This window comes from Pseudomonas sp. KH_040 (assembly GCF_057839305.1).
The window spans coordinates 4978438-5027500 of record NZ_CM174487.1 but is presented as its reverse complement, the minus strand read 5'-3'; the positions used below and the strand labels follow the sequence as shown (position 1 = coordinate 5027500).

42 protein-coding genes and 2 rRNA genes (2 of these 44 running past the window's edge) are annotated in these 49063 nt (G+C 58.7%); 26 read left to right on the top strand and 18 right to left on the bottom strand.

Annotation, left to right across the window (positions count from 1 at the left end; genetic code table 11):
- Both AC3IUF_RS22370 and rrf read left to right on the top strand, forming a co-directional pair.
- Positions 1–1740 (top strand): 23S ribosomal RNA (locus AC3IUF_RS22370); it begins 1154 nt to the left of the window's first position.
- 151 nt (positions 1741–1891) lie between these two features.
- A 5S ribosomal RNA gene (rrf, locus tag AC3IUF_RS22365) occupies positions 1892–2007 on the top strand.
- Positions 2008–2226: 219 nt separating this feature from the next.
- On the opposite strand, the gene AC3IUF_RS22360 is transcribed toward rrf, so the two are convergent.
- Positions 2227–3504, bottom strand: a complete 1278-nt coding sequence (locus AC3IUF_RS22360) for a lysozyme inhibitor LprI family protein (RefSeq protein WP_489279331.1) — start codon at positions 3502–3504, stop codon at positions 2227–2229.
- 282 nt (positions 3505–3786) lie between these two features.
- On the opposite strand from AC3IUF_RS22360, the gene AC3IUF_RS22355 reads away from it, so the two are divergent.
- The 4 genes from AC3IUF_RS22355 to AC3IUF_RS22340 all read left to right on the top strand — a co-directional run bounded on the left by AC3IUF_RS22355 (position 3787) and on the right by AC3IUF_RS22340 (position 8989).
- Entirely contained in the window at positions 3787–5391 is a 1605-nt protein-coding gene (locus AC3IUF_RS22355; RefSeq protein WP_007917605.1) for a tetratricopeptide repeat-containing response regulator, read from the top strand.
- Positions 5388–6080, top strand: a complete 693-nt coding sequence (locus AC3IUF_RS22350; RefSeq protein ID WP_489279330.1) for a sensor histidine kinase — start codon at positions 5388–5390, stop codon at positions 6078–6080. Before AC3IUF_RS22355 ends, AC3IUF_RS22350 begins: the two co-directional genes overlap by 4 nt.
- A gap of 200 nt (positions 6081–6280) precedes the next feature.
- Positions 6281–7522 (top strand): glutamine synthetase family protein, encoded by a 1242-nt coding sequence (locus AC3IUF_RS22345; RefSeq protein WP_489281696.1) that lies wholly within the window; start codon positions 6281–6283, stop codon positions 7520–7522.
- Positions 7523–7591: 69 nt separating this feature from the next.
- Positions 7592–8989 (top strand): MFS transporter, encoded by a 1398-nt coding sequence (locus tag AC3IUF_RS22340; RefSeq protein ID WP_489279329.1) that lies wholly within the window; start codon positions 7592–7594, stop codon positions 8987–8989.
- 67 nt (positions 8990–9056) lie between these two features.
- Here the strand turns inward: AC3IUF_RS22340 and AC3IUF_RS22335 are convergent, their stop codons facing one another.
- The 4 genes from AC3IUF_RS22335 to flgA form a co-directional block, all read right to left on the bottom strand.
- A complete protein-coding gene (locus AC3IUF_RS22335) occupies positions 9057–9803 on the bottom strand; it encodes a flagellar brake protein (RefSeq protein ID WP_007917600.1) in 747 nt (248 codons plus the stop codon).
- Between the two features lie 88 nt (positions 9804–9891).
- The gene (locus tag AC3IUF_RS22330; protein ID WP_007917598.1) at positions 9892–10359 is read right to left on the bottom strand and encodes a flagella synthesis protein FlgN; all 468 of its coding nucleotides are present in this window, start codon (positions 10357–10359) and stop codon (positions 9892–9894) included.
- A gap of 48 nt (positions 10360–10407) precedes the next feature.
- Complete coding sequence (flgM, locus tag AC3IUF_RS22325) at positions 10408–10734, bottom strand: flagellar biosynthesis anti-sigma factor FlgM (protein ID WP_123376398.1); 327 nt, start codon at positions 10732–10734, stop codon at positions 10408–10410.
- 148 nt (positions 10735–10882) lie between these two features.
- Complete coding sequence (flgA, locus tag AC3IUF_RS22320; protein WP_489281694.1) at positions 10883–11644, bottom strand: flagellar basal body P-ring formation chaperone FlgA; 762 nt, start codon at positions 11642–11644, stop codon at positions 10883–10885.
- A gap of 82 nt (positions 11645–11726) precedes the next feature.
- Here flgA and AC3IUF_RS22315 point away from each other — a divergent pair, with 82 nt between their 5' ends.
- The 7 genes from AC3IUF_RS22315 to AC3IUF_RS22285 all read left to right on the top strand — a co-directional run bounded on the left by AC3IUF_RS22315 (position 11727) and on the right by AC3IUF_RS22285 (position 20985).
- Positions 11727–12659, top strand: a complete 933-nt coding sequence (locus AC3IUF_RS22315; RefSeq protein ID WP_007917585.1) for a chemotaxis protein CheV — start codon at positions 11727–11729, stop codon at positions 12657–12659.
- Between the two features lie 46 nt (positions 12660–12705).
- On the top strand, positions 12706–13533 hold the full coding sequence (gene cheR, locus AC3IUF_RS22310) for a protein-glutamate O-methyltransferase CheR (protein ID WP_016983976.1): 828 nt from the start codon (positions 12706–12708) through the stop codon (positions 13531–13533).
- A gap of 337 nt (positions 13534–13870) precedes the next feature.
- Positions 13871–14278 (top strand): flagellar basal body rod protein FlgB, encoded by a 408-nt coding sequence (gene flgB, locus AC3IUF_RS22305; protein WP_007917581.1) that lies wholly within the window; start codon positions 13871–13873, stop codon positions 14276–14278.
- A 3-nt stretch (positions 14279–14281) separates the two neighbouring features.
- Positions 14282–14725 (top strand): flagellar basal body rod protein FlgC, encoded by a 444-nt coding sequence (flgC, locus tag AC3IUF_RS22300; protein ID WP_003227217.1) that lies wholly within the window; start codon positions 14282–14284, stop codon positions 14723–14725.
- A 15-nt stretch (positions 14726–14740) separates the two neighbouring features.
- Entirely contained in the window at positions 14741–15466 is a 726-nt protein-coding gene (gene flgD, locus AC3IUF_RS22295; protein ID WP_007917578.1) for a flagellar hook assembly protein FlgD, read from the top strand.
- 30 nt (positions 15467–15496) lie between these two features.
- On the top strand, positions 15497–16837 hold the full coding sequence (gene flgE / locus AC3IUF_RS22290; RefSeq protein WP_123376396.1) for a flagellar hook protein FlgE: 1341 nt from the start codon (positions 15497–15499) through the stop codon (positions 16835–16837).
- A 263-nt stretch (positions 16838–17100) separates the two neighbouring features.
- Positions 17101–20985, top strand: a complete 3885-nt coding sequence (locus AC3IUF_RS22285; protein WP_489279325.1) for a beta strand repeat-containing protein — start codon at positions 17101–17103, stop codon at positions 20983–20985.
- A 172-nt stretch (positions 20986–21157) separates the two neighbouring features.
- On the opposite strand, the gene AC3IUF_RS22280 is transcribed toward AC3IUF_RS22285, so the two are convergent.
- On the bottom strand, positions 21158–24052 hold the full coding sequence (locus tag AC3IUF_RS22280) for a ribonucleoside-diphosphate reductase subunit alpha (protein WP_150651061.1): 2895 nt from the start codon (positions 24050–24052) through the stop codon (positions 21158–21160).
- Between the two features lie 878 nt (positions 24053–24930).
- Here AC3IUF_RS22280 and AC3IUF_RS22275 point away from each other — a divergent pair.
- Both AC3IUF_RS22275 and AC3IUF_RS22270 read left to right on the top strand, forming a co-directional pair.
- Positions 24931–25653, top strand: a complete 723-nt coding sequence (locus AC3IUF_RS22275) for a response regulator (protein WP_007917532.1) — start codon at positions 24931–24933, stop codon at positions 25651–25653.
- Positions 25650–27260, top strand: a complete 1611-nt coding sequence (locus tag AC3IUF_RS22270) for an ATP-binding protein (protein ID WP_489279323.1) — start codon at positions 25650–25652, stop codon at positions 27258–27260. The genes AC3IUF_RS22275 and AC3IUF_RS22270 overlap by 4 nt, the downstream gene beginning before the upstream one ends.
- Positions 27261–27400: 140 nt before the next feature.
- Here AC3IUF_RS22270 and AC3IUF_RS22265 read toward each other — a convergent pair whose 3' ends face one another.
- Positions 27401–28126, bottom strand: coding sequence for a 4'-phosphopantetheinyl transferase family protein (locus AC3IUF_RS22265; RefSeq protein WP_489279322.1), 726 nt, complete (start codon positions 28124–28126; stop codon positions 27401–27403).
- A gap of 150 nt (positions 28127–28276) precedes the next feature.
- A complete protein-coding gene (locus AC3IUF_RS22260) occupies positions 28277–29068 on the bottom strand; it encodes a dienelactone hydrolase family protein (RefSeq protein WP_489279321.1) in 792 nt (263 codons plus the stop codon).
- 143 nt (positions 29069–29211) lie between these two features.
- Here AC3IUF_RS22260 and AC3IUF_RS22255 point away from each other — a divergent pair, with 143 nt between their 5' ends.
- From AC3IUF_RS22255 to AC3IUF_RS22245, 3 genes are all read left to right on the top strand, one after another.
- Positions 29212–29814, top strand: coding sequence for a membrane protein (locus AC3IUF_RS22255; RefSeq protein ID WP_007917526.1), 603 nt, complete (start codon positions 29212–29214; stop codon positions 29812–29814).
- Positions 29815–29963: 149 nt separating this feature from the next.
- Positions 29964–30641, top strand: a complete 678-nt coding sequence (locus tag AC3IUF_RS22250) for a response regulator transcription factor (protein ID WP_007917525.1) — start codon at positions 29964–29966, stop codon at positions 30639–30641.
- Entirely contained in the window at positions 30638–31984 is a 1347-nt protein-coding gene (locus AC3IUF_RS22245) for an ATP-binding protein (RefSeq protein WP_038367433.1), read from the top strand. The genes AC3IUF_RS22250 and AC3IUF_RS22245 overlap by 4 nt, the downstream gene beginning before the upstream one ends.
- A gap of 207 nt (positions 31985–32191) precedes the next feature.
- Here AC3IUF_RS22245 and AC3IUF_RS22240 read toward each other — a convergent pair whose 3' ends face one another.
- On the bottom strand, positions 32192–33190 hold the full coding sequence (locus AC3IUF_RS22240; protein ID WP_489279319.1) for an AraC family transcriptional regulator: 999 nt from the start codon (positions 33188–33190) through the stop codon (positions 32192–32194).
- A 351-nt stretch (positions 33191–33541) separates the two neighbouring features.
- On the opposite strand from AC3IUF_RS22240, the gene AC3IUF_RS22235 reads away from it, so the two are divergent.
- Together AC3IUF_RS22235 and AC3IUF_RS22230 are read left to right on the top strand one after the other, a co-directional pair.
- Complete coding sequence (locus tag AC3IUF_RS22235) at positions 33542–34876, top strand: dicarboxylate/amino acid:cation symporter (protein ID WP_007917521.1); 1335 nt, start codon at positions 33542–33544, stop codon at positions 34874–34876.
- Between the two features lie 145 nt (positions 34877–35021).
- Positions 35022–36203, top strand: a complete 1182-nt coding sequence (locus AC3IUF_RS22230) for a CaiB/BaiF CoA transferase family protein (RefSeq protein ID WP_095114434.1) — start codon at positions 35022–35024, stop codon at positions 36201–36203.
- A gap of 133 nt (positions 36204–36336) precedes the next feature.
- Here AC3IUF_RS22230 and AC3IUF_RS22225 read toward each other — a convergent pair whose 3' ends face one another.
- Both AC3IUF_RS22225 and AC3IUF_RS22220 read right to left on the bottom strand, forming a co-directional pair.
- The gene (locus AC3IUF_RS22225; RefSeq protein WP_007917517.1) at positions 36337–36831 is read right to left on the bottom strand and encodes a SprT family zinc-dependent metalloprotease; all 495 of its coding nucleotides are present in this window, start codon (positions 36829–36831) and stop codon (positions 36337–36339) included.
- 127 nt (positions 36832–36958) lie between these two features.
- A complete protein-coding gene (locus AC3IUF_RS22220; RefSeq protein WP_007917515.1) occupies positions 36959–37561 on the bottom strand; it encodes a Yip1 family protein in 603 nt (200 codons plus the stop codon).
- A 289-nt stretch (positions 37562–37850) separates the two neighbouring features.
- On the opposite strand from AC3IUF_RS22220, the gene ttcA reads away from it, so the two are divergent.
- Positions 37851–38675: a tRNA 2-thiocytidine(32) synthetase TtcA gene (gene ttcA / locus AC3IUF_RS22215; protein ID WP_038367448.1), complete on the top strand. Its 825-nt coding sequence runs from the start codon at positions 37851–37853 to the stop codon at positions 38673–38675.
- 135 nt (positions 38676–38810) lie between these two features.
- Positions 38811–39485 carry a DNA-3-methyladenine glycosylase I gene (locus tag AC3IUF_RS22210; RefSeq protein ID WP_007917512.1) on the top strand — a complete coding sequence of 225 codons (675 nt, stop codon included), beginning with the start codon at positions 38811–38813 and terminating at the stop codon, positions 39483–39485.
- A 114-nt stretch (positions 39486–39599) separates the two neighbouring features.
- Here AC3IUF_RS22210 and AC3IUF_RS22205 read toward each other — a convergent pair whose 3' ends face one another.
- From AC3IUF_RS22205 to arsC, 3 genes are read right to left on the bottom strand one after another with little or no spacing between them, the layout of a single operon-like run.
- A complete protein-coding gene (locus AC3IUF_RS22205) occupies positions 39600–40025 on the bottom strand; it encodes a DUF2069 domain-containing protein (RefSeq protein WP_007917509.1) in 426 nt (141 codons plus the stop codon).
- A gap of 1 nt (position 40026) precedes the next feature.
- Positions 40027–40623: an NAD(P)H:quinone oxidoreductase gene (gene wrbA, locus AC3IUF_RS22200; RefSeq protein ID WP_489279316.1), complete on the bottom strand. Its 597-nt coding sequence runs from the start codon at positions 40621–40623 to the stop codon at positions 40027–40029.
- Positions 40620–40973, bottom strand: coding sequence for an arsenate reductase (glutaredoxin) (gene arsC, locus AC3IUF_RS22195; protein WP_489279315.1), 354 nt, complete (start codon positions 40971–40973; stop codon positions 40620–40622). Before arsC ends, wrbA begins: the two co-directional genes overlap by 4 nt.
- Before the next feature lie 113 nt (positions 40974–41086).
- On the opposite strand from arsC, the gene AC3IUF_RS22190 reads away from it, so the two are divergent.
- The gene (locus tag AC3IUF_RS22190) at positions 41087–41554 is read left to right on the top strand and encodes a TlpA disulfide reductase family protein (protein WP_007917494.1); all 468 of its coding nucleotides are present in this window, start codon (positions 41087–41089) and stop codon (positions 41552–41554) included.
- A 257-nt stretch (positions 41555–41811) separates the two neighbouring features.
- Here the strand turns inward: AC3IUF_RS22190 and AC3IUF_RS22185 are convergent, their stop codons facing one another.
- Together AC3IUF_RS22185 and AC3IUF_RS22180 are read right to left on the bottom strand one after the other, a co-directional pair.
- Positions 41812–42216, bottom strand: coding sequence for an META domain-containing protein (locus AC3IUF_RS22185; RefSeq protein WP_042705045.1), 405 nt, complete (start codon positions 42214–42216; stop codon positions 41812–41814).
- Positions 42216–42650, bottom strand: a complete 435-nt coding sequence (locus AC3IUF_RS22180; protein WP_463543530.1) for a hypothetical protein — start codon at positions 42648–42650, stop codon at positions 42216–42218. Before AC3IUF_RS22180 ends, AC3IUF_RS22185 begins: the two co-directional genes overlap by 1 nt.
- 133 nt (positions 42651–42783) lie before the next feature.
- Between AC3IUF_RS22180 and AC3IUF_RS22175 the strand changes: the two genes are divergently transcribed.
- Positions 42784–43236, top strand: a complete 453-nt coding sequence (locus tag AC3IUF_RS22175) for a hypothetical protein (protein WP_007917490.1) — start codon at positions 42784–42786, stop codon at positions 43234–43236.
- 12 nt (positions 43237–43248) lie between these two features.
- Here the strand turns inward: AC3IUF_RS22175 and AC3IUF_RS22170 are convergent, their stop codons facing one another.
- The gene (locus AC3IUF_RS22170) at positions 43249–44238 is read right to left on the bottom strand and encodes a 2-hydroxyacid dehydrogenase (RefSeq protein ID WP_007917488.1); all 990 of its coding nucleotides are present in this window, start codon (positions 44236–44238) and stop codon (positions 43249–43251) included.
- Between the two features lie 82 nt (positions 44239–44320).
- Entirely contained in the window at positions 44321–47074 is a 2754-nt protein-coding gene (locus tag AC3IUF_RS22165; protein ID WP_095114444.1) for a response regulator, read from the bottom strand.
- A 219-nt stretch (positions 47075–47293) separates the two neighbouring features.
- Between AC3IUF_RS22165 and AC3IUF_RS22160 the strand changes: the two genes are divergently transcribed.
- A complete protein-coding gene (locus AC3IUF_RS22160; RefSeq protein WP_489279314.1) occupies positions 47294–48016 on the top strand; it encodes a response regulator transcription factor in 723 nt (240 codons plus the stop codon).
- Positions 48003–49063, top strand: the 5' portion of a protein-coding gene (locus tag AC3IUF_RS22155) for a histidine kinase sensor domain-containing protein (RefSeq protein WP_414894746.1). 364 nt of this gene lie beyond the right edge of the window; the window shows 1061 of its 1425 coding nt (coding positions 1–1061); the start codon lies at positions 48003–48005; the stop codon falls past the right edge of the window. Before AC3IUF_RS22160 ends, AC3IUF_RS22155 begins: the two co-directional genes overlap by 14 nt.

Genomic DNA, 49063 nt, shown 5'->3' with positions numbered 1-49063 from the left:
GGTATCACCTTCGGGTGATGCGGTAGAGGAGCGTTCTGTAAGCCTGTGAAGGTGAGTTGAGAAGCTTGCTGGAGGTATCAGAAGTGCGAATGCTGACATGAGTAACGACAATGGGTGTGAAAAACACCCACGCCGAAAGACCAAGGTTTCCTGCGCAACGTTAATCGACGCAGGGTTAGTCGGTCCCTAAGGCGAGGCTGAAAAGCGTAGTCGATGGAAAACAGGTTAATATTCCTGTACTTCTGGTTATTGCGATGGAGGGACGGAGAAGGCTAGGCCAGCTTGGCGTTGGTTGTCCAAGTTTAAGGTGGTAGGCTGAGATCTTAGGTAAATCCGGGATCTTAAGGCCGAGAGCTGATGACGAGTGTTCTTTTAGAACACGAAGTGGTTGATGCCATGCTTCCAAGAAAAGCTTCTAAGCTTCAGGTAACCAGGAACCGTACCCCAAACCGACACAGGTGGTTGGGTAGAGAATACCAAGGCGCTTGAGAGAACTCGGGTGAAGGAACTAGGCAAAATGGCACCGTAACTTCGGGAGAAGGTGCGCCGGTGAGGGTGAAGGACTTGCTCCGTAAGCTCATGCCGGTCGAAGATACCAGGCCGCTGCGACTGTTTATTAAAAACACAGCACTCTGCAAACACGAAAGTGGACGTATAGGGTGTGACGCCTGCCCGGTGCCGGAAGGTTAATTGATGGGGTTAGCTAACGCGAAGCTCTTGATCGAAGCCCCGGTAAACGGCGGCCGTAACTATAACGGTCCTAAGGTAGCGAAATTCCTTGTCGGGTAAGTTCCGACCTGCACGAATGGCGTAACGATGGCGGCGCTGTCTCCACCCGAGACTCAGTGAAATTGAAATCGCTGTGAAGATGCAGTGTATCCGCGGCTAGACGGAAAGACCCCGTGAACCTTTACTATAGCTTTGCACTGGACTTTGAATTTGCTTGTGTAGGATAGGTGGGAGGCTTTGAAGCGTGGACGCCAGTTCGCGTGGAGCCATCCTTGAAATACCACCCTGGCAACTTTGAGGTTCTAACTCAGGTCCGTTATCCGGATCGAGGACAGTGTATGGTGGGTAGTTTGACTGGGGCGGTCTCCTCCTAAAGAGTAACGGAGGAGTACGAAGGTGCGCTCAGACCGGTCGGAAATCGGTCGTAGAGTATAAAGGCAAAAGCGCGCTTGACTGCGAGACAGACACGTCGAGCAGGTACGAAAGTAGGTCTTAGTGATCCGGTGGTTCTGTATGGAAGGGCCATCGCTCAACGGATAAAAGGTACTCCGGGGATAACAGGCTGATACCGCCCAAGAGTTCATATCGACGGCGGTGTTTGGCACCTCGATGTCGGCTCATCACATCCTGGGGCTGAAGCCGGTCCCAAGGGTATGGCTGTTCGCCATTTAAAGTGGTACGCGAGCTGGGTTTAGAACGTCGTGAGACAGTTCGGTCCCTATCTGCCGTGGACGTTTGAGATTTGAGAGGGGCTGCTCCTAGTACGAGAGGACCGGAGTGGACGAACCTCTGGTGTTCCGGTTGTCACGCCAGTGGCATTGCCGGGTAGCTATGTTCGGGAAAGATAACCGCTGAAAGCATCTAAGCGGGAAACTTGCCTCAAGATGAGATCTCACTGGAACCTTGAGTTCCCTGAAGGGCCGTCGAAGACTACGACGTTGATAGGTTGGGTGTGTAAGCGCTGTGAGGCGTTGAGCTAACCAATACTAATTGCCCGTGAGGCTTGACCATATAACACCCAAGCAATTTGCGTCGAAGAGACCAGATTGCGGTGTGTGAAGACGAAACGAACCGAAAGTTCGAAAGACTCACAAAACACCAGCTGTCACATACCCAATTTGCTGAAGCGAGGCCACAAGGCCACGACTCAGTACCCGAATTTCTTGACGACCATAGAGCGTTGGAACCACCTGATCCCATCCCGAACTCAGCAGTGAAACGATGCATCGCCGATGGTAGTGTGGGGTTTCCCCATGTGAGAGTAGGTCATCGTCAAGATTAAATTCCGAAACCCCAATTGCGAAAGCAGTTGGGGTTTTGTTTTGCCTGTAGAAAAGTTTATCCGGGATAAAAGTTCGGGCAGACTATGAAGTTAAAATTCAAAGCCCCGTCGCAATGGAAATTGCGACGGGGCTTTTTGCATTACCGTCAGCGGACGAATTGCCACGGCGAGCCGCGACTACATCATTGATTGTGAACATTAGACGGGGTGCGCGGTTAACCTTCGTTCAGCTCAATTTTACCCATTGAGGTACTGACTTCGGTTATGTGTCGGCGACCGTAGACTTCGTATGTGCGGCTGCCGTCATCGCTTTCCGGTTTACGCAATGCCAGTTGCGCGAACAAACCATTCTTTTCGCTGTAACTGCCGAACCAGTCGATCAAAGCACCGATGTAACAATCATTGCCAATGAAGACCGGCAGGTCGGCGACTTTTTCAATGCTGTAATGCGCCGGGCCAAAGCTGTAGTAATCGTTTTCACCGGCGCCGGTAGCCGGAATAGGGCAGAGCGGTTCTTTTGAAGGGATAGCGGCGGTTTCATTTACTTTCGCCACTGCCAGATTGAGCGCTCGGTGCAGATCGGGTTCGAGTTCAAACGTGCTGTTGCCGTCATCTTTGTGTTGAAGAACGGGCACTTCGAGGTCGTAGCGATAACGGATCGTCATCGTAGGCACCTGGACGTTGATTTTCAGCGGGTTGAGCAAGTAGATCCGATCAGCGCCGTACTCGCTGTTTCGATAAGCCGCGTAAGTTTTGCCACGCAGGCTTATCCAGTCCACTGACTGATTGGCTCCGCGATCATTGGTGTAGAACAGCGAACTTTCAGGCTCAACAGAACGTTTGACGAACCGTTCTCCGTCGCGACGCCAGGTTTCCACATAGGTGAACAGACCGGTGCCCCCGGCGTAGGTATTCACAATTAGATCACGCTGCCCGTCGCCATTCAGATCCTGCAAGGTGTAAGAGGTCAGGCCGGTTTCGGCAGCGTCAGTGATCCGCGAAGCGGTCAACGCTCGCCATTCATTGGCAGTAACGCCTTTGGGCTGCGCTGTCGGAAAGTACGTTATCGAAGAGTCATCTTCATTGGCATCGCCGTGAAAACCGACGGCAGTCGTTTTGACGGCGAGCGCGGCGAGTGCCCGGTCCAGCGCAAATTCGGGATCATCTTTACTGGCGGCTTGAATGCGTTTTTGCAGATCGTCCAGCGCCTGTTCATCGAGGTCATCCGGTTGATAGGCAACCGCTGCCTGCCACTGCGCGCGTAACGCTTGCAGGCGCTCTTGATAGTGCTGGCTCAGGCACGAAACGTCTTCGGCGCATTCATTGCGGGCTTTTAACCACAGCCTTTGAGTGCGCTTGAGTTCAGCTTGTGCGGGAGCAGAGGCTTTGAATAAATCCCGATAAACCACACCCATCTGCGCATCCAGTTCATACAACTGATTGTTCGCGCAAACAGTGTTTTCGACGGCATTCGCCGCTTTTGTGCAATCCATTCCAGCCGCCATTGCCTGCTGAACAAACAGCAGAGCGCAGGCGGAAGCGATGTAGCGTCCTTTGATGTACACGATCTAAGCCTTGTAGTGGGAGGGTGTCCTAGTGCGCAGGGTAAAGGCTGGGTGAGGAATCTTGAAGCATCCGCTTCAGGGAACCGCACTTCTGGCCGATAACCCATTCGGTGACTTCAAAGTCGCGCGAAATCACTTGATAGCATTTGGCCGCCAGCTATCATCTGCGCGCCTGAAATTGCCCTCACTTCAATTGCCTGGAAATCTTCGATGCTGTCGTATCACCAAAAGAGTTTTCTGATCGTCGATGATTTCTCGGATTTCCGCAGTTCCGTTCGTTCGATGTTGCGTGAGCTCGGGGTCAAGGACGTCGATACCGCCGACACCGGTGAACAGGCGCTGAAGATGTGCGCGCAGAAGTCCTACGATTTCATTCTGCAGGATTTCCACCTTGGCGACGGCAAGAAGAACGGTCAGCAGGTACTCGAAGATCTGATGCTGGAAAAGCTCATCAGCCATGAAGCAGTGTTCGTCATGGTCACCGCCGAAACCAGCCAGGCGATGGTACTCAGTGCCCTGGAGCACGAGCCGGATGCGTACCTGACCAAACCGTTCAACCGTTCCGGCCTCGCCCAGCGCCTGGAGCGTCTGGAGCAGCGCAAGACGTTGCTCAAACCGATTCTGCAGGCCCTCGACCGTGGCAAACCGGTCGAGGTGCTAAACGCTTGTATCGCCTTGTGTAAGCAGGACATCCGTTATTCGCCACTGTGCCTGCGCTACCGCGCTGATGCGCTGCGCGACCTGAACCAGAACGAAGCGCTGGAGCGCCTCTACGACAGCATCATTGCTGACCGCCCATTGCCGTGGGCATTTGCCGGATTGGGCAAGTTGCTGTTCAAGCGAGGTCAGGTCGCACAGGCTAAAGGCGTTTATGAGAAAGCGCTCAAGGTGTTCCCGATGATGCCGTCGCTGTATGACGGTATGGCCGATGTGCTGGTATCGGAGGGCGATACCAAAGGCGCGCAGCAGGTGCTCGAAGAGGCCATTCGTCTTTCGCCATTGGCGGTACGCCGGCAGGCATTGCTGGGCAAACTGGCGATGGCCAACGAAGATTTCGACACCGCCTCGCGTGCTTATCGCCAGGCGGTGTCGCAAGGTGCGCAGTCGCGCTTCAAGGACCCGGAAAGCAACCTCGGGCTGGCTCACGCGCTGATCAGCAAGGGCAGTGAGCGCGGTCTCGACACACGCACGCGGCTGGAGATCAACACCACGCTCAGTGCTGTGGCCAAGGAGAATCCGACCGACCCCGGCCTGCAGATTCGAGCGCGTCTGATGAAGGCCACCAGCCTGCTCCTCAACGATGCCGAAACCGCCGACAAACTCACCGAGCAAGCGCTGATGCGTCTCGACGGCATGGAGCAGTTCATGAGTCCGGAAGCGGCGCTGCTGGTCGCCAAGCAATTGCAGATGCTCGGTCAGGCGGAGGCGGGCACCTCGATGCTCAAAAGCTGTGCGGAGATCTACGGTGACGACCCGGCGGTAATGAAAGACATCGCCAAGCTGACCGATGACCCGACTATTCTCAGCTCCAGCAACGCCGCTGCCGATCTCAATCGTCAGGGCGTGCGAGTGTACAAGACCGGTAATCTGGTGGAGGCCCGCGAGGTCTTCCGCAAGGCGCTGAAGATGCAACCGAAGAACATCAGTATCGCCCTGAACATGGCCCAGTCGCTGCTCCACGGCACCGACACCAGTGTGCCGTCGGCGGAGCTGGAAGAATGTCGGGCCTGCCTGAAAATGGTCGGCCTGATGCCCGACACCGACGCGCGTTTTGCGCGTTATCAGAAGCTGAAAAGCAAGGCGTTTGGCGAATGAACCAAGACGAGCAGGCTCTGGATTTTTCCACGGTGATCGCCTCCACCGTCCACGACATGAAGAACTCGCTGGCCATGCTCATGCAGGCCCATAGCCAATGGCTGGCGCGGCTGCCTGAGGCGCAGCGCCAAGGCTCGGAGCAGGGTGTGATCGACTTCGAGTTCGCCCACCTCAATGGCATGCTGGTGCAGTTGCTCGGGCTGTATAAGCTCGGCGTCAACCAGCTGCCGCTGCAACCGGCGTATCACGAACTGGACGACTTCATCGAGGCACAACTGGCGGCGCATCAAGAGGTGTTTGCCAGTCGCGGCATTATCGCCACCTATGAAGTCGACCCGCTAAGCCCGTTGGGTTTCTTCGACCGCGAACTGGTTGCCTCGGTGCTGGGTAACTGCATCAACAATGCGATTCGTTATGCCCGCGAATCCCTGCTGATTACCGTCAGCGACGAGGCCGGGCAACTGGTGCTGAGCATCAACGACGACGGCGACGGTTACCCGGTCGAAATGCTTGAGCGTCAGGCCGATTATGTGCAAGGCATCAACCACAGCAGCGGCAGCACCGGCCTCGGGTTGTATTTCGCCAATCGCATCGCGGCGCTGCATCAGCGCAACGGTGTTGAAGGGCGCACCGAAATCGGCAATGGCGGACCGCTTGGTGGCGGGGTGTTTAGCCTTTATCTGCCGTGACTCAGGTTTTTGTTTGACGCTGCTTGATATTCCGAACAGCCGAAGCCTATTTTGTACGGGTCGCCGTTCGCGGCTCGCACAATAACAAGGATTGCGTCATGACAACCGATGGCCAGCGTTCACTCGCGCAGCGATTGACGGGCATTGATGAGATTGAATGTGTCACGCCGGATTTGAACGGCGTACCACGGGGTAAAGTGATGACCGCCGAGGGTTTCCTCGAAGGGCGGCGTTTGCAACTGGCGCGGGGAGTGCTGCTGCAATGCATCATGGGCGGTTACCCGGCAGCGCGTTTTTATGGCAGCGATGACGGAGACTTGGCGCTGGTCGCCGAGCCGACCCAGATCCATCGTTTGCCATGGAGCGACGACCCGCGAGCCCTGGCTATTTGCGACGCCGATGAACTGACCGGCGAAAGCTCCAATCTGTCGACCCGTGGCCAGTTGAAAAAAGTCATTGCCCGTTACGCCGAGCGCGGCCTGGCGCCGGTGGTGGCGACCGAGCTGGAATTCTTTGTCTTCGCGCCGAACACCGATCCGACCCAACCATTTCGGCCTCCTGTCGGTCTCGACGGTCGCCGCGAGGATGGCCAGTCCGCGTTCAGCATCAGCTCCAATAACGGTCTGCGGCCATTCTTCAACGAAGTCTATAAATGCATGGCCGCCCTCGGTCTGCCGCGCGATACCTTCATGCACGAGATGGGCGTCAGCCAGTTCGAGATCAATCTGCTGCACGGCGATCCGCTGTTACTCGCCGACCAGACCTTCCTGTTCAAGCACCTGCTCAAGGAAGTTGCGCTCAAGCATGGCCTGACCGTGGTCTGCATGGCCAAACCGCTGGCCCACACGCCGGGCAGTTCGATGCACATTCATCAGAGCATCGTCGAGATCGCCAGCGGCAAGAATGTCTTCAGTGATGCGCACGGTGAACCGACCGCGATGTTCCGCCACTTCATCGGCGGTCAACAGGCGGGCATGGCCGATTTCACCGCACTGTTTGCACCCAATGTGAATTCCTATCAGCGCCTTTGCCATCCCTATGCATCGCCGAACAACGCCTGCTGGTCCCACGACAATCGGGCGGCGGGGCTGCGGATTCCGGCAAGTTCGCCGGTCGCTCGTCGGGTCGAAAACCGCTTGCCGGGCGCCGATGCCAATCCGTACCTGGCGATCGCCGCCAGTCTGGCCGCCGGGCTGCATGGGATCGAGCACGAGCTGGAACCGAGCGAAGCCATTCAGGGCGAGTTCGAGGTGCCGGATAATCTCTCGCTGCCGTGTACTTTGCATGCCGCACTCGAACGTCTGAAACGTAGCCCATTGGCGAGGGAACTGTTCGGACAGGAGTTCATCGAAGGCTACATCGCTTCGAAGACCATGGAGTTGACCAGCTTCTTTGATGAAATCACTCCCTGGGAACGGCGTGTTCTAGCAGCCCAGGCCTGACGTACTGTCGCCACCGGGCTATCGTTTTGATAGTCCGGTCTTTATTGCAAGGAGCCGCTCGGAACGCCGATGCGCCAAATCTGGAAATCCTTTCGAGCGTTGTATTTCGCCTCGCTGATGATGTTGATCGGCTCGGGCCTTCTATCCACTTATCTGGCCTTGCGTCTGGCCGCTGACAATGTCGATGGACTGTGGGTCGGTGCGCTGATGGCGGCCAACTATTTCGGTCTGGTGCTGGGTGGCAAGATCGGTCACCGACTGATTGCCCGGGTCGGGCATATCCGCGCTTATTCTGCGTGTGCCGGGATTGTCGGGGCGGCGGTGCTGGGCCATGGGCTGGTCGATTGGCTGCCGGCGTGGCTGGTGCTGCGGACCATCGTCGGTCTGGGCATGATGTGCCAGTACATGGTGATCGAGAGCTGGCTCAACGAGCAGGCGGATGCCAATCAGCGAGGTCTGGTGTTCAGCGGTTACATGATCGCTTCGTACCTGGGCCTGGTGCTCGGTCAACTGATTCTGGTCATGCATCCGGGCTTGGGCCTGGAACTGCTGATGCTGGTCGCGCTGTGCTTTGCGCTGTGTCTGGTACCGGTGACGTTGACTCGGCGGATTCACCCGGCGCCCCTGCATCCGGCACCGATGGAACCGCGCTTCTTTATCAAGCGCGTGCCGCAGTCGCTGAGTACGGTGCTCGGTGCCGGTTTGATCATCGGTTCGTTCTATGGTCTGGCGCCGCTGTATGCCTCGCAACAAGGGCTGTCGACCGAGCAGGTCGGTCTGTTCATGGGTAGCTGCATCTTTGCCGGTTTGTTGGTGCAGTGGCCGTTGGGCTGGTTGTCCGACCGTTATGACCGGGCGCTGCTGATTCGCTGCTTTGCCGGGTTCCTGGCGGTGGCGGCGCTGCCGTTGGCGGTACTGCCGCAGGTGCCGCTGGAGGTGCTGTTCGGGGTTGGCTTCCTGTGCTCACTGGTGCAGTTCTGCCTGTATCCGCTGGCGGTGGCGTTCTCCAATGACCATGTGGAAGGTGATCGGCGGGTGTCGCTGACGGCGATGCTGTTGGTGACTTACGGTGTTGGTGCGAGCATCGGACCGTTGCTGGCGGGCGTGCTGATGAAACTGTTCGGCAGTCAGAGCCTTTATGCGTTCTTCAGCTTCTTCGCGCTGGTGCTGGTGTGGCGGATCCGGCCGAAAGCCGTGACCAATCTGCATCAGGTCGACGACGCGCCACTGCATCACGTGGCCATGCCCGACAGTATGTCCAGCTCGCCACTGGTGGCGGCCCTCGACCCTCGAGTAGACGAGCAGGTGGTGCAGGAGCAGATGGTGCAGGACCCTTTGCAGGCGCCGACAACGCCTGAGCCAGAGCCAGAGCCTGAACCCGATGCGCAGCCAGAGCTTGCAGCAGAAGCGGAGCCTGATAGTGGCAGTGACAAGCCTGCTCCGGATCTCAGTGGCGGCAGACCTTGAACTGAACAAAACGCATGGCGCATAAAAAAGGGCAGCCCTGGGCTGCCCTTTTTATTGGCCGGACGAATCAGAGATCGTCTTTGTCGAAACGGCGTGCCTCACGTTGCAGCTGATACACAAAACGCTCAACGTTGCGCGCGGCCTGACCACTGATGTTGTGGAAACGCAGGCCGGCGAAGGTGATGTTGAGTTTTTCTTCGAAGTGCAGATAACGCAGTTCAACGGAGGTCGGCTGGTTGCCGAACAGCGGCGGGGCGATCAGGCGGTCATAGACCTGGCCCAGTTGCAGGCGATCAGTGATATCGCCTTCGAAACGCAGCTTGCAGCCGGTCGCGGAGATATCCAGCAGTTTGCCGTTGATCGGCGCCTTGAGCTTTTCACCGCCCAGTTCAACGCTGACCAGATCAGTCAGTTTCAGTGCGGCGCGGAAAGCATTGCGGCGCTGGTGGTAAACCACTTCGGTCGGTAGCTCGCCGGTGTAGAAGCGATCACCGTCGGATTCCTCGATATTCAGCGTGCCGGTGCATTCCCAGGCAATGCGCACACCGTCATGAAAGCCTTCGACCTTGAACGGCTCGCCGGCCAGCAGGAAGCGTTCGCCGTCACGTGGGATCATCTCGTCCAGCGCGATCGAAGCGCTGTCGCGGTCGACTTTGATCAGATAGCTCTGGAAGCGCTGGCTGCGCTCATGAAAGGTAATGATCAGCGGATCGTGGCTTTCTTGCAGCTGGCGCAGGTTGCTGGAGATTTCCAGTGGCGTGGTGAGCACCTTAGGGGGCTGCGGAGCATCATCCGCGCTGAGGGCGTTGGACACGGTTAATCAATCTCCAGACAAAATATGACGACTAGCCAGCATTTTGCCAGCATGTTCCGCGGGTTGATAGAGCTGGCGCATCAACGGCTCATGCCTGGCTGAGCGGACGCGGTATGGCGGGTTTGGCAAAGGTGCCACTGGCGTTATAAAGCGCTGGCGCTTCACCGCCGGTGAGGATCTTCAGCTGATTGGCCGTGGCGGCCTGCTGGATCTGAATGGACTGGCCATTCTTGACGTTGGCGGCCTGGCATTGAGCGATCAGATCGGTCAATGCATCGCCTTGCGTCAACAGCTGCTCGCCAATGCTCGACTGGCTGGCCAGTTGCACAAGGCCTGTACGATCAGTCGGCAGGTTGAGGCTGGCGAGGATTTCGCTGCGTTTGCGGCCATGCTGTTCAAGCAGAATGATCAATGCCTGTTTGTGCGCCAGAATTTCTTCCAGCAGGGGCATGTCGCGACCGTGCAACGCGAGAGATTCGGTTTGCAGCAACTCCAGCAATTGTTGAGCTGGAGCAAAGTCGTCGTTGATCAGTTGCAATAAATTAGTGTCGTGCATGGCTGGCCTTGGGTGTTAAGCGTCCAAAAGCCTCGCGCCGGCAAAGGCCTAGCGCTGGGCTTCGAAGTTGAGCAGTTTGCTGGCTACACGGTTGCTGTCGACTTTATAGCTGCCATCGGCAATCGCGGCTTTCAACTCGGCCACACGGGCTTTGTCGACAGCAGGTTGATCGCGCAGCTTGTCAGTGACCTTCTGCAACTGTTGAGCCTCATTACTGAGGTGTACCGATTCCCCGCTTTTTGCGGTACTGGCCGTTTCGGCCTGGGTATTCAGCGGCGCGGAGGTGCCGGTTTCGGCGGTTTCCTTGGCGTTGCTGGTACGTGTACTGCCCGTAAGTGACGAGGAGCTGTTCAAACGGCTGAAATCGATGACCATGATAAAAACCTCTGGGAATTTGGACGCTTGCCATGTTTTCGGCCATCCCCTGGAAAACTTTAGGCACATTTACAATGAGCCTTGCATGCGCCGGCGCGTGTCCTGCTGCGGCACAGTTTAGGGAACAGCCGGGGCTAGCGCCAGTTTTCTACATCGCCACTTCCACTTGGCCCGGCGCGGTGACTTGCGCCTTGATGACCCGTTGCGAGTTGAGGTTTTTCACCCGGATCTGTTCTTTCAAACCGCCATTGGCCAGCGCTTCACCGGGCATGCGCACGGCGAGCGTGCCGCTGCGCGCAGTGATGACCACTTGATCGCCCTTGCGAATGACTTCGGCCTGTTCCAGATGAACCAGGGTAATGACCTGATCGGCTACCGTTGGTCGGGTCAATTTCTGCCCGATCGCTTCGTCTACCGAGGTCAGAAAGCCTTGGTTGATCGTGCTCACGTCGCGCTCTCGCAGGGTCACGTCCTGTGGCTCGATAATCCCTGCGCGTTTCAGCGGTCGGGTAGTTGTCACAATCTCGCGAAACAGGCGGACTTGAGCGGGCACGAACACGGTCCAGGGCGAGGTGCCCTCACAGCGGACCTTCACGGTAACCCGGCCCAAAGGACGTGCCGGGCTCTCCAGAGTCGCTGTCAATTCCTTGTCGCACATAGGCATGCGCATACGCGGGTCGAGCTGGTTTACTTCGATTTCATAGCGGCCTTCCGTTTGACTGGTAGCCAGATAGTCTTCTACGGTGAATTCAAGAAAGCCCTGAGTGACGCCGATAAGCATGTCAGGCAAGGTAACCGCATCAGCAATGGCAGGGCTGCCAGCGAAAAAGCAGCAAATGGCGCACGCGGCACCAAGCCCTTTGCGAAGGGGTGATGTCAGGCGTCGGAAAAATGTCGTTTGAGCGTTCATACGAGTTAAAAAGCAAGCGCCGTGCCGTTTAGCAATGAATGTGCGTCGCAACAACACTTGGCGTTGGTGTAGGAGTCTGGGCATGGCTGGTGTAATGGATTCGGTGAACCAGCGCACGCAACTGGTAGGGCAGAATCGCCTGGAGCTGTTGTTGTTCCGTCTCGACGGTCAGCAGCTCTATGGAATCAACGTGTTCAAGGTGCGGGAAGTGTTGCAGTGCCCGTCGCTGACGTTGATGCCCAAGTCCAGTCCTGTCGTGTGCGGGGTGGCAAATATCCGGGGGGCGACCATTCCGATCCTTGATCTGGCAATGGCTACCGGTTCCGGAGCGTTGAAAGACAAGAACAACCCGTTCGTGATCATCACGGAGTACAACACCAAGACCCAGGGTTTCCTGGTCCGCTCGGTGGAGCGCATCGTTAACATGAACTGGGAAGAGATTCATCCACCACCCAAGGGCACGGGTCGCGATCATTACCTGACCGCTGTGACTCGGGTGGACAATCAGTTAGTCGAAATCATCGACGTCGAGAAAGTGCTGGCGGAAGTTGCGCCGACACCGGAAGCGATTTCGGTGGGCGTGGTCGATGTCGAGACCCAGACCAAGGCACTGTCGTTGCGTGTCTTGACGGTCGATGACTCGTCGGTGGCGCGCAAGCAGGTCACGCGTTGTCTGCAGACCATCGGTGTCGAAGTGGTGGCGCTGAACGACGGCAAACAGGCGCTGGATTACCTGCGCAAGCTGGTCGATGAGGGCAAGAAGCCGGAAGAAGAGTTCCTGATGATGATTTCCGACATCGAGATGCCGGAGATGGACGGGTACACCCTGACGGCGGAAATCCGCGGCGACGCACGCATGCAAAAGCTTCATATCATCCTGCATACTTCGTTGTCCGGGGTATTCAATCAGGCGATGGTCAAGAAAGTCGGTGCCGATGACTTCCTGGCCAAGTTCCGCCCTGATGACCTGGCATCCCGGGTAGTCGACCGGATCAAAGCAGCAGATATCAGCTAGGGGCGTTTTGTCCCTGGCGGTCAACACGATTTAAGAGGCGGCATCATTGTCTACGGGTAATTTGGATTTCGAACAGTTCCGGGTCTTCCTGGAAAAAGCCTGTGGCATTCTGCTCGGTGAAAACAAGCAGTACCTGGTCTCGAGCCGTCTCAACAAACTGATGGAGCAGCAAGGCATCAAATCCCTGGGTGAGCTGGTTCAGCGCATCCAGACCCAGCCGCGCAGCGGTTTGCGCGAGCAAGTGGTCGATGCCATGACGACCAACGAAACTCTGTGGTTTCGTGACACCTATCCGTTTGAAGTCTTGAAGAACAAGGTGCTGCCTGAAGCGATCAAGGCCAGCCCCAACCAGCGTCTGCGGATCTGGTCGGCAGCCTGCTCGTCGGGCCAGGAACCATACTCGCTGTCGATGTCCATCGACGAGTTCGAGCGGACCAACCTCGGTCAGTTGAAGATGGGTGTGCAGATCGTTGCCACTGATTTGTCCGGCCTTATGCTGACCAACTGCAAGACTGGCGAGTACGACAGCCTGGCGATCGGTCGCGGTTTGTCGCCGGAACGTCTGCAGCGTTACTTCGACCCGAAAGGGCCGGGGCGCTGGGTAATCAAGGCGCCGATCAAGAACCGCGTGGAGTTCCGCTCGTTCAACCTGCTCGACAGCTATGCCGCGCTGGGCAAGTTCGACATCGTGTTCTGCCGCAACGTGTTGATCTACTTCTCTGCCGAAGTGAAGAAAGACATTTTGTTGCGCATTCACAGCACGTTGAAGCCGGGCGGTTATCTGTTCCTTGGCGCTTCCGAAGCGCTGAACGGTTTGCCGGACCATTACCAGATGGTGCAGTGCAGCCCGGGGATCATTTACCAGGCGAAGTGAAGCATGCGGAAAAAAGGGAGCCCTCAAGGGCTCCTTTTTTTTGCCGCATGCTTCACGTAGGAGCTGCCGAAGGCTGCGATCTTTTGATTTTGTTTTTTAAGAACAAGATCAAAAGATCGTCCGATCGCGGCCCGAGCCTTCGGCAGCTCCTACAGGGGGAGGTGTTAACAGGAAGAAGCGGCAGAAAAGCGGCATCCGGCGGAAACCGGTTGCCGCTTTTCTGGCATTGCCGCTTTGCCGACTCCCGGCAAAGCCCCGGTTTATTTGGGTTTTGTGGTTTGGCACGGCGCTTGCTAAAGCTCAGTTACGAAAAACCGGTCACCTGAAGGTTCCCGACATGAGCATCAGCTTCGATAAAGCGCTCGGCATTCACGAAAAGGCATTGGGCTTCCGCGCCCAGCGTGCCGAAGTGCTGGCCAACAACATCGCCAACGCCGATACCCCGAACTACAAGGCGCGGGATCTGGACTTCTCCAAAGTGCTTGAAGCACAGACCCAGAAAAATGCGAACGGCACCATCGCCCTGAACATGACCAACAGCCGTCACATCGAAGCTGAAGGCCTGGGCAACGGCGACGAATCGCTGATGTATCGCACGCCGATGCAACCGTCGATCGACCAGAACACCGTGGACGCCCAACTGGAACAGTCGAACTACGCGGAAAACGCCGTCGGCTTCCAGGCCAGCTTCACCCTGCTCAACAGCAAATTCAAAGGGCTGGTGTCAGCCCTGCGCGGAGAGTAATCCATGTCCCTGTCCAGCGTTTTCAACATTGCCGGCAGCGGCATGAGCGCACAGACCACGCGTCTGAACACCGTGGCCTCGAACATCGCCAACGCCGAAACCGTCTCCTCGAGCATCGATCAGACCTATCGCGCCCGTCACCCGGTGTTCGCCACCATGTTCCAGGGCGGCCAGAACAGCGGCAGCAACTCGCTGTTCCAGAGCCAGGACGCGGCCGGTCAAGGCGTACAGGTGCTCGGCGTGGTCGAAGACCAGAGCAACCTCGAAGCGCGCTACGAGCCGAATCATCCGGCAGCCGACGCCAAAGGCTACGTCTACTACCCGAACGTCAACGTGGTGGAAGAAATGGCTGACATGATTTCCGCGAGCCGGTCCTTCCAGACCAACGCCGAAATGATGAACACCGCCAAAACCATGATGCAGAAAGTACTGACCCTCGGTCAGTAATAAGGGGCGACGGCCATGAGTGTTTCCGATACCACCAGCAGTTTGAGCATGAATGACATCCTGGCGAACTCGTCGAAAAAGACCAGTTCGACCACCGGTGGCATTGCTTCGGCCACTAACAGCGCCACCGGCGGCCAGGCCCTGGGCAAGGACGCGTTCCTGCAATTGCTGGTCACCCAGCTGAAAAACCAGAACCCGCTTGATCCGCAGGACAACAGCGCCTTTGTTGCGCAGTTGGCGCAGTTCAGCAGCCTGGAAGGCATCACCACGCTGAACAGCACGGTCAGTTCGCTGGCCGGCAACTACAACTCCTCGCAAGCGTTGCAGGCTTCGTCGCTGGTGGGTCGCAATGTGATCGTGCAGACCAACTCGGTTCAGCTCGACGATCCGAGCAAAGGCATGACCGGTTCGGTCACCGTTCCGTCGTCGATTGCCGGCGGCACCGTGAGCATCACCGACAGCAGCGGCGCGGTGGTTCGCACCATCGATCTGGGCAGTCGCGCCGCAGGCGCCGCGAGCTTCACCTGGGACGGCAAGGACAAGGACGGCAATCTGGTCAAGACCGGTACCTATACCGTCAAGGCCAACGCATCGATCAATGGTACCTCGACCGATATGGCGACCTACCTGCCGGCCACCGTCACCAGCGTGACGATCAGCCAGACCGGCGGCGAGCTGATGCTCAACCTGTCCGGCAAGGGCACCGTTGCCCTGTCCAAAGTACAAACCATTGGTATATAGAGCCGACTAACCGGCACAAAGGAGTGGAATATGTCTTTCAATATCGGCCTTAGCGGTCTCTATGCAGCCAACAAACAACTGGACGTGACCGGCAACAACATCGCCAACGTCGCGACCGCCGGTTTCAAATCGTCCCGTGCAGAATTCGAAGACGTCTACTCGGCGACTCGCCTGGGCAGCGGCAGCAAAGTGATCGGTAACGGCGTGCGCCTGGCCAACGTTTCCCAGCAGTTTACCCAAGGTGACATCAACAACACCGGTAACGTGCTGGACATGGGCATCAACGGTTCGGGCTTCTTCACCATGAGCAACAACGGCTCGGTGTCCTACACCCGTGCCGGTACGTTCAAGGTCGACAACGCCGGTTACATCACCAACACCGACTACACCTCGCGCCTGCAGGGTTACGGTGTGGACGCCAACGGCAAGATCATCAACGGTGTATTGACCGACCTGAAGATTGATACCTCGAACCTGGCGCCGAAATCGACTTCGTTGGTGACGTCGAGCATCAACTTGAACTCGACTGCGTCGGTGATCGTTGATACCGGCACCAACGCCGTCAAGTTCGACCCAAGCAAGCTTGAGACGTACACGAAGAGCTTTAGCACTCCGATCTATGACACGCAGGGCAACTCGCATGTTATGGACCAGTACGTGGTTAAAACTGGCGAGAACACCTGGAAGGTGTACACCCTGGTCGATGGCCGTAACCCGGATGCAGCCGGTAGCGATCCAACCAAGGTCGATCCGGTTGCTTCGACGCTGACTTTCGACAGCTCTGGCAATTTGACTCAGGTCAGCACGCCGAGCACTCTGCCGCCACCGAACCCGAACCCGATCATCAGCAGCGACTTGAAACTGACCGGCTGGAAGCCGGGCACAGTGGTCAACGGTACCTTCACGCCTAACGGTGCGTCTGCCAACCCGGCCGGTATTACCATTTCGATGGCCAAGACCACTCAGTACAACGCTGACACCGCGCGTTCGATCCCGACTCAGGACGGTTATGCCACTGGCCAGATCACCAACCTGACCATCGACGGCACTGGTACCTTGTTTGCCAACTTCAGCAACAACCAGAGCAAGGCCATCGGCCAGGTTGCGCTGGCCAGCTTCACCAACGAACAAGGCCTGCAGGCTATCGGTGGCACCAGCTGGAAAGAGACGTTCGCCTCGGGTATCCCGGGCTACGACGCACCGGAAACCGGTACCTTGGGTTCGGTTGTTTCCAACTCGCTGGAAGAGTCGAACGTTAACCTGACCAACGAGCTGGTAGACCTGATCAAGGGCCAGAGCAACTATCAGGCGAACGCCAAGACCATCTCCACTCAGAGCACCATCATGCAGACCATCATTCAGATGACTTGATGTGATCTGATAGCTGCATTGAAAACCGACGCCTTGAGCGTCGGTTTTTTTATGCGTGTCACTAAATTTACATTCACCAATTAACCGTTTGTCTGAATTTATGGTGTGGAAGTTGCAGTCCTGCCTGGCAAAGGACCTTGGCGTCAAAACTTCGCACGACCTGCTTCATTGGGCCATGACACTGGATGGCGATATGGAAGTCAGGAAGCTTCTACCTGGTTTTTCAACCGTAGTTTCCAACACAAAAACACAAGGACGATGTAATGGCGATAATCAACGGGACCTCTGGTGCCGATAATCTGCTCGGTACTGCGGGCGATGATCAGATACGCGGTTTGGCGGGCAATGATGTCTTGAATGGTGGGGCAGGTAATGATCAGTTGATCGGCGGCGATGGCGCCGACCAACTGATTGGCGGCGCAGGTTTCGATATCGTCAGCTATGAAGACGTACCCAACAGCGTGGCGGTGTCCCTGAACCTGAAAACCGGTGTGCATACCGGGTATGCAGCGGGCGATACCTTTGTCGGGATTGAGAGTTTCCGTGGTTCAAATTATGACGATACGTTCTATGCCAGCGCTGCTGCCGACAACCTTGATGGTTACAACGGTAACGACCGGCTGAGCTATGCGCAGTCGGAACAAGGCGTCAACATCACCATGACCGCCGCGCGTGTGGGCACCGGTCTGGGCGGCGACGCGCAAGGTGACACGTTCTCGGATTTCGAAACCATTATTGGCTCGAACTACAACGACGTATTCACCGCCTCGCTGGGTACCACGACCTTCTACGGCGGTGCCGGCAACGACGTGTACATCATCAACGGCTCGGCCAGCCAGAACGTGGTGGAAATGGCCGGCGGCGGTGATGACGAAGTGCGCACCACACTGAACACCATCACCTTGGCCAGTGAAGTCGAGCGTCTGACTTTCACCGGTACCGGCAACTTCAATGCTCGTGGCAATGCCTCTGACAACGTTATTACCGGCGGTGCCGGCAATGACATCCTGATGGGAGGCGCAGGCGCCGACCAACTGATTGGCGGCGCAGGTTTCGATATCGTCAGCTATGAAGACGTACCCAACAGCGTGGCGGTGTCCCTGAACCTGAAAACCGGTGTGCATACCGGGTATGCAGCGGGCGATACCTTTGTCGGGATCGAGAGTTTCCGTGGTTCAAATTATGACGATACGTTCTATGCCAGCGCTGCTGCCGACAACCTTGATGGTTACAACGGTAACGACCGGCTGAGCTATGCGCAGTCGGAACAAGGCGTCAACATCACCATGACCGCCGCGCGTGTGGGCACCGGTCTGGGCGGCGACGCGCAAGGTGACACGTTCTCGGATTTCGAAACCATTATTGGCTCGAACTACAACGACGTATTCACCGCCTCGCTGGGTACCACGACCTTCTACGGCGGTACCGGCAACGACGTGTACATCATCAACGGCTCGGCCAGCCAGAATGTGGTGGAAATGGCCGGCGGCGGTGATGACGAAGTGCGCACCACACTGAACACCATCACCTTGGCCAGTGAAGTCGAGCGTCTGACTTTCACCGGTACCGGCAACTTCAATGCTCGTGGCAATGCCTCTGACAACGTTATTACCGGCGGTGCCGGCAATGACATCCTGATGGGAGGCGCAGGCGCCGACCAACTGATTGGCGGCGCAGGTTTCGATATCGTCAGCTATGAAGACGTACCCAACAGCGTGGCGGTGTCCCTGAACCTGAAAACCGGTGTGCATACCGGGTATGCAGCGGGCGATACCTTTGTCGGGATCGAGAGTTTCCGTGGTTCAAATTATGACGATACGTTCTATGCCAGCGCTGCTGCCGACAACCTTGATGGTTACAACGGTAACGACCGGCTGAGCTATGCGCAGTCGGAACAAGGCGTCAACATCACCATGACCGCCGCGCGTGTGGGCACCGGTCTGGGCGGCGACGCGCAAGGTGACACGTTCTCGGATTTCGAAACCATTATTGGCTCGAACTACAACGACGTATTCACCGCCTCGCTGGGTACCACGACCTTCTACGGCGGTGCCGGCAACGACGTGTACATCATCAACGGCTCGGCCAGCCAGAATGTGGTGGAAATGGCCGGCGGCGGTGATGACGAAGTGCGCACCACACTGAACACCATCACCTTGGCCAGTGAAGTCGAGCGTCTGACTTTCACCGGTACCGGCAACTTCAATGCTCGTGGCAATGCCTCTGACAACGTTATTACCGGCGGTGCCGGCAATGACATCCTGATGGGAGGCGCAGGTGCCGACCAACTGATTGGCGGCGCAGGTTTCGATATCGTCAGCTATGAAGACGTACCCAACAGCGTGGCGGTGTCCCTGAACCTGAAAACCGGTGTGCATACCGGGTATGCAGCGGGCGATACCTTTGTCGGGATCGAGAGTTTCCGTGGTTCAAATTATGACGATACGTTCTATGCCAGCGCTGCTGCCGACAACCTTGATGGTTACAACGGTAACGACCGGCTGAGCTATGCGCAGTCGGAACAAGGCGTCAACATCACCATGACCGCCGCGCGTGTGGGCACCGGTCTGGGTGGCGATGCGCAAGGTGACACGTTCTCGGATTTCGAAACCATTATTGGCTCGAACTACAACGACGTATTCACCGCCTCGCTGGGTACCACGACCTTCTACGGCGGTGCCGGCAACGACGTGTACATCATCAACGGCTCGGCCAGCCAGAATGTGGTGGAAATGGCCGGCGGCGGTGATGACGAAGTGCGCACCACATTGAACACCATCACCTTGGCCAGTGAAGTCGAGCGTCTGACTTTCACCGGTACCGGCAACTTCATTGCTCGTGGCAATGCCTCGGACAACATCATCACGGGTGGGGCTGGCAATGACACGTTGTTCGGTGGCGCAGGAGCAGACCAACTCATCGGTGGAGAGGGTTTTGATACGGTCAGTTATGGCGATGCCGACAAGGGCGTGACCCTCAATACCAAAACCGGGATACACACCGGAATTGCCGCCGGCGATGTTTACAGCAGTATCGAAGCGATCTTGGGTTCTGACTTCAGTGATGCGTTTGTCGGGGATGCGGGCATCAACCGATTCGACGGTGGTTTCGGTATGGATATGGTGAGCTTTGCCGACGAAGCTGGCGGTGTCACCCTGGATCTGGGCGCACCTGTTTTGACTGGCGCGGCCGCCGGCGATATCTATACGTCGATCGAAGTATTCCAGGGTACGACACAGGCCGACAGCTTTACGGGCAGTGGCGCTGCGGCGGAGAATTTTGTCGGTGGCGCTGGCGCCGATCTGCTGACGGGTGTTGGTCGAGGTGATGGCGCCTGGTACTTGACCAGCACTGGCAGCGTTCAGATCAATTTGCTGGAGGGCACTGCCGCAGGCGGCGACGCTCAAGGTGACGTGCTGATTAACATCGATAACCTGATGGGATCGGCATTCAATGACATGCTGACTGGCAACGCCTACTCGAACAAGCTTGAGGGCGGGGCGGGTAACGACCTCATCTATGGTGGTGAGGGGGATGACTTTATCTATGGCGGCACCGCCACTGATACCGGTGCATTCGGACCACTGACTATTAGCGGCGTCCAGGCCGATACGCTTTACGGTGGTAACGGCAATGACACCATGCGCAGTGCCGATGACGATGCCGGCAGCATTCTTTATGGTGAATCTGGCAACGACAACATCACCGTGTCGGCAGGAATTGCCTATGGTGGTGACGGTAACGATACCTTGACGGGTACCGGTTACGGCTATGAACTCCAGGGTGGTGCAGGTGTTGATACGTTGAACTTGCGCGGATCGGGTGATGCCTTGGGCGGAGAGAGCGGTGACGCCTATATTGTGTTCTCGAAAACCATGGTAGGCATCCAGGACACAGGCACATCCGGGATCGACACTGTCACCCTCAAGAACATTCAGAGTGTCAGTGATGTGCGGATTGTCCAGAACGACCTTGGCGCCTACATCTTCAATGCTGCCGATCTGCAAAGCGGCAACCTGGATTCCGGTGTGTTCCTGAAGGACTGGTACAAGGGCGGGAATACCATCGAAACGTTCTACACCAACAACGGTCAATCCTTCACCATTCCTGTCGTAGGGCAGGCAATGACCGAGTCATTCGCGGTCTGACAAAAGCCGTTGTACGAATAAAAACGGCGAAGCCTGTACTCAGGTTTCGCCGTTTTTTTTGCTTCAATATTTACTCCAGACAAAAGAAAACCCCCGACACACCAGAAGTCTGTCGGGGGTTTCTTTTGCCCGGAGAGTATCAGGCGTCTCGCAACGCCTGATTCAGCTCAGCTTATTGGCAAGCTTCGCAATCCGGCTCGTCGATCGCGCAAGCCTTTGGCACTGGAGCAGGACCGGCAGGTGCTGCCAGAACCGAATCGTCGCCGTGGTTGCCGCCGCTGGAAACAGCGTTCAGCTTGCCGGTGTTGATGGTCGACTTCTCGGTGCTGGTCGCGGCCAGGGCACGGAGGTAGTAAGTGGTTTTCAGACCACGGTACCAGGCCATGCGGTAGGTCACGTCGAGCTTCTTGCCCGATGCGCCGGCGATGTACAGGTTCAGCGACTGGGCCTGGTCGATCCACTTCTGACGACGGCTGGCGGCGTCAACGATCCACTTGGTGTCCACTTCGAACGCGGTCGCGTAGAGCTCTTTGAGTTCTTGCGGGATGCGCTCGATCTGCTGAACCGAACCGTCGTAGTACTTCAGGTCGTTGATCATGACCGAGTCCCACAGACCGCGAGCCTTGAGGTCGCGAACCAGGTACGGGTTGATCACGGTGAATTCGCCCGACAGGTTCGATTTCACATACAGGTTCTGGTAGGTCGGTTCGATCGACTGCGATACGCCAGTGATGTTGGCGATGGTCGCGGTCGGTGCGATGGCCATGATGTTGGAGTTACGAATACCTTTCTGTACACGGGCGCGAACCGGTGCCCAGTCGAGGGTTTCGTTCAGGTCGACATCGATGTACTTCTGGCCACGGGCTTCGATCAGGATCTGTTGCGAATCCAGCGGCAGGATGCCTTTGGACCACAGCGAACCCTGGAACGTCTCGTATGCGCCGCGCTCGTCAGCCAGGTCGCAGGAAGCCTGGATCGCGTAGTAGCTGACCGCTTCCATCGACTTGTCGGCGAACTCGACGGCAGCGTCGGAACCGTAAGGAATGTGCTGCAGGTACAAAGCGTCCTGGAAGCCCATGATGCCCAGACCGACCGGACGGTGCTTGAAGTTGGAGTTCTTCGCTTGTGGCACCGAGTAGTAGTTGATGTCGATAACGTTATCGAGCATGCGCACGGCGGTGTTCACGGTGCGTTCCAGCTTGGCGGTGTCCAGCTTGCCGTTGACGATGTGGTTCGGCAGGTTGATCGAGCCCAGGTTGCAAACGGCGATCTCGTCCTTGTTGGTGTTCAAGGTGATCTCGGTGCACAGGTTCGAGCTGTGAACCACGCCGACGTGCTGCTGCGGGCTACGCAGGTTGCACGGGTCTTTGAAAGTCAGCCATGGGTGGCCGGTTTCAAACAGCATGGAGAGCATTTTGCGCCACAGGTCTTTGGCCTGGATGGTCTTGAACAGTTTGACCTTGCCTGGGTATTCGGTCAGCGCTTCGTAGTACTCGTAGCGCTCTTCGAAGGCTTTACCGGTCAGGTCGTGCAGGTCCGGCACTTCGGATGGCGAGAACAGGGTCCACTTGCCGTCATCGAAGACACGCTTCATGAACAGGTCAGGGATCCAGTTGGCGGTATTCATGTCGTGGGTACGACGACGATCATCACCGGTGTTCTTGCGCAGTTCGATGAACTCTTCGATGTCCATGTGCCAGGTTTCCAGGTAGGCACACACAGCGCCTTTGCGCTTGCCACCCTGGTTAACAGCCACAGCGGTGTCGTTCACCACTTTCAGGAACGGAACCACGCCTTGCGACTTGCCGTTGGTGCCCTTGATGTACGAACCCAGTGCACGCACCGGCGTCCAGTCGTTGCCCAGGCCGCCAGCAAATTTCGACAACATGGCGTTGTCGTGGATCGCGTGGTAGATGCCCGACAGGTCATCCGGCACGGTGGTCAGGTAGCAGCTCGACAGCTGTGGACGCAGCGTACCGGCGTTGAACAGGGTCGGGGTCGACGACATGTAGTCGAAGGACGACAGCAGGTTGTAGAACTCGATCGCACGGTCTTCTTTCTGCTTCTCTTCGATCGCCAGGCCCATGGCCACGCGCATGAAGAAGATCTGCGGCAGTTCGAAACGCACGCCATCCTTGTGGATGAAATAACGGTCGTACAGGGTTTGCAGGCCCAGGTAGGTGAATTGCTGATCACGCTCGTGGTTGATCGCCTTGCCCAGTTTTTCCAGGTCGAAGGTGGCCAGCACAGGGTTCAGCAGTTCGAACTCGATACCTTTGGCGATGTAGGCCGGCAGTGCCTTGGCGTACAGGTCGACCATTTCGTGGTGAGTGGCGCTTTCGGCCACACCGAGGAAGCCCAGGCCTTCGGCACGCAGGGTGTCCATCAGCAGGCGGGCGGTGACGAACGAGTAGTTCGGCTCACGCTCGACCAGGGTACGGGCGGTCATCACCAGCGCGGTGTTGACGTCGGTCAGGGCCACGCCGTCGTAGAGGTTTTTCAGGGTTTCGCGCTGGATCAGGTCGCCGTCGACTTCTTCCAGACCTTCGCAGGCTTCGGTGACGATGGTGTTCAGACGACCCATGTCCAGCGGCGCCAGGCTACCGTCGGCACGGGTGATGCGGATCGACGGGTGAGCGTTGACCGCTTCTTCGGCCGGTGCGTGGGCAGCGCGCTCTTTCGAACGACCGTCACGGTAGATCACGTAGTCGCGAGCGACTTTCTGCTCGCCGGCACGCATCAGGGCCAGTTCGACCTGGTCCTGGATTTCTTCGATGTGGATGGTGCCGCCCGATGGCATGCGACGCTTGAAGGTTGCAGTGACCTGTTCGGTCAGGCGCGCAACAGTGTCGTGGATTCGCGACGAAGCGGCAGCGGTGCCGCCTTCAACTGCGAGGAACGCTTTGGTGATAGCGACGGTGATCTTGTCATCGGTGTAAGGAACGACAGTGCCATTGCGCTTGATCACGCGCAGTTGACCAGGCGCGGTGGCTGCCAGATCCGAATTCGAATCGGCGGCCTGCGGCAAGGTGCCCTGCGGGTTCTCGCGAGTTGTGTCGGTTTGCATGGGTGTCTCCACGTTCTCTATGTTTGTTTGGGCACCATCACGGTGCCCACCGTTCCGTCCTGAAGCACTACAACCGGCACGCGCCGGGCATAACGACTTCGGGACAGTTCAGGAAGAGGGCCTTGTGAGCGCCGCTTCCATGCCGAAGTCTTCGGTTCACGCGATACGCGTATCACCGCATTCCTTTCGGGGAGCAGTTTCGCCACTGCAACACCCGTACCGTAAACACCGTGATCGGCGCAAAAACGGTAGCCATCCGCAGGCGCGGTTTGGGCTTTCGAAAATACGTTTGGTTCAACCAGACAATGGCAATAAAAAGCCTTGAATTCACTGCCGGGTTTGTGTTTGGTTTTTTAGCGTCAAACCCTACATGTAGGGTTTTTTTGCGCTCGGGCTACAAGATAATGCGTTTCAGGGGGGGATTGCAACGTACTACCTGTGGATAAGCCTGTGCGTAAATTGTGTAAGAAACTTCGAAAATGCGTGTAGGCCGCGAACCTGCTGAGCTAGACCGTCTGTCACTGTTTTTTCACCGGGAAAAACGCTTCAGCGGATTTTTAAGGGCGCGAACCCTATCACAAAAAACCGCCTTGTCCGAACGCATTTACCGACTTGTGTTCTGGCTGTACGCCGTTTATACAATCGGCTCATGCGCAGGCATTGTTATCCTCCAGAAACATGACAAAAGGACGGGAGGATCACGCTGAATATCGCGTACCCCTGTAGGAGCTGCCGAAGGCTGCGATCTTTTGATCCTGATCTTGAAAAGCAAGATCAAAAGATCGCAGCCTCGTTTCACTCGACAGCTCCTGCAGGGGATTGTGTGTCCGGGCAATCGCCTTCCTTTTATCAATAACAATAGAAAGTAGAGGTCACCGGTGGAGCAACAAGCCTTTCAGGTATTGATCGTCGAGGATGACCAGCGATTGGCCGAACTGACGCGCGACTACCTGCAAGCCAATGGACTGCGCGTGGACATCGAAGGTAACGGTGCGTTGGCGGCGGCGCGGATCATCAAGGAGCAGCCGGATCTGGTGATCCTCGACCTGATGCTGCCCGGCGAAGATGGCCTGAGCATTTGCCGCAAGGTGCGTAATCAGTATGACGGGCCGATTCTGATGCTCACTGCGCGCACCGACGATGCCGATCAGATCCAGGGGCTTGACCTCGGTGCCGACGATTACGTGTGCAAACCGGTGCGCCCACGGCTGTTGCTGGCGCGAATCCAGGCGTTGCTGCGCCGCAGCGACACACCCGAACCGGTCGCCGAGAAATCCCGTCGTCTGCAATTTGGTCCGTTGGTGGTCGACGACGCCTTGCGCGAGGCGTGGCTGAGCGACAATGGCATCGAACTGACCAGCGCCGAATTCGATCTGCTCTGGCTGCTGGTGTCAAACGCCGGGCGCATTCTGTCGCGCGAAGAAATTTTCACCGCACTGCGCGGCATCGGCTATGACGGTCAGGACCGTTCGATCGATGTGCGCATTTCGCGCATTCGCCCGAAAATCGGTGACGACCCCGACCATCCGCGCCTGATCAAGACCATCCGCAGCAAAGGTTATCTGTTCGTGCCTGAAGCCTGCGTAGATCTGCCGCTGTGAACTCGATCTTCCTGCGCATCTACGGCGGCATGTGCGCAGCGATCATTCTGGTGGCGGTGCTCGGCGTGCTGGCGCTCAACCTGCTTAATCAGGTGCGCAGCGAGCAATATCGCGAGCGGCTGGCCCACGGCACGTTCTCGCTGATGGCCGGCAATCTGCAACCGATGAACGAAACCGAGCGCCATCGCGCGTTGCTGGTGTGGGAGCGGTTGCTGGGGATTCCGCTGGCGCTGAAGAAGTTTGCCGAGACCGATCTCGATCTGTCCCAGCGCACCCGCGTACAGCGTGGTCAGGCGCTGGTCGAGCAGACCGGGCCGCACGCGGCGAAAGTCTATCGAATGGTCAGCGACAAAGAGCAACTGGTGCTGGTGGGGGAAGTGCAGCAGATCAGCGAACAACTGGCCCGCGCGACCATTTACCTGCTGGCCGATGAACTGGTGCGCGTGCCGGTCGCCGAACAGCCCAAGCGCCTCGCGCAGATAAAGGAAGAAAAGGGTTTCGGTTTCGATCTGCGCCTGGTCACGGTGAATGATGCCGACATGGACGAAGACCAGAGCCGCCGCGTGGCCGAAGGCGACACCGTCATGGCGCTGGGCAAGGGCGGCGATTCGATCCGCGTCTTTGCCGGCATGGTCGGCACGCCGTGGGTGCTGGAGATCGGCCCGCTGTATCAGATGAACCCGTATCCGCCGGAATGGCTGGTGCTGATTGCTGCACTCGGCCTGACCCTGATCGGTCTTATCGTTTATTTGTTGGTGCGTCAGCTCGAACGCCGTTTGCGTGGCCTCGAAGCGGCGGCCACGCGGATTGCCAAGGGCAGCCTGGAAACCCGTGTGCCAGCGCGCGGTGCTGACTCGGTCGGGCGTCTGGCGTCGGCGTTTAATGGCATGGCTGAGCACTTGCAACAGCTGCTGGCGATTCAGCGCGAACTGGTGCGCGCGGTGTCCCATGAATTGCGCACACCGGTGGCACGCCTGCGTTTCGGCCTGGAGATGATCGGTTCGGCAACCACGCCGCAAGCGCTGGAAAAGTACCGTGAAGGCATGGATCACGACATCGAAGACCTCGATAAGCTGGTCGATGAAATGCTTACCTATGCGCGGCTGGAACAGGGTTCGCCGGCGCTGACCTTCCAGCGCATCGATCTCGATGCACTGGTCAATCAGGTGATCGAGGAACTGGCGCCGTTACGCGCCGAGGTCGCGGTGCAGCGTGGTTTGTGCCTGTCTGCTGCGGATAACGATGATGCCTGGGTCGAAGCCGAGCCGCGCTATCTGCACCGGGCGCTGCAGAATCTGGTGAGCAACGCGATGCGCCACGCCCGTTCGAACGTGACGGTGAGTTATCAGGTCGGGCAATTGCGCTGTCGCGTCGACGTCGAGGACGACGGTCCGGGTGTGCCGGAGGTCGCGTGGGAGCGGATTTTCACCCCGTTTCTGCGTCTGGACGACAGCCGTACGCGGGCGTCGGGCGGGCATGGTCTGGGCTTGTCGATTGTGCGGCGGATCATTCACTGGCATGACGGCCGGGCGATCATTGGCAAGAGCAAGAGTCTGGGTGGGGCGTGTTTCAGCCTGAGTTGGCCGAGGAATCAGGAGCGCCGCTAGGTATTTGCGGTGATTGTGCTGGCCCCATCGCTGGCAAGCCAGCTCCAACAGTGACCGTGGTGAGCACGGATTTAAGGTCCACTCAGAAACTTGTGGGAGCTGGCTTGCCAGCGATGAGGCCCGGACAGGCGCTAAAGATTTCAGGCGTGGATACTGACCAGACTCAACAACTGCCCATCCTGCACCCCGAACTGCGCCTCCAGTTCAGTGCCGTTGCGCCACTCGGCAGACAAGTCCGTCAACAACCGCAACCGGACTTCACCGGCCTCAGTCCATTCCAGCACTTCAGCATGCTCGAAATAAAAGCGCTGCTGCACGATCGGATACAACGCCTTGAACAGACTTTCTTTCACCGAAAACGTCAGTGTCACCAGCAACGCCAACTGATCTCGCGAGGCGGCCGTCATGCGCTGCATTTCAGGTGGCGTCAGAATCTCCCCGGCCAGACGCTCGGCACGTTCGGTACTCAGCAGATTTTCCAGATCCATTCCCAGCCCGCGCCAGTGTCGTTTGTTGGCAACAATTGCCGCCGCACGACCGGTGCTGTGGGTGATCGAGCCGCAGATATGTGCCGGCCATATCGGCGCGCGGTCTTCACCAATCGCTGGGACAACGCTGCTGCCTTCCAATTGCCGCAACGCCGCGCGGGCGCAAATACGCCCGGCGAGGAATTCCGCCTGCCGCTTGGCCACCGAACGCTGAATGCTCGGCGGTGCTACCACGGCACTGCGCTGAAAGTCATCGCCGAGCAGTAGGGCCGGATCGAAGTGGGTGCTGAGCAGCACGGTGTCGGCCAATACCGTCGGCAACGGCCAGTGGCTGTCGAGTGCGGTGCAGCAGGCGGGCAGGGCGGGGGTGAGATTCATGGCGGGCATTTTGCCGGTTAGTCGCGGCAAGGTCGAGATCGGTGGTGCGGCTTTCGCGAGCAGGCTCGCTCCCACACTGGATCTATGCCGCCCAGAAGATCCCCTGTGGCAGCGAGCCTGCTCGCGAAGGCCGCGCCGCGGTGTTCCTGTTCAGCTAAAGATTTTCTGCAAGAACGCTTTCATGTCCGCCCAGGATTTTTCATCCGCGGCCTTGTTGTACCCGATGTCCGGGCCACCGTGCTCGCCATGGCTGAGGCGATCGGCATCCGGATTGGTAAAACCGTGCTTGGCACCGTCAAGGCTGACAAATTTATAGTCAGCACCGGCCTTGTCCATTTCCGCTTTGAACGCCGTGACATTGTCGGCAGTGACCATGCTGTCCAGCGCACCGTGCTCGACCAGAATCTTCGCTTTCACACTGCCGGGCGTCGCCGGGTTTTTGGTCGCCAGCGCGCCGTGGAAACTCACCACGCCCGCCAACGGTTCACCTTGCCGCGCGGCGTTGAGCACCACGCCACCGCCGAAGCAGTAACCGATAGCGGCGATTTTGTTGGCGTCGGTCTGCGCCTGCTGCTTCAGCAAATTCAGCCCGGCCTCAAAGCGCTTGCTGGAAGCCGCCGCATCCTGAGTCGCTGCCTGCATGAACGCCATCGCGTCTTTGGGATGTTCGGTGTTCTTGCCTTCACCGTACATATCGATCGCCAACGCGCTGTAGCCGAGTGCGGCGAGATCGCGTGCGCGGCGTTTGGCGTAATCGTTCAGGCCCCACCATTCGTGCACCACGACGACACCCGGACGTTTGCCTTTGATGGCGTCGTCATAGGCGTAGTAGCCGATCAGCTTTGTGCCATCGGCGCTTTGATAGGGGATTTCCTCGGTCTTGATCGCTGCCTGAGTGAGGCTGCTGACGGCCAGCAAAATGAGGGCAAGGAACAGGCGCATGGTCGGATCTCCTGACAATAAACGGTCAAATCAGCCTAGTTCATTTGGTTCAGGTCGGGTTCAGAGACGGTTCAGGGGCGGTACAGGGGAAGGTCAGTAACCTTGCGCCATACCCAAACAGCACTGTGAAAGAGGAAATACCCATGACTTTTAACAAACTGTTGCTGGCATTGACCGTAATGAGCGCCAGTATCGCGGCCCAGGCCGACACCACTTCGAACTTCGCCGGCCTGTCCTTCGGCCAGACCAGTGACAAGATCAACAAATCCAACTCGCTGAACAACAACCTCGACCACCCGAACGCCACTGGCGCCATCGACGGCAACAACACCTACGGCGTCCGTCTCGGTCAGCAAAACAGTCAGGGTCGCTACTACGCCACCTACGACAACGTGTCCGGTTCGCACAATGGCATTAAACTGCGTCAGGAAAACCTGCTGGGCAGCTACGATCTGTTCTACCCGGTGGGTGGCAGCACCAAGCTGTTCGGTGGCGCGACGGCGGGTTTGACCAAGCTGACTCAGGATTCGCCGAGCTACAGCCGCGACAGTGACATCGGTTATGCGGTTGGCGGCCAATTCGGTGTGTTGCAGCAAGTCTCGCAGAACACCTCGGTCGAACTTGGTTACCGTTACCTGCGCAGCAACGCCAGCACTGAAATGAAAGAGAGCGGCGGCAGCAAGCAAGGCTCGCTGGATTTGACCAGCAGCGCGCAGACTTACCTGTCGGCCAACTACAATTTCTAAGGAGTTGCCAGCAGGTTCAATGTGGGAGCGAGCCTGCTCGCGAAAGCGCCGGTTCAGTCGATGAGAGGTCGACTGAGCCATCGCCTTCGCGAGCAGGCTCGCTCCCACAGGTGTGTGACTGGAGATTCTGATTTGCCCGGGAGAGTGTTATGAAACTGTTGGTCGTCGAAGATGAAGCGCTCTTGCGCCATCACCTGCAAACCCGCCTGACGGAAAGTGGCCACGTGGTCGAGTCCGTGGCCAATGCCGAGGAGGCGCTGTACCAGACCGGACAGTTCAACTTTGACTTGGCGGTGATCGATCTCGGCTTGCCGGGCATGGGCGGTCTCGACCTGATTCGCCAGTTGCGCGCGGGCGGCAAGACCTTCCCGATCCTCATCCTCACCGCGCGCGGCAACTGGCAGGACAAGGTCGAAGGCCTCGCCGCCGGTGCCGACGATTACGTGGTCAAGCCGTTCCAGTTCGAAGAACTCGACGCGCGTCTGAATGCCTTGCTGCGCCGTTCCAGCGGGTTCACTCAGTCGACCATCGTTGCCGGCCCGCTGCTGCTCGACCTCAATCGCAAACAGGCGAGCCTCGACGAACAACCTTTGGCGCTGACCGCCTACGAGTACCGCATCCTCGAATACCTCATGCGTCATCACCAGCAAGTGGTGCCCAAGGATCGCTTGATGGAGCAGCTCTATCCGGACGACGACGAGCGCGATCCGAATGTCATCGAAGTGCTGGTCGGCCGTCTGCGCCGCAAACTTGAAGGCCCGGCCGGGTTCAAGCCGATCGACACCGTGCGCGGCCTCGGCTACCTGTTCAATGAGCGCTGCACTTGATTCGTTCTCTGCGCGTTCGCTTGATGCTCGCCGCCACGACGTTGGCGGTGTTGTTCATGCTCGCTTTGCTGCCGGCGATGCAAGGCGCGTTCAGCCTGGCGCTGCAAGACTCGATCGAGCAGCGGCTGGCCTCGGACGTCACTACGCTGATTTCTGCCGCGCGCATTGAAAACGGTCGGTTGGTGATGCCGACGCAACTGCCGGATGAGCGTTTCAACCTCACCGATTTCCGTTTGCTCGGCTATATCTACGATCGCGAGGGGCATCTGGTCTGGCGCTCGAAGGCGACTCAGGAAGAGCAGATCAACTACAAACCGCGCTACGACGGACTCGGTAATGAGTTCGCGCGGATCCGCGAAAGCAATGGCCAGGAATTCTTCGTCTATGACGTCGAAGTCAAACTGCTCGGCGGCAAAAGCGCGGCGTTCAGCATCGTCGCCCTGCAACCGGTGCGCGAGTACGAAACCACCCTCGAAGGCCTGCGCGAAAATCTCTATCTAGGCTTCGGCGCGGCATTACTGGTATTGCTGGCGCTGTTGTGGATCGGCCTGACCTGGGGCCTCAAAGCGCTGCGCCGGCTCAGTCAGGAGCTCGACGAAATCGAAGGCGGCACCCGTGAAAGCCTCACCGAACAACATCCACGTGAACTGCTGCGCCTGACCGGCTCGCTCAACCGTTTGCTGCACAGCGAGCGCCAGCAGCGCAGTCGTTATCGCGATTCCCTCGATGATCTGGCGCACAGCCTGAAAACGCCGTTGGCGGTGTTGCAAGGGGTGAGCGAGGACATGGCCCAACGTCCCGAAGAGCGCGATCAAGCGTGGGTGCTGCAGAGTCAGATCGAACGCATGAGCCAGCAGATCAGCTATCAACTGCAACGGGCCAGTTTGCGCAAAAGCGGACTGGTGCGACATCAGGTGCGCTTGCAACCGGTGCTGAAAAGCCTGTGCGACACCCTCGACAAGGTGTACCGCGACAAGCATGTGCGCGTGGCCTTTGATCTGCCTGAGCACTGCTATGTGCCGATCGAGCAGGGTGCCTTGCTGGAGATGATGGGCAACTTGCTGGAAAACGCTTATCGCCTGTGTCTGGGCGAAGTGCGTATCAGCGTGCGTGAGACTCTGGCCGGGATTGAACTGTGCGTCGAAGATGACGGCCCCGGTGTGCCGCCGGATCAGCGTGCGCGGATCCTCGAGCGTGGTGAACGCCTGGATGCCCAGCATCCGGGGCAAGGGATCGGGTTGGCGGTGGTCAAGGATATTATCGAAAGCTACAACGCCAAACTCGCGCTGGGGGATTCGCCGATGGGTGGGGCGGCGTTCAGGATTCATTTTCCGGCGGTGTGATTGGGAGTTGCCCTCTCCCAGAAGGAGAGGGGACTGACCGAAGTGTCTTTGGAAAATTATCGACCTGAGCGATTTGCAGCGAATATGGATTCAATAGAGAGCTTGCAGGTCGGCGTATTTACCGAGCATCCCCCAATCAGTCCCCTCTCCCCCCGGGCGGTCCGACGTTTCGGGAGGGTTAGGGTGAGGGGCTTTTGATTTGGCGCCTCACTGCTCCTGCGCCCGATACGCCCCCGGCGTCAACCCCGTCCACTTCTTGAACGCCCGATGAAACGCCGACGGTTCGGAAAACCCCAACTGCTCGGCAATCTGTTGCAACGACAGATCCGCCCGCCCCAAATGATAAATGGCGATATCCCGCCGCAACTGATCCTTCAACTCCTGAAAACTCGTGCCTTCCTCACGCAAGTGCCGGCGCAAGGTCTGCGGGCTGATGTACAAGTGCGCCGCGACCGCTTCCAGATCCGGCCAATTTGCAGTGTCACGGCTGAGTAAACGGCGCAAACGGCTACTCAGACTGTCACCGTCGTCCGGGCGCGAGAGCAGGTCGGCGGGGGAGCGTTCGAGGAAGTGTTTGAGCGTGCGTTCGTCCTGCAACAGCGGCATAGACAGATAGCGGCTGTGGAATAAAAGGCTGCTTTGCTCGGTGCCGAAGGTTAGCGGGCAGGGGAACAACAGGTCATATTCGGCCCCATGCTCGGGGCGCGGATAGCTGAAGCTCGCCTGTTCGAGGCGAATCCGCTGGCCGATCAGCCAACTGCCGAGGCGATGCCAGATCACCAGCAGGCTCTCGGTGAGAAAGTGATCGGGATCCCACAATTGTGAATCGTCGAGGCTCAGGCGCACCCATTCGTCTTCGCGCGTCAGGCTCAGGCGCGGGGCTTCGGGGAATAGGCTATAAAACAATAAGCCGCGTTGCAGGGCTTTTTCCAGATTGCGGCAGTGAATCGAGGCGTGGCACATCATGGCGAAACTGCCGGGTTTGCTTGGAGCGTTGCCGAAACCCAGGTATTCGTCGTCCAGCGCCAGCCACAGGCCCTGAATCAACCGGGTGAATTGTTCCGGAGCAATGCGCGCGCGAGGTTCGTCGAGCAATTCCGGGCTGATGCCCAGTTGCAGCAGCAGGCCCGAGTAATCGAAACCCACGCGGCGTGCGCCACCGAGGGCGGCACGGGCAAAATGACTGGCGATGGTGCGTTCGCGCATAAGCGGCAGATCCTTCTTCAGGCGCCGGATGGTAGCGGCGGGCTGGACGCATCGACAAGGCGGATTTCCGCCAAATTGTAGGACGAGAAGCGGTGAGTTGGCGGAAATCCGCCACGCCTGAGTCACAGGATGGTGACATCCGTAGACCCGTTACCCCTGATACCAAAAGGCTTGCTGGCAATCGCACCAAAGTGGCACGAGGTTTGCGATACAAGCCACAGAAGCGTGCGTTTGGCCCAGATGGAAAATGCTGCTCCAACAACAAATCCCTCCAGTGCAGGAGGGTTCGCAATTAAGGTTTCGCGGTCAACAGATGGATGTTGCCACGCGGGACGCTTGAGGAAACCTGCAATGACGACTCGTCAGCCACTGTACAAATCCCTGTATTTCCAGGTGATCGTTGCCATCGCCATCGGCATCCTGCTTGGTCACTTCTACCCTCAGACCGGTGTGGCCCTCAAGCCGCTGGGTGACGGGTTCATCAAACTGATCAAAATGGTCATCGCCCCGATCATCTTCTGTACCGTTGTCAGCGGCATCGCCGGCATGCAGAACATGAAATCCGTGGGCAAGACCGGCGGCTACGCGCTGCTGTACTTCGAAATCGTTTCCACCATTGCCCTGCTGATCGGTCTGATCGTGGTCAACGTTGTGCAACCGGGCGCCGGCATGCACATCGACGTCACCACCCTGGACGCCTCGAAAATCGCCACTTATGTGACGGCCAGTAAAGACCAGAGCATTGTCGGTTTCCTCCTCAATGTAATCCCGAACACCATCGTCGGCGCGTTCGCCACCGGTGACATCCTGCAAGTGCTGATGTTCTCGGTGATCTTCGGCTACGCCCTGCATCGCCTGGGTTCGTACGGTCGTCCGCTGCTGGACATGATCGATCGCTTCGCCCACGTCATGTTCAACATCATCAACATGATCATGAAACTGGCGCCGCTGGGTGCTTTCGGCGCGATGGCCTTCACCATCGGTGCTTACGGCGTCGGCTCGCTGGTGCAACTGGGCCAGTTGATGATCTGCTTCTACATCACCTGCATCCTGTTCGTGGTGGTGGTGCTGGGTGCGATCTGCCGTGCTCACGGTTTCAGCGTGTTTAAACTGGTGCGTTACATCCGTGAAGAGCTGTTGATCGTACTGGGCACGTCTTCGTCGGAATCGGCACTGCCACGCATGCTGATCAAGATGGAGCGTCTGGGCGCGAAGAAATCCGTAGTGGGTCTGGTGATCCCGACCGGTTACTCGTTCAACCTCGACGGTACTTCGATCTACCTGACCATGGCGGCCGTGTTCATCGCTCAGGCGACCGACACCCACATGGACATCACCCACCAGATCACTCTGCTGCTGGTATTGCTGCTGTCCTCCAAAGGCGCAGCCGGTGTGACCGGCTCGGGCTTCATCGTACTGGCCGCGACCCTGTCGGCGGTAGGTCACCTGCCGGTGGCCGGTCTGGCGCTGATCCTCGGTATCGACCGCTTCATGTCCGAAGCCCGCGCACTGACCAACCTGGTCGGTAACGCAGTAGCCACCATCGTGGTTGCCAAGTGGGTCAAGGAACTGGATACCGATCAGCTGCAAACCGAGCTGGCCTCAGGCGGTCGCGGTATCTCCGACGAGCGTGAAGAAGATGACCTGGGTGTGGCTGAAGGCCCAACCCCAAGCAATGTGAAGTAAGCCCTGCTTGCCTGGAAAAACCCGCTTCGGCGGGTTTTTTCTTGCCTGCGATTTGAGCGTAACGGTCATACCCGCTGACATTTCCGGTGATTGCCGTACACGGCATCGCTGCCTAGGCTGAGTGCATCGCCCAAGGAGTTCGCCCATGTCCGCACCGCTGGCCTCACTGAAAATCCTCGATTTCTCGACGCTGCTGCCGGGGCCGTTCGCCTCGTTGTTGCTGGCGGACATGGGCGCTGAAGTGCTGCGCATCGAATCACCAACGCGCATGGACCTGCTGCGCGTTTTGCCACCGCATGATGGCGGAGTATCAGCGAGCCACGCTTACCTGAACCGCAACAAGCGCAGCCTGGCGCTGGATCTGAAACAGCCTGAAGCCGTGGAAGTGATCAAGCAGTTGCTGGCCGATTACGACATCGTCCTCGAGCAGTTTCGTCCCGGTGTAATGGAGCGTCTGGGCCTAGGCTATGAAGCGCTGAAGGCGATCAACCCGAAGCTTATTTACGTGTCGATTACCGGTTACGGCCAGACCGGGCCATACAAGGACCGCGCCGGGCATGACATCAACTATCTCGCGCTGGCGGGGCTGGCCAGCTACACCGGTCGCGCCGACAGCGGGCCGTTGCCGTTGGGCATGCAGGTGGCGGATGTCGCCGGTGGTTCGCTGCACGGGGTGATCGGCTTGTTGGCCGCGGTGATTGCGCGTCAGCAGAGCGGGCAGGGCACGCATCTGGATGTGAGCATGACCGATTGCGCGTTCAGCCTGAATGCCATGGCCGGTGCCGGCTATCTGGCTTGCGGCGAAGAACCTGCGTGGGAAGACCAGATGCTCAACGGCGGCAGCTTTTACGATTATTACCGTTCCCGCGATGGCCGCTGGATGTCGGTGGGCAGTCTGGAACCGGGGTTCATGCAGCAACTGTGTACGGCGTTGGGGCGGCCGGAGTTGGCGGCGCAGGGCTTGTCCTCAAAGCCCGAGCAGCAGCGGGCATTGAAGTACGCGCTGACGGTCGAGTTCGAAAAACACGACTTTGCTGAGTTGTGCGAGATGTTTGCCGGGATCGATGCGTGTGTCGAGCCGGTATTGAGTCTGGGTGAGGCGGTGCGCCATCCGCAGTTGCAGGCGCGGGAACTGGTGACGCAGGTGCCGCGCGGGGATGGTTCGACGCAGGCGCAGATGGCCTGTCCATTGAAGTTTTCCCAAGCGTTGCCGGCGCCGCGGCATGTTGGCGCGGTGTTGGGGCAGCATACGGATCAGGTGTTGGCGGAGTTGGGGTTGAGTCCTTCGAAAATTGAAGAGCTGCGCCGGGCCAAAGTCATTCTTTAGTGCCTGTTCTGGCCTCATCGCTGGCAAGCCAGCTCCCACAGTTTTCGAGGTGTCCACAGATTCTGTGTAAGACACCTAAACCTGTGGGAGCTGGCTTGCCAGCGATGGGGCCAGTCAGGGCGACACAAACTGACTATTCGACGCGCATCTCACCACTGAACACCAACGTGTTGCGGCATCGGCGACACAGGTAACGCCGCCCCTGCCGCACCAGGCTATGGCGCTGCGCCGAAAACGGGAAATCACTGTCGGCGCACGGGCATTTATAGATATAGCGGGTCACGCTGCGGCGCTTGATTGCATAGGTGTGGCAGCGATCCGGCGGCAGTTCGTAAACGCCGCGCATGATCAGTTGCCATTCCTCGCCGTGGGGCTGAATGCGCTCGCCAAACAACTGATGGGCGATCAGGTGCGCAACTTCGTGGGCCACGGTCTGCTTGAGGAAGTGCTCGGTGTTTTCCCGGTATAACTGCGGGTTGAAGCGCAGCAGGTTCTCGTGCAGATGCGCGACACCGGCCTTTTGCCCGCGCAGCTTGAGGCTGACGACAGGGCGTGGGAAGGAACGTTTGAAAAAGGATTCTGCGAGTTGGTAACAGTCTTCGACGCGGGTATTGAGTTGCTCGGGCATGCTTGATGGATCTCCAGAGACGTCGAGTATGCCGTAACGCCCCGGACTTGCGAATCGCCGAGCTGCCGAATGGTCATCCGGCAAACGACAAGGCCGCCTTGCGGCGGCCTGTGATTGGTTTGGCGAGTCAGTTCGTATAGACGGGACCAACGCCCAGCCCCCAGACGATCACGGTGAACGCCATGATGGCAACCAGCACCACCAGACCCACCGCCAGCACCGAGCTGGAAAACAGGAAGCCTTCATCCGACGGAATATTCATGAACGTCGGCAGCCCCACGTACAACAGATAAACCGTGTAGCAGATGGCCGCCGTGCCGACGATCATCCCCAGCCACATGTGCGGATACAATGCCGCCAGCCCGCCGACAAACAACGGTGTCGCGGTGTAGGTGGCGAAGGCCACACAACGGGCCAGACTTGGATTGGCGTCGTAGGTGCGAGCCATCCAGTGCACAAAGGCGCCCATGACCGCGACCCCGCCGAGCATGGCCAGGTACGACATGACGGTCATCCAGATCGCGCTTTCGACGGTGAGCATGACCGGCGCGCGATTGCCGATTACCCAGCCGACCTGTGTGGTGCCGATAAAGGCCGAGACAGCGGGGATAGCCGCCAGAATCAGCGTGTGTGTCAGGTACATGTGGCTGATGCTTTCCTCTTGGTCGCCACGGATTTCCTTCCATTCCTGATCGGGGTGGGTAAAAAGTCCCACTACGTGATGGATCATGCCAGTCACTCCTCTTGTTATTGCCATCGCCCCCCAGCGGAGCGCCTACGGGCCAAGGTGGCCGAGCAAATACAGGTCTTCAGATTGTGTGCGACCTTATGTCGCAGTATAGAAAGGTCTTACCCGCACAGGTATTAGGGGCTTAGAGCAAATCGCGCTGTAAACAGGGCGGGTAATCGCCTTGGGGTCTGTTAACGCGTCGTCGGCTGGCCGCGACAACCTGTGCCCACAACCCCGGGGTTTTTGCGTAAAATGCCGGCCTTTCGTCACACCTCACGGATTTCGCGTCATGGGCACTCTTACGGTCAACCAGAACAAACTGCAAAAGCGCCTGCGCCGCCTGGCCGGCGAAGCGGTCGCCGATTTCAACATGATTGAAGATGGCGACAAGGTCATGGTCTGCCTGTCCGGGGGCAAAGACAGCTACACCATGCTCGACGTGCTGCTGCACCTGCAGAAGGTTGCCCCGATCAAGTTCGAGATCGTCGCGGTGAACATGGACCAGAAACAGCCGGGCTTCCCCGAGCATGTGCTGCCGGCCTATTTGAAAGAGCTGGGCGTTGAGTACCACATCGTCGAGAAAGACACCTACTCGGTGGTCAAGGAGCTGATCCCGGAGGGCAAGACCACCTGCTCGCTGTGCTCGCGTCTGCGTCGCGGCACGCTGTACACCTTCGCCGACGAAATCGGCGCGACCAAGATGGCCCTCGGTCACCACCGTGACGACATCGTCGAGACGTTTTTCCTCAACATGTTCTTCAACGGCAGCCTCAAGGCGATGCCGCCGAAGCTGCGCGCCGATGACGGTCGCAACGTGGTGATCCGTCCACTGGCGTACTGCAACGAGAAAGACATTCAGGCTTACTCGGATTTGAAAGAATTCCCGATCATCCCGTGCAACCTCTGCGGTTCGCAGGAAAACCTGCAGCGTCAGGTGGTCAAGGAAATGCTTCTGGACTGGGAGCGCAAGACCCCCGGTCGAACTGAAAGCATTTTCCGCAGTCTGCAGAACGTGATCCCGTCGCAACTGGCCGACCGCAACCTGTTCGACTTCACCAGCCTGAAGATCGACGAGACCGCCGCTTCGCGCTTCGTCAACGTCGTCAACTTGTAAACACATTTCAAATGTGGGAGCGAGCCTGCTCGCGAAAGCGGTGCGTCATTCAACTGATTTGTTGACTGATCCTCCCACTTCGCGAGCAGGCTCGCTCCCACATTGGTTTCTTCGCTTCATTCAATAGGAGAGGGCATGCGCGATTACAAGTGGCTGCACGAATACTGTCTGAACCGCTTCGGTTCGGCGGCTGAACTGGAAGCCCATCTGCCCGTTCCCAAGACCCCGGCGCAACTGCGCAAGATCAGCGACGACCGCTACCTCTCGACCATGGCCCTGCGTGTGTTCCGTGCAGGCCTCAAGCACAGTCTGGTCGACGCCAAGTGGCCAGCCTTCGAAGAAGTGTTCTTCAAGTTCGACCCGGAAAAAGTCGTGCTGATGAGCGCCGAACACCTTGAGCGTTTAATGCAGGATGCGCGGATCATCCGTCACCTGGGCAAGCTCAAGAGCGTGCCGCGCAATGCGCAGTTCATTCTTGATGTAGAGAAAGACAAGGGCAGTTTCGGTGCGTTGATCGCCGACTGGCCGGTGACCGATATCGTCGGTCTGTGGACCTACCTGAAAAAGCACGGTCATCAACTGGGTGGGCTGTCGGCGCCACGGTTTTTGCGCATGGTCGGCAAGGACACGTTTGTACCGAGCTACGACGTGGTCGCCGCGCTGAATGCACAGAAGATCGTCGACAAGGTGCCGACCAGTCTGCGCGATCTGGCGATTGTGCAGGATGCGTTCAATCAATGGCACGAGCAGAGCGGCGGGCGGGCGATGAGCCAGATTTCGATGATGCTCGCGTACACAGTGAATCATTGATACCGAGTTGCCCCAATCGCTGGCAAGCCAGCTCCCACAGGTTTTTGTATTGATCACAATATTGTGTTTCAACACAGATCCTGTGGGAGCTGGCTTGCCAGCGATGGCGATCTGTCAGGCGACGGAGATCTCGCCCTCGCCAGCCAGCTTGCGATTCAACTGATACCGCCAGCGCACATACAGCAGCGCCGAGCAGAACACCGCCAGACTCGCGACCATCTCCAGCACACCAAACAACTGCCGGTTCGGGTCATACGCCGCCAGTGCGCCCTTGATGAAATACAGATTCACCACAAAACACATCCACGAATGCCCGCGGGCGCTGCCCATGATCATTGCCGGGGCGAGCACGATCCATGGGATCAACTCGACCAGCAGAATCACCCACGGCCGCGCGCCGTGCAGATCGGCGAACAGCAGATAGTAGGCCGCCAGCAGGCCGGCGAGGGCGAAGAAGCTCAGCAGGCTAATCACCCGCATCGCCTTCACTCGTGGCTCCAGCCACTCGACACTCGGCAGAATCTTCGGCTTCTTCGCCATATCAGCCCACCAGTTTCTGAGCGGTTTTCGCCAGCCGCAGACCCAGCGCGCGACACAACGCCACTTCATGCTGATCGAGAGCACTTTTGCCGTCAGCCCCAGCGTGATGACTGGCACCGTAAGGCGTACCGCCGCCCTGGGTTTCGAGCAACGCCGATTCGCTGTACGGCAGGCCGGTGATGAGCATGCCGTGGTGCAGCAGTGGCAGCATCATCGACAGCAGGGTGGTTTCCTGGCCGCCGTGCAGGCTGGCGGTAGACGTGAACACGCCAGCCGGTTTGCCGACGAGGGCGCCGGTCAGCCAGAGGTTGCTGGTGCCATCGAGGAAGTACTTCAGCGGCGCGGCCATGTTGCCAAAGCGTGTCGGGCTGCCGAGGGCCAAACCCGCGCAGTTCTTCAGGTCATCGAGCGTGGCATACAACGCGCCTTCTTCCGGGATGTCCGGCGACACCGCTTCGCACTCGGTGGAAATGGCTGGCACCGTACGCAAGCGTGCTTCGAGACCCGCCTGCTCGACACCTCGGGCAATCTGCCGGGCCATTTCATTGGTCGAGCCGTTGCGGCTGTAATACAGCACCAGAATGTACGGCGCGCTCACAGCAACAACTCCAGCACATTTTCCGGCGGACGACCGATCACGGCTTTGTCGCCGACTTCGAGAATCGGCCGCTCCATCAGTTTCGGGTGCTGAGCGATGGCGTCGATCAATTGCGCTTCGCTGAGGCTTTCGTCAGCCAGCTGAAGCATTTTGTATTCATCTTCCCCGGTGCGCAGCAACTGACGCGCGCTGATCCCGAGCTTGCCGAGCAGGGCCTTGATTTGCGCCGCGTTCAGCGGGGTTTCGAGGTAACGCACGACGTTCGGGGTCAGGCCGCGGGCTTCAAGAAGCTCCAGCGCGCCGCGGGATTTCGAGCAGCGCGGATTGTGATAAAGCGTCAGATCGGTCATGGCGGGTCGCTTCTGGCGTAAAGTGGCGGCTATTCTAACTGTGCAGCGCGCAATCCAGAACCTTCGGAGGCAATGGGTCGCAGGCGCCTTCAAATTTTCACAAGGAACACGACATGACACGGCGATTGGCAGCGGCATTGACGATAATCGGGGCGTTGATGCTGGGGGGCTGCGGCAATGATTACGGTATCGACCAGAACGGCCAGAAGGTTGCGTCGGAGCGTCTGGACAAACAATGGGTAGTGCTGAACTACTGGGCCGAATGGTGTGGTCCGTGCCGGACCGAAATCCCGGAACTCAATCATTTGGCGGATGAGCTGAAGAGCAAGAACGTTGGCGTGTTCGGGGTGAACTTCGACAATGTGCAGGGCGTGGAACTGAAAGACGCCAGTGAAAAGCTGGGCATCAAGTTCACCGTGCTGGCGCAGGATCCGGCGGAACTGTTCGAGTTGCCGCGCAGTGAAGCGCTGCCGGTGACGTACATCATCGACAACAAGGGTAAGGTGCGGGAACAGTTGATGGGCGAGCAGACGGCGGCGGGGGTGATGGCCAAGCTTGAGGCGTTGCAGGCGACCAAGTGAGTTGCCGCTAAAGAGCAACCCTCACCCCAGCCCTCTCCCAGAGGGAGAGGGGGCCGACCGAGGTGTCTGGCGAGGTACATCGACCTGAGAGATCGAGTCGATTGTAGATTCGCCAAAGCAAGACCCAGTCGATTATGGATTCAGTTGCACTCGTTCAAGTCGGCGTACCTCTCCAATATCCCCCAATCAGTCCCCTCTCCCTCTGGGAGAGGGCTAGGCGGGCGGCGTTCCGATGAGGGTATCGGCGGTCTAGCCAATCAACCCTCTTCCAGCCACCAACGCAACGGCTTGCCTTCCGCCGGCCAGAAGCGCATCTGCTCGATCGGCGAAATGTCCCAGCGCTCGACATGCTCCAGCGCCTGCAGGAAGCGTTGTTCCTGCTCCATCAGCGCTGGTGCACAAAGCTTGCGGGTCTTGCCGATCTTGCCGAAAGTCAGCTTGTCACCGTCCAGCGTGTACGGCGCGAACCAATGGTTGCAGCCACCGTTTCCGTAGGCGCGGCCATCATCGCCAAGGGTCACGGTCAGATGGCTGTAATCCATCAACGGCCGCTCACCGATCCACTCCAGAATGTAGCTGCGGTTCTGTTGCAGTTGCACAGGTTCTGCGGCACAGCCCACCAGGCCGGCACCGACCAGCGCGGTCAGGGCAAGGCGTTTGATCATGCCGACACCTGGCATTTCGGGCACAAATGCTTGTCGCCAACGGCTTTCCAGCCCAGCTCGGCGATGCGCGCGGTGGCTGCCGGTTTTTCTGCGGTTTTACCGAGTTTGGCGTCCACGGCGAATTCGAAGCTCAGCTCTTTGGCGCAGTTGTCGCAGTTGACCTGCCAGGTGTGGATCGCCAGTTCACCGAACACCGGGCCCGTGGTCATCGCGGTCCATTGGCCCGGCGGATTGATCAGGTGGCGGACGGTTTCAACGGTCAGGCGCATGGACAAGTCCTTGCTGCCTTTGAGGGTGACCAACAGCGCGTCACCGATGCGAATCGAGCCACCATTGCCGGTGACCTGATAGCGGCCCGGAACGAGGGCGCGGCATTCGGTGAGAGTGTGTTGCGGGTTCATCAGGGTGTAGCGGAAATCGTGTTCGACCATGGGTCCTCCAAATATGCGCGACATGCTAGCACGGGCTTGATTGCAGAATGATGCGCGCGTGCGACCTTCGATCCGGTTCAAATGCCGCGACACTCATGGCAAACTGCCGGCCTCGAATCTGAAGGAACGGAACATGGCGCTGATCGAATGTTATGAATGCAAGAAGAGCATCAGCTCCGAAGCCAACGCGTGCATTCATTGCGGGGCTCCAATGGCGGAGCAAGCAGTACACGCGCAAACCGTAGCCGCGCCTGTTCAGGCTGCGACAATCTCGTTCGGCAGTCTGCCGCGTAACAAGGCTGTGCCCGAAGTCAGTGCTCCAGCGCCTGAGCCGCAACCTTTGCCGAAAGTGATGCCGGCCGCTGCGCGGCGTCGGCGCCAGCAGCCCACCGAGCAACCGGCCACTGAGCAGACCAATGCCGACGGCAGTCGCCCGGTGGAAGGCTGGCTGAAGATCATGATCTTCCTGCTGCCGATGTTTTTCGTCTGGTTCCTGCTGCGCTACGGCCACTCGATGAAACAGCGCTTTTTTGGCTTCGGCTGGCTGGCGATGCTGATTCTGGCGACTTCGCTTTCACCCAAGTAAGCGGAAAAAATTTCAACCCTCGACCTGGTTCTGTGGCGTTCCCGCCACCCAGGTCGCGATGTTGTGCAGGGTGGTTGCAGCAATCGCACCCAGTGCTTCGCGGGTCAGAAACGCCTGATGCGCGGTGATGATCACGTTGGGAAAGGTCAGCAGGCGCGCCAGCACATCGTCCTGCAGGGGCAGGTCGGAGCGATCCTCGAAAAACAGTTGTGCCTCTTCCTCATAAACATCCAGCCCCAGATAGCCGAGCTGGCCGTCCTTCAATGCATCGATCAGTGCCGGTGTGTCGACCAGGCCACCACGGCCGGTATTGATCAGCATGGCGCCGGCCTGCATGTGCGCCAGCGAGTCGCGGTTGATCAGGTGTTTGCTCTGCTCGTTGAGCGGGCAGTGCAGGCTGATGATCCGCGACTGCGCGAGCAGTTCCGGCAGGCTCAGATAACGCGCACCCAACGCCAGCACCTCCGGGTTGGGGAAAGGATCGTAAGCCAGCAGCTCACAGCCGAAGCCGTGCATGATTTTGGCGAACGTGGCGCCGATCTGGCCGGTGCCGACAATTCCCACGGTTTTGCCGACCAGGTCGAAACCGGTCAGGCCATGCAGGCTGAAATCGCCTTCACGGGTGCGGTTATAGGCACGGTGCAGACGACGGTTGAGGGCCAGGATCAGCGCCACGGCGTGTTCGGCCACCGCATGCGGCGAGTAGGCCGGCACGCGCACCACGGCCAGTCCGAGACGTTTCGCCGCGGCCAGATCGACATGGTTGTAACCCGCCGAGCGTAGGGCAATCAGGCGCGTGCCGCCCGCGGCCAGACGTTCCAGCACTGCAGCGCTGAGATCATCATTGATAAACGCACAGACCACTTGGTGTTTGTCGGCCAGCGCTGCCGTATCGAGGCTGAGCCGGGCCGGTTGAAAGTGCAGCTCGATACCCGCCGGGCAATCGGCGGCGAGGAAGCTGTCGCGGTCGTAGGTCTGGCTACTGAAAACGAGCGTGCGCATGAAATCCTCCTGGAACATCGACACGGATTGAATCACCCGATCCCACTTTAGCGCTGCCGGTGTTGGCCGGCATTGCTGTGGATCAGGCGCTGATCTTCGCTTGCGCCGCTAGCCGGTTGATCGCGCGCTCCAGTTCTTCCAGCGCTGCCACAGCCTTGGGGTCGTCCTGCTTGAGCAGGGTTTCGCTGCGCTGGCAGGCCGCGCGCAATTGCGGTACGCCGCAATAACGGGTGGCACCGTGCAGGCGATGGACGCGCTCGATCAATGCGTTCTGGTCGCGGTTTTCGCACGCCGCGCGGATGGCTTCGCGGTCGGCTTCCAGTGAGGCGAGCAACATGGCCAGCATGTCCGCCGCCAAGTCAGCCTTGCCGGCAGCCAGGCGCAAGCCTTCCTCGTGATCAAGCACCGGCAGTTCGTTATTGCCCGCCGCGCTGTCGCTGATCCGTTCCGGCCCTTGATTGCGCAAGGCCAGGCCGGTCCACTTCAGTACCACCTGCGCCAGTTGCCGCTCGCTGATCGGCTTGGTCAGGTAGTCATCCATGCCGCTTTGCAGCAGCGCGCGTTTTTCGTTGGCCATGGCGTGGGCGGTGAGGGCGACGATCGGCAGCGGCGTGCAGTGTCGCTCGCTTTCCCACTGGCGAATGGTTTCGGTGCTCTGGCGGCCGTCCATGCCTGGCATCTGCACGTCCATCAACACCAGATCGAACGATTCGCTCTGCACCGCTTTGACCGCCGCGTAGCCGCTTTCCACCGCAAGTACCTTGGCGCCCATGTCTTCGAGCAGGGTTTGCACCAGCAGCAGGTTGGCCGGGTTGTCGTCGACACAGAGCACTTTCGGCGCGCGGCTCGACAGCGGTTCGCCTGGCTCATTGCGCGGCTGGCGCGGGTTGACCAGATCGGCCAGGGCGCGGCGCAATTTACGTGTGCAGGCCGGTTTCGCTTGCAGTTGGCTGTGCGGGTTCGGCACCGACAGATGGAACAGCGTCTGTTCGGTGGTCGGGCACAGCACCAGCACTTTGCAGCCGAGGTGTTCGAGGTCCCAGATGTGCTGATTCAAACGCTCGGGCAGCATGTCGTTGCTGGTGATGCCGATGACCGCCAGATCGATCGCCTGATCGGTCTGGTGCGCGCCGGTGACGCCGTTGGTCAAACTTTCGAGGGTGTTGAACGGCGTGACATCGAGGCCACAGTCTTCCAGTTGGTGCTGCAAGGCCTGACGTGCCAGTTCGTGATTTTCCAGCACCGCCACGCGGCGCCCGAGCAACGGCGCGGCCGGCAAATCTTCGGCGTCGTCACGGGTTTTCGGCAGGCTCAGGCTGATCCAGAATTCCGAGCCTTCGCCCGGCGTGCTGTCGACGCCGATTTCGCCGCCCATCTGTTCGATCAGGCGTTTGGAAATCACCAGCCCCAGACCGGTGCCACCCGGTTGCCGCGACAGCGAGTTGTCGGCCTGGCTGAACGCCTGGAACAACGCGCGCACATCCTGATTCGACAGACCGATGCCAGTGTCCTGAATGCTGATGCGCAGTTGCACGCTGTCTTCGTGTTCCTCTTCAAGCATCGCCCTGGCGACGATGGTGCCTTCGCGGGTGAACTTGATGGCGTTGCTGACCAGGTTGGTGAGGATCTGCTTCAGACGCAGCGGGTCACCGACCAGCGACAGCGGCGTGTCGCGATAGACCAGACTGACCAGCTCCAACTGCTTGGCGTGTGCGGCCGGGGCGAGGATGGTCAGGGTGTCCTGTAGCAGGTCGCGCAGGTTGAACGGAATGTGGTCGAGTACCAGTTTGCCGGCCTCGATTTTCGAGAAGTCGAGGATCTCGTTGATGATCCCCAGCAGGCTGTCGGCAGACTTTTCGATGGTGCCCAGATAATCGAGCTGGCGCGGGGTCAGTTCACTTTTCTGCAACAGGTGGGTGAAGCCGAGAATGCCATTGAGCGGCGTGCGGATCTCGTGGCTCATGTTGGCGAGGAATTCGGATTTGATCCGGCTGGCTTCCAGCGCTTCTTTGCGCGCCAAGTCCAGTTCGATGTTCTGGATCTCGATGGTTTCCAGATTCTGCCGGACGTCTTCGGTGGCCTGATCGACACTGTGCTGCAGTTCTTCGCGGGCGTTTTGCAGGGTGCCGGCCATGCGGTTGATGCCCGACGCCAGTTCGTCCAGCTCCTGACTGCCGAGCGGCGGCAAACGCGTTTCCAGATGGCCGTCCTTGAGTTGCGCGACGGCTTGCTTGATCTGGCTCAGCGGACGGTTGATGGTGCGGCCCATGCGTAACGCCAGCAATGCCGCGCCCGCCAGACCGGCGGCAATCAGCAACAGGCTGGCGAACAGGCTGCGATAACCGCGCAGCAGCATGCCGTTGTGCGACAGCTCCAATTCGACCCAGCCGAGCAGTCGGTCGGATTCGTCCGGGATCAGTTCACCGGCGAGGTTGCGGTGTTTGCCGAACACCGGCATCAGGTAACGCGTCGCGTCATTGCCGCTGCGCCGTTGCAAATGCGCGCTGTCGCCGCTCGGCGCCTGATTGAGCATGGTCGGCCCGGCATGGGCCAGCGGCGAGCGGTCCGGGGCGAGGAAGGTCACCGCGCGCACGTCCGGTTGTTCAAGGGACTGGGTGGCGATGCGTTCAAGCAGATCGCTATTGCCGTGCCCCATGGCGGGTGCCACCAGCGGCGCCAGTTGCTCGGCGATCATTTCGCCGCGTTGCATCAATTGGCTCTGCAAGTCGGACTGCTGCGTCCAGGTGAAATAACCACCCAGCACCAGCGCCATCAGGCTGGTCGGCAACAAGGTCAGCAACAACACGCGACCTTTGATTCCCAGTTTCTTGAGCACGCCTATCTCCTGCATCCCGCTGATCTGTTGACTCATGCGTGCATCCGGCACGCGGCATGGGCGCAGTGTAGCGATTTGCTCGCAGGCAATCTCCGGAAAAATGCACTCGTGGTGGGGCAGGGCGCCGCTGTTCGTTTGTCGGCTGGACCAACCTTGAGTTGCCCGATCCCCGGCAATCTTGAATAATCAGTCTCAACTGAGAATTACTTGCAGATACTCATGACTCCTGTTTCCGCTGGCCAGCCACGCATTCTCTCCATCGAAGACGATCCGGTGCTCGGTGCCTATGTTCACGAACATCTGGGCCGCAGCGGCTTTCAGGTGACCTGGTGCCAGAACGGCCAGGAAGGCCTGAGCATCGCCAGGCGCCAGCCGTTCGACGTGGTGCTGATGGATATCCTGTTGCCAGGCATGGACGGTTTGAATGTGTTGACGCAATTGCGCCAGAGCCATTCGACGCCGGTGCTGCTGATGTCGGCCCTCGGCGCCGAGGCGGATCGTATCAGTGGTTTCCGTCTGGGGGCCGACGACTATTTGCCCAAACCGTTCAGCATGGCCGAGTTGCATGTGCGCATCGAAGCGATCCTGCGCCGGGTTGCCCTGGATCGGCGCCCGGCCGCCCCCGCGGTGCCCGTGGCGGCCGGTACGCTGCGGTTCGATGACGAACAGTGCGATGTGTTTTTCCGCGAGCAAGCCGCCGGGCTGACCCGTAGCGAATACCGTTTGCTGGAAACCCTCAATCGCAATGACGAGGAAGTGCTGAGCAAAGCCTTCCTTTATCAGCACGTTTTGCAGCGCGGCTACGCGGCTCACGACCGCAGTCTTGATATGCACATCAGCCAGATCCGCCGCAAACTCAAAGCCATCGGTTACACCGAGCGTGAAGTGCGGACTGTCTGGGGCAAGGGCTACGTATTGAGCGCCGCCGATGAAACGCTCTGAACTGCCGGGGCGGCATTCGCTGTTCTGGAAACTGGCGTTTCTGCTGGTCGCGTTCTGTCTGCTGATGATCTGGCTGAGCTGGTCGTGGGGGCGTTACATGGAGGAGCGCAACCAGTTCCTCTCCGACGAAGCGCGCGGCACGCTCACTCGTTATGCCGCGCAAGCGGAACAGGCGTGGCAGCATGGTGGACGCAGCGGTGTTGATGACTGGTTGCAGAGCATGGAATTGCGCGAAGCCAGTTGGGTCGGTGTGATCGGCGGCAATTTGCAGTCGCTGGGCAATGATCCGCTCAATGATCAGGAATTGCAGCGCCTGACCTTCCTGCGCGGTCTCGACTGGCCGATTCACAAACAGGGGCGGCCGTGGTTGCGCATTCCTTTCCCCAAAGAGCCGTCTGCCGGCAGCCTGGTGATCGAGTTGCCCGAACGATTTGTTCCGGGCAAGTACCGGGTGTTCTGGCGCGTTATCACTAACGGCGTGATTCCCGGGCTGTTCACGTTATTGCTGTGTGTCGGTCTGTATCGCTTGTTGGTCGTGCCGCTGAACAACCTGCGCGAACAGGCCAACGCCTGGCGTGCCGACCAGTTGAATGTACGGCTGTCGAGCGGCATCACCCAACGGCCGGACGAACTCGGCGAGCTGGCGCGGGCATTCGACTCGATGTCCGAACGCCTGCAATCGACCGTCGCCTTGCAACAGCAACTGCTGCGTGATCTGTCCCACGAATTGCGCACACCGTTGAGCCGCTTGCGGGTCGCCAGTGAAAGCGAACAAGGTCTGCTGCAACTGCGTGAGCGCATAGGTCGTGAAGTCGACGGTATGCAAAGACTGGTCGAAGACACCCTGCAACTGGCCTGGCTCGATACCGAGCGTTCGCCATTGCCCGACGAGGCGATTCAGATCCAGGCCCTGTGGGAAATGCTCACCGACAATGCCTGTTATGAAAGCGGCTGGCCGAGTCTGCAATTGCAGTGCGCGGTCGAGGCCTCATGCTGGGTGCGTGGCAACCTGAATACGCTGGCGCAGGCGCTGGAGAACATTCTGCG

What these genes read in the sequence shown, in the direction of transcription:
- AC3IUF_RS22330 (WP_007917598.1), bottom strand. Translation starts at nt 10,359, where the DNA reads ATGCACGACACTAATTTATTGCAACTGATCAACGACGACTTTGCTCCA.
- AC3IUF_RS22225 (WP_007917517.1), bottom strand. Translation starts at nt 36,831, where the DNA reads ATGCCCGAGCAACTCAATACCCGCGTCGAAGACTGTTACCAACTCGCA.
- AC3IUF_RS22170 (WP_007917488.1), bottom strand. Translation starts at nt 44,238, where the DNA reads ATGCGCACGCTCGTTTTCAGTAGCCAGACCTACGACCGCGACAGCTTC.
- AC3IUF_RS22250 (WP_007917525.1), top strand. Translation starts at nt 29,964, where the DNA reads ATGAAACTGTTGGTCGTCGAAGATGAAGCGCTCTTGCGCCATCACCTG.
- AC3IUF_RS22210 (WP_007917512.1), top strand. Translation starts at nt 38,811, where the DNA reads ATGCGCGATTACAAGTGGCTGCACGAATACTGTCTGAACCGCTTCGGT.
- flgE (WP_123376396.1), top strand. Translation starts at nt 15,497, where the DNA reads ATGTCTTTCAATATCGGCCTTAGCGGTCTCTATGCAGCCAACAAACAA.
- AC3IUF_RS22235 (WP_007917521.1), top strand. Translation starts at nt 33,542, where the DNA reads ATGACGACTCGTCAGCCACTGTACAAATCCCTGTATTTCCAGGTGATC.
- flgA (WP_489281694.1), bottom strand. Translation starts at nt 11,644, where the DNA reads ATGAACGCTCAAACGACATTTTTCCGACGCCTGACATCACCCCTTCGC.
- AC3IUF_RS22315 (WP_007917585.1), top strand. Translation starts at nt 11,727, where the DNA reads ATGGCTGGTGTAATGGATTCGGTGAACCAGCGCACGCAACTGGTAGGG.
- AC3IUF_RS22160 (WP_489279314.1), top strand. Translation starts at nt 47,294, where the DNA reads ATGACTCCTGTTTCCGCTGGCCAGCCACGCATTCTCTCCATCGAAGAC.
- AC3IUF_RS22205 (WP_007917509.1), bottom strand. Translation starts at nt 40,025, where the DNA reads ATGGCGAAGAAGCCGAAGATTCTGCCGAGTGTCGAGTGGCTGGAGCCA.
- flgC (WP_003227217.1), top strand. Translation starts at nt 14,282, where the DNA reads ATGTCCCTGTCCAGCGTTTTCAACATTGCCGGCAGCGGCATGAGCGCA.
- AC3IUF_RS22190 (WP_007917494.1), top strand. Translation starts at nt 41,087, where the DNA reads ATGACACGGCGATTGGCAGCGGCATTGACGATAATCGGGGCGTTGATG.
- AC3IUF_RS22230 (WP_095114434.1), top strand. Translation starts at nt 35,022, where the DNA reads ATGTCCGCACCGCTGGCCTCACTGAAAATCCTCGATTTCTCGACGCTG.
- AC3IUF_RS22175 (WP_007917490.1), top strand. Translation starts at nt 42,784, where the DNA reads ATGGCGCTGATCGAATGTTATGAATGCAAGAAGAGCATCAGCTCCGAA.
- AC3IUF_RS22285 (WP_489279325.1), top strand. Translation starts at nt 17,101, where the DNA reads ATGGCGATAATCAACGGGACCTCTGGTGCCGATAATCTGCTCGGTACT.
- AC3IUF_RS22240 (WP_489279319.1), bottom strand. Translation starts at nt 33,190, where the DNA reads ATGCGCGAACGCACCATCGCCAGTCATTTTGCCCGTGCCGCCCTCGGT.
- ttcA (WP_038367448.1), top strand. Translation starts at nt 37,851, where the DNA reads ATGGGCACTCTTACGGTCAACCAGAACAAACTGCAAAAGCGCCTGCGC.
- AC3IUF_RS22220 (WP_007917515.1), bottom strand. Translation starts at nt 37,561, where the DNA reads ATGATCCATCACGTAGTGGGACTTTTTACCCACCCCGATCAGGAATGG.
- AC3IUF_RS22355 (WP_007917605.1), top strand. Translation starts at nt 3,787, where the DNA reads ATGCTGTCGTATCACCAAAAGAGTTTTCTGATCGTCGATGATTTCTCG.
- AC3IUF_RS22350 (WP_489279330.1), top strand. Translation starts at nt 5,388, where the DNA reads ATGAACCAAGACGAGCAGGCTCTGGATTTTTCCACGGTGATCGCCTCC.
- AC3IUF_RS22340 (WP_489279329.1), top strand. Translation starts at nt 7,592, where the DNA reads ATGCGCCAAATCTGGAAATCCTTTCGAGCGTTGTATTTCGCCTCGCTG.
- AC3IUF_RS22265 (WP_489279322.1), bottom strand. Translation starts at nt 28,126, where the DNA reads ATGAATCTCACCCCCGCCCTGCCCGCCTGCTGCACCGCACTCGACAGC.
- AC3IUF_RS22345 (WP_489281696.1), top strand. Translation starts at nt 6,281, where the DNA reads ATGACCGCCGAGGGTTTCCTCGAAGGGCGGCGTTTGCAACTGGCGCGG.
- AC3IUF_RS22180 (WP_463543530.1), bottom strand. Translation starts at nt 42,650, where the DNA reads ATGGTCGAACACGATTTCCGCTACACCCTGATGAACCCGCAACACACT.
- flgD (WP_007917578.1), top strand. Translation starts at nt 14,741, where the DNA reads ATGAGTGTTTCCGATACCACCAGCAGTTTGAGCATGAATGACATCCTG.
- AC3IUF_RS22255 (WP_007917526.1), top strand. Translation starts at nt 29,212, where the DNA reads ATGACTTTTAACAAACTGTTGCTGGCATTGACCGTAATGAGCGCCAGT.
- arsC (WP_489279315.1), bottom strand. Translation starts at nt 40,973, where the DNA reads ATGACCGATCTGACGCTTTATCACAATCCGCGCTGCTCGAAATCCCGC.
- AC3IUF_RS22260 (WP_489279321.1), bottom strand. Translation starts at nt 29,068, where the DNA reads ATGCGCCTGTTCCTTGCCCTCATTTTGCTGGCCGTCAGCAGCCTCACT.
- flgM (WP_123376398.1), bottom strand. Translation starts at nt 10,734, where the DNA reads ATGGTCATCGATTTCAGCCGTTTGAACAGCTCCTCGTCACTTACGGGC.
- flgB (WP_007917581.1), top strand. Translation starts at nt 13,871, where the DNA reads ATGAGCATCAGCTTCGATAAAGCGCTCGGCATTCACGAAAAGGCATTG.
- AC3IUF_RS22280 (WP_150651061.1), bottom strand. Translation starts at nt 24,052, where the DNA reads ATGCAAACCGACACAACTCGCGAGAACCCGCAGGGCACCTTGCCGCAG.
- AC3IUF_RS22360 (WP_489279331.1), bottom strand. Translation starts at nt 3,504, where the DNA reads ATGGATTGCACAAAAGCGGCGAATGCCGTCGAAAACACTGTTTGCGCG.